General features: G+C 64.0%; 56 protein-coding genes and 2 tRNA genes (2 of these 58 only partly in view). 39 read left to right on the top strand and 19 right to left on the bottom strand.

Going from position 1 to position 56,699, the window contains the following annotated elements; translation table 11 throughout:
- Positions 1 to 91, bottom strand: the 5' portion of a protein-coding gene (locus FVP60_RS03585; protein ID WP_121060093.1) for a WhiB family transcriptional regulator. It extends 158 nt beyond the left edge of the window; only the first 91 of its 249 coding nucleotides appear in the window; its start codon is at positions 89 to 91; its stop codon lies beyond the left edge, outside the window.
- A 239-nt stretch (positions 92 to 330) separates the two neighbouring features.
- Between FVP60_RS03585 and FVP60_RS03580 the strand changes: the two genes are divergently transcribed.
- Positions 331 to 762, top strand: a complete 432-nt coding sequence (locus tag FVP60_RS03580) for a histidine kinase (RefSeq protein ID WP_187240546.1) — start codon at positions 331 to 333, stop codon at positions 760 to 762.
- 10 nt (positions 763 to 772) lie between these two features.
- Here FVP60_RS03580 and bcp read toward each other — a convergent pair whose 3' ends face one another.
- The 3 genes from bcp to aroA are packed head-to-tail and all read right to left on the bottom strand — an operon-like array spanning position 773 to position 3,692.
- Positions 773 to 1,246: a thioredoxin-dependent thiol peroxidase gene (gene bcp, locus FVP60_RS03575; RefSeq protein WP_147824870.1), complete on the bottom strand. Its 474-nt coding sequence runs from the start codon at positions 1,244 to 1,246 to the stop codon at positions 773 to 775.
- 44 nt (positions 1,247 to 1,290) lie between these two features.
- Entirely contained in the window at positions 1,291 to 2,352 is a 1,062-nt protein-coding gene (gene rsgA / locus FVP60_RS03570) for a ribosome small subunit-dependent GTPase A (protein WP_147824869.1), read from the bottom strand.
- Positions 2,349 to 3,692: a 3-phosphoshikimate 1-carboxyvinyltransferase gene (gene aroA / locus FVP60_RS03565; RefSeq protein WP_147824868.1), complete on the bottom strand. Its 1,344-nt coding sequence runs from the start codon at positions 3,690 to 3,692 to the stop codon at positions 2,349 to 2,351. Before aroA ends, rsgA begins: the two co-directional genes overlap by 4 nt.
- A gap of 216 nt (positions 3,693 to 3,908) precedes the next feature.
- On the opposite strand from aroA, the gene FVP60_RS03560 reads away from it, so the two are divergent.
- From FVP60_RS03560 to FVP60_RS03545, 4 genes are all read left to right on the top strand, one after another.
- Entirely contained in the window at positions 3,909 to 4,520 is a 612-nt protein-coding gene (locus FVP60_RS03560; protein WP_147824867.1) for a sigma-70 family RNA polymerase sigma factor, read from the top strand.
- Positions 4,513 to 4,758 carry a zf-HC2 domain-containing protein gene (locus FVP60_RS03555; protein ID WP_147824866.1) on the top strand — a complete coding sequence of 82 codons (246 nt, stop codon included), beginning with the start codon at positions 4,513 to 4,515 and terminating at the stop codon, positions 4,756 to 4,758. The genes FVP60_RS03560 and FVP60_RS03555 overlap by 8 nt, the downstream gene beginning before the upstream one ends.
- Positions 4,759 to 4,861: 103 nt before the next feature.
- Entirely contained in the window at positions 4,862 to 5,698 is an 837-nt protein-coding gene (locus FVP60_RS03550) for an aldo/keto reductase (protein WP_147824865.1), read from the top strand.
- A gap of 8 nt (positions 5,699 to 5,706) precedes the next feature.
- Positions 5,707 to 7,506: a thioredoxin domain-containing protein gene (locus FVP60_RS03545; RefSeq protein WP_147824864.1), complete on the top strand. Its 1,800-nt coding sequence runs from the start codon at positions 5,707 to 5,709 to the stop codon at positions 7,504 to 7,506.
- Here FVP60_RS03545 and FVP60_RS03540 read toward each other — a convergent pair.
- Positions 7,503 to 9,083: a dolichyl-phosphate-mannose--protein mannosyltransferase gene (locus FVP60_RS03540; protein WP_147824863.1), complete on the bottom strand. Its 1,581-nt coding sequence runs from the start codon at positions 9,081 to 9,083 to the stop codon at positions 7,503 to 7,505. The two genes, FVP60_RS03545 and FVP60_RS03540, sit on opposite strands and share 4 nt — an antisense overlap.
- Before the next feature lie 22 nt (positions 9,084 to 9,105).
- Between FVP60_RS03540 and rsmI the strand changes: the two genes are divergently transcribed.
- From rsmI to FVP60_RS03525, 3 genes are read left to right on the top strand one after another with little or no spacing between them, the layout of a single operon-like run.
- Entirely contained in the window at positions 9,106 to 9,933 is an 828-nt protein-coding gene (gene rsmI / locus FVP60_RS03535; protein ID WP_147824862.1) for a 16S rRNA (cytidine(1402)-2'-O)-methyltransferase, read from the top strand.
- A gap of 40 nt (positions 9,934 to 9,973) precedes the next feature.
- Positions 9,974 to 11,551, top strand: a complete 1,578-nt coding sequence (gene metG, locus FVP60_RS03530; protein WP_147824861.1) for a methionine--tRNA ligase — start codon at positions 9,974 to 9,976, stop codon at positions 11,549 to 11,551.
- Positions 11,548 to 12,468 (top strand): TatD family hydrolase, encoded by a 921-nt coding sequence (locus tag FVP60_RS03525; protein ID WP_425463440.1) that lies wholly within the window; start codon positions 11,548 to 11,550, stop codon positions 12,466 to 12,468. The genes metG and FVP60_RS03525 overlap by 4 nt, the downstream gene beginning before the upstream one ends.
- A 3-nt stretch (positions 12,469 to 12,471) precedes the next feature.
- Here FVP60_RS03525 and FVP60_RS03520 read toward each other — a convergent pair whose 3' ends face one another.
- The gene (locus tag FVP60_RS03520; RefSeq protein WP_147824860.1) at positions 12,472 to 13,758 is read right to left on the bottom strand and encodes an MFS transporter; all 1,287 of its coding nucleotides are present in this window, start codon (positions 13,756 to 13,758) and stop codon (positions 12,472 to 12,474) included.
- A gap of 75 nt (positions 13,759 to 13,833) precedes the next feature.
- Here FVP60_RS03520 and rsmA point away from each other — a divergent pair, with 75 nt between their 5' ends.
- The 3 genes from rsmA to FVP60_RS03505 all read left to right on the top strand — a co-directional run bounded on the left by rsmA (position 13,834) and on the right by FVP60_RS03505 (position 16,782).
- A complete protein-coding gene (gene rsmA, locus FVP60_RS03515) occupies positions 13,834 to 14,679 on the top strand; it encodes a 16S rRNA (adenine(1518)-N(6)/adenine(1519)-N(6))-dimethyltransferase RsmA (protein ID WP_147824859.1) in 846 nt (281 codons plus the stop codon).
- A gap of 106 nt (positions 14,680 to 14,785) precedes the next feature.
- Positions 14,786 to 15,847 carry an aldo/keto reductase gene (locus FVP60_RS03510; RefSeq protein WP_147824858.1) on the top strand — a complete coding sequence of 354 codons (1,062 nt, stop codon included), beginning with the start codon at positions 14,786 to 14,788 and terminating at the stop codon, positions 15,845 to 15,847.
- The gene (locus tag FVP60_RS03505) at positions 15,844 to 16,782 is read left to right on the top strand and encodes a 4-(cytidine 5'-diphospho)-2-C-methyl-D-erythritol kinase (RefSeq protein ID WP_147824857.1); all 939 of its coding nucleotides are present in this window, start codon (positions 15,844 to 15,846) and stop codon (positions 16,780 to 16,782) included. The genes FVP60_RS03510 and FVP60_RS03505 overlap by 4 nt, the downstream gene beginning before the upstream one ends.
- Here the strand turns inward: FVP60_RS03505 and FVP60_RS03500 are convergent.
- The 5 genes from FVP60_RS03500 to FVP60_RS03480 form a co-directional block, all read right to left on the bottom strand.
- A complete protein-coding gene (locus FVP60_RS03500) occupies positions 16,779 to 18,425 on the bottom strand; it encodes a PucR family transcriptional regulator (protein WP_187240544.1) in 1,647 nt (548 codons plus the stop codon). The genes FVP60_RS03505 and FVP60_RS03500 overlap by 4 nt on opposite strands.
- A 160-nt stretch (positions 18,426 to 18,585) precedes the next feature.
- Positions 18,586 to 19,692: an o-succinylbenzoate synthase gene (gene menC, locus FVP60_RS03495; RefSeq protein WP_147824856.1), complete on the bottom strand. Its 1,107-nt coding sequence runs from the start codon at positions 19,690 to 19,692 to the stop codon at positions 18,586 to 18,588.
- Positions 19,689 to 20,543: a GNAT family N-acetyltransferase gene (locus tag FVP60_RS03490; RefSeq protein WP_147824855.1), complete on the bottom strand. Its 855-nt coding sequence runs from the start codon at positions 20,541 to 20,543 to the stop codon at positions 19,689 to 19,691. Before FVP60_RS03490 ends, menC begins: the two co-directional genes overlap by 4 nt.
- Positions 20,536 to 21,642, bottom strand: coding sequence for a M20 family metallopeptidase (locus tag FVP60_RS03485; protein WP_147824854.1), 1,107 nt, complete (start codon positions 21,640 to 21,642; stop codon positions 20,536 to 20,538). The genes FVP60_RS03490 and FVP60_RS03485 overlap by 8 nt, the downstream gene beginning before the upstream one ends.
- Positions 21,639 to 21,941 carry a hypothetical protein gene (locus FVP60_RS03480; RefSeq protein ID WP_147824853.1) on the bottom strand — a complete coding sequence of 101 codons (303 nt, stop codon included), beginning with the start codon at positions 21,939 to 21,941 and terminating at the stop codon, positions 21,639 to 21,641. Before FVP60_RS03480 ends, FVP60_RS03485 begins: the two co-directional genes overlap by 4 nt.
- 111 nt (positions 21,942 to 22,052) lie before the next feature.
- Between FVP60_RS03480 and FVP60_RS03475 the strand changes: the two genes are divergently transcribed.
- The 4 genes from FVP60_RS03475 (at position 22,053) to FVP60_RS03460 (ending at position 26,703) form a co-directional block, all read left to right on the top strand.
- Entirely contained in the window at positions 22,053 to 23,852 is a 1,800-nt protein-coding gene (locus tag FVP60_RS03475) for an ABC-F family ATP-binding cassette domain-containing protein (RefSeq protein WP_147824852.1), read from the top strand.
- A 133-nt stretch (positions 23,853 to 23,985) separates the two neighbouring features.
- A complete protein-coding gene (locus FVP60_RS03470; protein WP_147824851.1) occupies positions 23,986 to 24,912 on the top strand; it encodes a MetQ/NlpA family ABC transporter substrate-binding protein in 927 nt (308 codons plus the stop codon).
- Positions 24,913 to 24,997: 85 nt separating this feature from the next.
- Positions 24,998 to 26,041: a methionine ABC transporter ATP-binding protein gene (locus FVP60_RS03465; RefSeq protein ID WP_147824850.1), complete on the top strand. Its 1,044-nt coding sequence runs from the start codon at positions 24,998 to 25,000 to the stop codon at positions 26,039 to 26,041.
- Positions 26,041 to 26,703, top strand: coding sequence for a methionine ABC transporter permease (locus tag FVP60_RS03460; protein ID WP_147824849.1), 663 nt, complete (start codon positions 26,041 to 26,043; stop codon positions 26,701 to 26,703). Before FVP60_RS03465 ends, FVP60_RS03460 begins: the two co-directional genes overlap by 1 nt.
- A 10-nt stretch (positions 26,704 to 26,713) precedes the next feature.
- Here the strand turns inward: FVP60_RS03460 and FVP60_RS03455 are convergent, their stop codons facing one another.
- Together FVP60_RS03455 and FVP60_RS03450 are read right to left on the bottom strand one after the other, a co-directional pair.
- Positions 26,714 to 27,694, bottom strand: coding sequence for a pseudouridine synthase (locus FVP60_RS03455; RefSeq protein WP_147824848.1), 981 nt, complete (start codon positions 27,692 to 27,694; stop codon positions 26,714 to 26,716).
- A gap of 46 nt (positions 27,695 to 27,740) precedes the next feature.
- A complete protein-coding gene (locus tag FVP60_RS03450; protein WP_147824847.1) occupies positions 27,741 to 28,244 on the bottom strand; it encodes a MarR family winged helix-turn-helix transcriptional regulator in 504 nt (167 codons plus the stop codon).
- 67 nt (positions 28,245 to 28,311) lie between these two features.
- On the opposite strand from FVP60_RS03450, the gene FVP60_RS03445 reads away from it, so the two are divergent.
- The 6 genes from FVP60_RS03445 (at position 28,312) to FVP60_RS03420 (ending at position 33,841) form a co-directional block, all read left to right on the top strand.
- Positions 28,312 to 28,383 (top strand) — tRNA-Gln (locus tag FVP60_RS03445).
- A gap of 1 nt (position 28,384) precedes the next feature.
- Complete coding sequence (gene glmU / locus FVP60_RS03440; RefSeq protein WP_147824846.1) at positions 28,385 to 29,848, top strand: bifunctional UDP-N-acetylglucosamine diphosphorylase/glucosamine-1-phosphate N-acetyltransferase GlmU; 1,464 nt, start codon at positions 28,385 to 28,387, stop codon at positions 29,846 to 29,848.
- Positions 29,823 to 30,857 carry a ribose-phosphate diphosphokinase gene (locus tag FVP60_RS03435; RefSeq protein WP_147824845.1) on the top strand — a complete coding sequence of 345 codons (1,035 nt, stop codon included), beginning with the start codon at positions 29,823 to 29,825 and terminating at the stop codon, positions 30,855 to 30,857. Before glmU ends, FVP60_RS03435 begins: the two co-directional genes overlap by 26 nt.
- Before the next feature lie 82 nt (positions 30,858 to 30,939).
- Positions 30,940 to 31,446, top strand: coding sequence for an FMN-binding protein (locus FVP60_RS03430; protein ID WP_147824844.1), 507 nt, complete (start codon positions 30,940 to 30,942; stop codon positions 31,444 to 31,446).
- Complete coding sequence (locus FVP60_RS03425) at positions 31,446 to 32,303, top strand: FAD:protein FMN transferase (protein ID WP_147824843.1); 858 nt, start codon at positions 31,446 to 31,448, stop codon at positions 32,301 to 32,303. Before FVP60_RS03430 ends, FVP60_RS03425 begins: the two co-directional genes overlap by 1 nt.
- Entirely contained in the window at positions 32,300 to 33,841 is a 1,542-nt protein-coding gene (locus FVP60_RS03420; protein ID WP_147824842.1) for an FAD-dependent oxidoreductase, read from the top strand. Before FVP60_RS03425 ends, FVP60_RS03420 begins: the two co-directional genes overlap by 4 nt.
- Here the strand turns inward: FVP60_RS03420 and FVP60_RS03415 are convergent.
- From FVP60_RS03415 to FVP60_RS13280, 4 genes are all read right to left on the bottom strand, one after another.
- On the bottom strand, positions 33,835 to 35,310 hold the full coding sequence (locus FVP60_RS03415) for a sensor histidine kinase (protein WP_246132442.1): 1,476 nt from the start codon (positions 35,308 to 35,310) through the stop codon (positions 33,835 to 33,837). The two genes, FVP60_RS03420 and FVP60_RS03415, sit on opposite strands and share 7 nt — an antisense overlap.
- Positions 35,307 to 36,032 carry a response regulator transcription factor gene (locus tag FVP60_RS03410; RefSeq protein WP_147824841.1) on the bottom strand — a complete coding sequence of 242 codons (726 nt, stop codon included), beginning with the start codon at positions 36,030 to 36,032 and terminating at the stop codon, positions 35,307 to 35,309. Before FVP60_RS03410 ends, FVP60_RS03415 begins: the two co-directional genes overlap by 4 nt.
- A 178-nt stretch (positions 36,033 to 36,210) precedes the next feature.
- Complete coding sequence (gene gndA / locus FVP60_RS03405) at positions 36,211 to 37,671, bottom strand: NADP-dependent phosphogluconate dehydrogenase (protein ID WP_147824840.1); 1,461 nt, start codon at positions 37,669 to 37,671, stop codon at positions 36,211 to 36,213.
- Positions 37,672 to 37,794: 123 nt separating this feature from the next.
- Positions 37,795 to 37,917 (bottom strand): hypothetical protein, encoded by a 123-nt coding sequence (locus FVP60_RS13280; protein WP_281289100.1) that lies wholly within the window; start codon positions 37,915 to 37,917, stop codon positions 37,795 to 37,797.
- Positions 37,918 to 38,118: 201 nt separating this feature from the next.
- Here FVP60_RS13280 and FVP60_RS03400 point away from each other — a divergent pair, with 201 nt between their 5' ends.
- Together FVP60_RS03400 and pth are read left to right on the top strand one after the other, a co-directional pair.
- Positions 38,119 to 38,730, top strand: coding sequence for a 50S ribosomal protein L25/general stress protein Ctc (locus FVP60_RS03400; RefSeq protein ID WP_147824839.1), 612 nt, complete (start codon positions 38,119 to 38,121; stop codon positions 38,728 to 38,730).
- A gap of 73 nt (positions 38,731 to 38,803) precedes the next feature.
- Positions 38,804 to 39,388 (top strand): aminoacyl-tRNA hydrolase, encoded by a 585-nt coding sequence (gene pth / locus FVP60_RS03395; RefSeq protein WP_147824838.1) that lies wholly within the window; start codon positions 38,804 to 38,806, stop codon positions 39,386 to 39,388.
- An 82-nt stretch (positions 39,389 to 39,470) separates the two neighbouring features.
- On the opposite strand, the gene FVP60_RS03390 is transcribed toward pth, so the two are convergent.
- Entirely contained in the window at positions 39,471 to 40,244 is a 774-nt protein-coding gene (locus FVP60_RS03390) for a hypothetical protein (RefSeq protein ID WP_147824837.1), read from the bottom strand.
- 79 nt (positions 40,245 to 40,323) lie between these two features.
- On the opposite strand from FVP60_RS03390, the gene mfd reads away from it, so the two are divergent.
- The 5 genes from mfd (at position 40,324) to hisS (ending at position 47,770) form a co-directional block, all read left to right on the top strand.
- Positions 40,324 to 43,881 (top strand): transcription-repair coupling factor, encoded by a 3,558-nt coding sequence (gene mfd, locus FVP60_RS03385; RefSeq protein ID WP_425463439.1) that lies wholly within the window; start codon positions 40,324 to 40,326, stop codon positions 43,879 to 43,881.
- Positions 43,882 to 43,932: 51 nt separating this feature from the next.
- Positions 43,933 to 44,538, top strand: a complete 606-nt coding sequence (locus FVP60_RS03380; RefSeq protein WP_147824836.1) for a gamma carbonic anhydrase family protein — start codon at positions 43,933 to 43,935, stop codon at positions 44,536 to 44,538.
- 81 nt (positions 44,539 to 44,619) lie between these two features.
- Positions 44,620 to 45,783 carry a Na+/H+ antiporter NhaA gene (gene nhaA / locus FVP60_RS03375; RefSeq protein WP_147824835.1) on the top strand — a complete coding sequence of 388 codons (1,164 nt, stop codon included), beginning with the start codon at positions 44,620 to 44,622 and terminating at the stop codon, positions 45,781 to 45,783.
- On the top strand, positions 45,773 to 46,423 hold the full coding sequence (locus FVP60_RS03370; protein WP_147824834.1) for a nucleoside triphosphate pyrophosphohydrolase: 651 nt from the start codon (positions 45,773 to 45,775) through the stop codon (positions 46,421 to 46,423). The genes nhaA and FVP60_RS03370 overlap by 11 nt, the downstream gene beginning before the upstream one ends.
- 96 nt (positions 46,424 to 46,519) lie before the next feature.
- Complete coding sequence (hisS, locus tag FVP60_RS03365; RefSeq protein ID WP_222705899.1) at positions 46,520 to 47,770, top strand: histidine--tRNA ligase; 1,251 nt, start codon at positions 46,520 to 46,522, stop codon at positions 47,768 to 47,770.
- On the opposite strand, the gene FVP60_RS03360 is transcribed toward hisS, so the two are convergent.
- Positions 47,767 to 48,240: a DUF4442 domain-containing protein gene (locus FVP60_RS03360; RefSeq protein WP_147824832.1), complete on the bottom strand. Its 474-nt coding sequence runs from the start codon at positions 48,238 to 48,240 to the stop codon at positions 47,767 to 47,769. The genes hisS and FVP60_RS03360 overlap by 4 nt on opposite strands.
- Positions 48,241 to 48,343: 103 nt before the next feature.
- Between FVP60_RS03360 and FVP60_RS03355 the strand changes: the two genes are divergently transcribed.
- The 11 genes from FVP60_RS03355 to FVP60_RS03305 all read left to right on the top strand — a co-directional run.
- Complete coding sequence (locus tag FVP60_RS03355; RefSeq protein ID WP_147824831.1) at positions 48,344 to 48,694, top strand: GntR family transcriptional regulator; 351 nt, start codon at positions 48,344 to 48,346, stop codon at positions 48,692 to 48,694.
- Positions 48,691 to 49,704: a DUF1648 domain-containing protein gene (locus FVP60_RS03350; protein ID WP_147824830.1), complete on the top strand. Its 1,014-nt coding sequence runs from the start codon at positions 48,691 to 48,693 to the stop codon at positions 49,702 to 49,704. The genes FVP60_RS03355 and FVP60_RS03350 overlap by 4 nt, the downstream gene beginning before the upstream one ends.
- Before the next feature lie 31 nt (positions 49,705 to 49,735).
- Positions 49,736 to 50,401: an O-methyltransferase gene (locus tag FVP60_RS03345; protein WP_246132441.1), complete on the top strand. Its 666-nt coding sequence runs from the start codon at positions 49,736 to 49,738 to the stop codon at positions 50,399 to 50,401.
- A gap of 99 nt (positions 50,402 to 50,500) precedes the next feature.
- Entirely contained in the window at positions 50,501 to 51,781 is a 1,281-nt protein-coding gene (gene eno, locus FVP60_RS03340; protein ID WP_147824828.1) for a phosphopyruvate hydratase, read from the top strand.
- A 48-nt stretch (positions 51,782 to 51,829) separates the two neighbouring features.
- Positions 51,830 to 52,402, top strand: coding sequence for an FtsB family cell division protein (locus FVP60_RS03335; protein WP_147824827.1), 573 nt, complete (start codon positions 51,830 to 51,832; stop codon positions 52,400 to 52,402).
- A 16-nt stretch (positions 52,403 to 52,418) separates the two neighbouring features.
- Positions 52,419 to 52,937, top strand: coding sequence for a DUF501 domain-containing protein (locus tag FVP60_RS03330; RefSeq protein WP_147824826.1), 519 nt, complete (start codon positions 52,419 to 52,421; stop codon positions 52,935 to 52,937).
- Positions 52,934 to 54,298: a S8 family serine peptidase gene (locus FVP60_RS03325; protein ID WP_246132440.1), complete on the top strand. Its 1,365-nt coding sequence runs from the start codon at positions 52,934 to 52,936 to the stop codon at positions 54,296 to 54,298. The genes FVP60_RS03330 and FVP60_RS03325 overlap by 4 nt, the downstream gene beginning before the upstream one ends.
- Positions 54,291 to 55,718, top strand: coding sequence for an NAD(P)/FAD-dependent oxidoreductase (locus FVP60_RS03320; protein WP_147824825.1), 1,428 nt, complete (start codon positions 54,291 to 54,293; stop codon positions 55,716 to 55,718). Before FVP60_RS03325 ends, FVP60_RS03320 begins: the two co-directional genes overlap by 8 nt.
- Positions 55,719 to 55,792: 74 nt before the next feature.
- Positions 55,793 to 55,865, top strand: a tRNA-Leu gene (locus tag FVP60_RS03315).
- A 65-nt stretch (positions 55,866 to 55,930) separates the two neighbouring features.
- The gene (locus FVP60_RS03310) at positions 55,931 to 56,545 is read left to right on the top strand and encodes a rhomboid family intramembrane serine protease (protein WP_147824824.1); all 615 of its coding nucleotides are present in this window, start codon (positions 55,931 to 55,933) and stop codon (positions 56,543 to 56,545) included.
- Positions 56,546 to 56,630: 85 nt separating this feature from the next.
- Positions 56,631 to 56,699, top strand: the start of a protein-coding gene (locus FVP60_RS03305; RefSeq protein ID WP_147824823.1) for a hypothetical protein. Its footprint extends 507 nt past the window's final position; only the first 69 of its 576 coding nucleotides appear in the window; its start codon is at positions 56,631 to 56,633; the stop codon falls past the right edge of the window.

Raw genomic sequence — 56,699 nt, 5'->3', positions numbered from 1 at the left:
CGATCTGGTCAACAGCGGGCCCTGTGTTACCGACCGGAAAGAAGAGTTCGGGGTCGACAGTGAGACACGCTGATTTGTCGCGCCAATCCATTTTGGTAGTGCTCCTTGCAAAGGGGGGAGTGTGAGCGAAGGCTCGGGATGTGCCGGGGTTATTCGGATACCCTGTGTGAAGAATGCGAGCTGAAATGCTCGCCCCACGCCGCTGTGGGAGCACACGGCTGAACTAGTTTCCCACGGGTCATCCGATGAATCAAGGGTTAATTCTTTCTCACACCTTGGATTCAGGCGGTGTCCAACTCGTGCCAGCGTGTGCCCCTCGACAGGAGAGACATGAAATCCCGCATCGCATCCCGCATCGCCGCTGCCGTTATGGCGCTGGAGGCACTGGTGGTGCTTGGTCTTGCCGGCTTGCAGATTGTTGAGCTGTTCAAGGGCAATACAATGTCGTTCACCAGCGCCGTGGCGCTGATCGTGCTGACCATAATCATTGGTGCGGCGATGGTGGCATTTGCGTGGGGGCTCCTCACCGAACAGACCTGGGCGCGTTCGGGCGGCATCGTGACGCAGTTGATGGCGCTCGCCATCGCGTTGGGCGCACTCACCGGGCAATTTGCTCACCCGGCCGTCGCGGCTGCGATCGCACTTCCCGCGATTATCGGGTTGATTGCGATCTTCCAGGCCGCAAAACAGACGGCGGCCGACGAGCGTCGGGCGCGCGCCGAGGCCGACACCGCGCCAGACGATCTCCCTGCCGCAGACTAGAGCTCCGAGATTAGGCCGAGAGCCCCAGCAACTTGATGACGCGCGCGACGTGTCCGGTCGCCTTCACGTTGTACAGCGCATGCGTGATGATGCCCCGCTCGTCGATGACAAACGTGGAGCGAATGACGCCCTGGTAGGGGCGACCATAGTTGATCTTCTCGCCCCAGGTTCCGTACGTCTCCATCACGGCGTGGTCGGGGTCGCTGAGCAGCGGAAAGGTGAGGGCGTCGCGGTCGCGAAAGCGCCCCAATCGCTCGGATTCGTCGGGGCTCACCCCGATGACTGCGTACCCGGCTTGAGCGAGAGCCGCGGAATTGTCGCGGAACTCGCACGCTTGCGTCGTGCACGCCGGCGTCATCGCCTGCGGGTAGAAGTACAGCACGACCTTCTTGCCTCGGTAGTCCGCGAGTGAGACTGGCTTGCCGTCCTCATCGGGAAGGGTGAAGGGTGGGGCGGGGGTTCCGGGTTCAAGTCGCAGAGTCACACTCTTCACCCTACGGTGCCGATGCGGCGCGACAGAATCGCGCGTTAGGGCTGCTGTTTTGCGCGCTCTTCGAACGAGGCGAGGAGCCGATGCAGTGAGTCGAGCCTGGCAAGGCCAGCATCGCTCAACTCTCCAGCCCTGGCGGCCTCGTTGAGGGCGCAGTCTTCGGCATCGGCGAGGTGCGTGCAACCGCGTGGGCATTCTTCTGCGAGGGTATCCAGGTCGCGGAACGCGCGGAGAATGTTCTCCGGGTTGACGTGGCCGAGGCCGAAGGACCGCACGCCGGGGGTGTCGATCGCCCACCCGCGGCCCTCGGGCGACTCATAGCGTAGCGACACGGTCGATGACGATGTGTGGCGGCCACGGCCGGTGACCTCATTGACGTGGCCGGTTGCGCGGCCAGCGCCCGGAACCAGCTCATTGACCAGCGTGGATTTACCAACGCCGGAATGGCCCACCAAGACGGTCGTCTTGCCGATGAGGGCGCGACCGATCTCTTCGATGGGAACGTCGCCGGTCGCCGAGCGGAACACCTGGAGGTTTTCGATGCCCGCGAAGTGCTGCAGAAACTCGGTGGGGTCGGCGAGATCGGTCTTGGTGATCACCAGCAGAGGCGTGATGCCGGCGTCCAATGCCGCAACCAGGTACCGATCGACCAGCCGCTCTCGTGGTTCCGGATCTGCGGCCGCAACGACCACCAACATTTGGTCAGCGTTGGCGACGATGACGCGTTCGACGTTGTCGGTGTCGTCGGCGCTGCGGCGCAGCAGCGTGGAGCGCTCTTCGATGCCGACAATGCGCGCAAGCGTACCGTCATCACCAGACGTGTCGCCAACGACGCGGGCACGGTCGCCGGTGACAATCGCCATGCCGCGCAGTTCGCGAGCGCGCGAAGCGATGACGGTGCGCTCCTGGTCGGTATCTTCACCGACCATGACGGTGTAACGACCGCGGTCAACGCCCAGCACTCGAGCGATTTGCGCGTCGGCGTGTGCAGGGCGTCGCTTGGTGCGGGGCCGGTTGGCCTTGGGGTTGGGCCTTACGCGAATCCGCGACTCGTCAAAGTCGTCGTCATCGTCGTCGTCGAAATCGCCCAGCCAACTCACGCTGCGTGGTCTCCGGTTGCGGCGAGCATGCCCTCCCACAGTTCGCGGAACTGCGGAAGAGTCTTCGCCGTTGTCGTGATGTCGTCGATGATCACGCCATCGACCGCCAGGCCGATGAGCGCACCCGTCGTTGCCATGCGGTGATCGTGGTGCGCGCGCCACGTGCCGCCATGCATTGGCTGCGGAATGACGCGGATGCCATCCTCGAGCTCTTCGGCCCTGCCGCCGATCGACTCGATTTCACTGATCAGCGCGGCGATGCGGTCGGTCTCGTGTTGGCGGATGTGGCCGATACCGCGGAAGGTCGACGGCGAATTGGCGAGCGTCGCGAGACCAACGAGGTTGGGAGCCAACTCGCCTGCGGCGGAAAGATCAAGGTCGACGCCGTTAATGGTTCCGGTGCCCGTGACCGTGAGAATGCCACTGCGACGGCTCACGCGCGCGCCGAACTGGGGGAGGATGTCCATCAGCATGGCGCCGGGCTGCGTCGAGTGCACTGGCCAACGGGGCACCGACACCGTGCCGCCGGTGACGACGGCCGCACACAAGAACGGTGCAGCGTTGGAGAGGTCGGGTTCGATCGTGATGTCTTTGCCGCGGATCGGGCCGGCCGGAACCACCCATTCGCCGACGCTCGGCGTCTCGACCCGCACGCCCCGGTGCGCGAGCGCCTCGATCGTCATATCAATATGCGGTATGGAGGGCAGACGCTCGCCGGTGTGCGTGAGATGCAATCCCACATCAAAGCGGGCGGCCACCAGCAGCAGGCCAGAAACAAACTGGCTGGAGCGGGAGGCATCGATGCGAACTTCGCCACCGCGCACGTGTCCGTGAGCCTTCACGGTGAAGGGCAATGACCAATTGCCGCCGTCGTCAATGTCAACGCCCAGGTCGCGAAGCGCACTGATCATCTCGCCCATCGGGCGGTGCAGCGCCGTTTCGTCGGCCGTCACAAAGACATCGCCGGTTGCCAGGCCCGCCAGCGGCGGGACAAAGCGCATCACGGTTCCGGCTTGCCCACAATCGACGGTGGTGCCGGCGGCGAATGGCTTCGCCGGAGTGATCACCAGGTCATCGCCAAACGTGCTGGTGCCTTCGACAAACTCAATCGTGGTTCCGAGCGCGCGCAGCGCTTCGATCATGCGCTCAGAGTCTTGCGAATGTAGCGGCGCAATAATGCGGCTGGGGCCGTCGGCGATGGCGGCCAGCACCAGCTCGCGGTTGGTCAACGACTTGGAACCAGGAACCTCGACGTGCGCGCGGAGGCGCTCATAAGACCGCGGCGCTGGGTAGGTGCGTCGCACTGGTGGGGCGGGGCTCACTGCCGTGTCGTGACTCATCGCCACTAGCCTAGTCGGCGCCTGCGACGCCGCCCGGCGAATGACGGCGAGAGTTTTCTCATCTAGCGCTCAGCAAGCCGGCGGGAATACTTCTGCCACCGCCGCGTTGTCTTCAATGACACGTTCCGGATTGAGACCGAGAGGAGGCTCGTGAACACGCTAACGCTGAGTAAACCTGGAGTTATCGATGACACGGGCGTTCTAGACTGGCTCGCGATGGATGAGTCAGCTAAGTCTCCGAATGCGACCACCGATCCTCGCGATGAGTTTGAGGATCAGGCGTTGCCGTTTATGGATCAGTTGTACGGTGCGGCCATGCGGATGACCCGCAATCCGCAAGATGCCGCTGACCTCGTGCAGGAGACGTTCGTCAAGGCCTTCGCCTCATGGTCATCGTTCACACAGGGAACGAACCTCAAGGCGTGGTTGTACCGCATTCTCACGAACACGTACATCAACACGTATCGCAAGAAGCAGCGCGAGCCCTATCAGGGCACGATTGACGATCTTGAAGATTGGCAACTTGGCGGCGCCGAGTCGACCACGGCGATGAGCTCTCGCTCTGCTGAGGCCGAAGCCATCGATCGTATGCCCGCATCGATCGTGAAAGACGCATTGCAATCTCTCCCAGAAGACTTCCGCCTGGCCGTATACCTGGCCGATGTTGAGGGCTTCGCCTATCAGGAGATTGCCGACATCATGAAGACACCGATCGGCACCGTTATGAGCCGCCTGCACCGCGGGCGCAAGCTGCTCAGAGACCAACTTGCCGACTACGCCGCGGAGCGTGGGATCCACGCGGCAAATCAAGGAGCACAGAATGACTGACTGCGGATGCGAACAAGCACGTCGCGACCTCGAAGAATATTTGCGCAACGAAGTGTGCAGCACCGAGGCGTCTGACATTCGTGATCACCTGGAGAACTGCGAAAGCTGCCGTGATGAGGCACTCGTCGCCCGCACACTGACCGACGTCGTGGCGCGCGCCTGCAAGGAAGCGGCGCCAGAAGAGCTCAAGGCCATGGTGCTGGCGCGGTTGCGCGAGCAGCAGCAGGCTCACGCCTAACCGCCAGCTCGGGCGCCGGTGGCAATGACGGGGCTTCTCGGGCGAATCGGTAGATTTCTCCGACATCCGGTCGCGGCGTCGCACCTCGTGCCACGATGGAGACATGACGAATGTTTCCACCCTCACCCTGAACTCTGGTTTCGAGATTCCGCAGCTCGGCTACGGCGTCTTTAAGGTTCCGGCCGAAGACGCCGAACGTGCCGTTAGCGATGCACTCGAAATTGGCTACCGTCACATTGACACTGCCGCCATCTACGGCAACGAGGAGGGCGTCGGCGCGGCGATCGCAAACAGCGGTATCGCTCGCAATGAACTGTTCGTCACCACGAAGCTGTGGAATGACCGTCACGACGGTGACGAGCCCGACAAGGCGATCGATGAGAGCCTGACCAAGCTCGGCCTCGACTACGTCGACCTGTATCTGGTGCACTGGCCCACCCCGGCGCACGATAACTACGTACACGCCTGGGAGAAGGTTGTCGCCATTCGCGACCGAGGCCTGACCAAGTCCGCCGGTGTCTCCAACCACCTCGTTGAGTACCTGGAGCGCCTCGAGAACGAGGTTGGCGTGCTCCCCGCCGTCAACCAGATCGAGCTGCACCCGTACCACCAGCGCCGCGACATCGCCGAGTGGTGCGCAGCGCGCGATATCAAGATTGAGGCCTGGGGCCCGCTCGGCCAGGGCAAGTACGACCTGACCGAGATTCCCGGCGTTGAAGCGGCTGCCCAGCGCACCGGAAAGTCGGCCGCACAGGTTGTGCTGCGCTGGCACCTGCAAAAGGGCAACATTGTGTTTCCGAAGTCGGTGCGCGTAGAGCGCCTGAAGGAGAACATCGACGTGTTCGACTTTGAGCTCACCGCCGCTGAAATGACCACGATCGACTCCGCAGACAAGGGTGAGGCTGGCCGCGTGTCTGCCGACCCGCGCGAAGTCAACTAGGCGCCGACATGTCCCGGTTGGCGGGCGCGGCAAGCCCCTACCTTCGTTCCCACGCAGACCAGCCTGTCAACTGGTATCCGTGGGGCGAGGATGCATTTGCCGCCGCTCGCGACCGGGACGTTCCGGTGCTGATATCTATCGGCTATTCGACGTGCCACTGGTGTCACGTCATGGCGCGCGAATCATTCGCCGATACCGCCACCGCCGAAATTCTCAACGCGAATTTTGTCGCGATCAAGGTCGATCGTGAAGAACACCCCGACGTTGATGCGGCGTTTATGGCTCAGGCCTCGGCCTTCACCAGCAACCTCGGCTGGCCGCTCAACGTCTTTACCCTGCCCAATGGTTCCGCTTTTTTCGCAGGAACCTACTGGCCGCCCCAGCCGCGCGCCGGAATGCCCGCCTTCGCTGACGTGCTGCTCGCCATCGCCAACGCGTGGCGCGACCGGCGCGAAAGTCTCGAAGAAACTGGCGATGCGGTGCGCGCCGCGCTCACCAGGCTGGCGCAGCCCACGGCGGGCGATGAGGTGACAGCGGCCGACGTTGCCGCCGCCGCCCGCGCCATCATCGCTCACGAAGACGCCGAGTATGGCGGCTTCGGAACCACCGGGCCGAAGTTTCCGATTGCCACCGTGCTGGGGTTTCTGCTCGCTCCCGGTGTCGATGATCTCGCCCCGGGCTCGCGAGATGTCGGCACCTTCACCCTGCGCTCGATGCGCGCATCCGAGCTGTTTGACGCGGTCGACGGTGGCTTCTTCCGCTACGCCACGGAGCGCGACTGGAGCGTGCCGCACTATGAGCGCATGCTGGTCGATAACGCGCAACTCATGGATGTGGCGCTTGCAGCCGATGATGTGGCGACCGCCGAGCACATTGCCGCGTTTCTTCGTGACGTGTTGCTGCAGCCCTCCGGCGGCTTCGGTGCGGCCCAAGACGCCGAGTCGATAATCGACGGCGTGGCCAGCGAGGGCGGCTACTACCGGCTCCCCATCGATGGCCGCGCTGAGCAGTCTGCGCCCCGCGTTGATGAAAAGGTCATCACCGGGTGGAACGGACTCGCCATGGCGGCGCTGGCGCGTCTCGCGCAACGCACTGGCAATACCGAATGGCTCGATCTGGCTCAAGACGCTGCCGTCGCCGTGATGCAGCAGAACCGCACCGAACGCGGCTGGGTGCGAGCCTCCCTCGACGACATCACCTCACGCGCGGGGGCAACCACCGCGGACCTTGCGCAATTGGCCGGCGGGCTGCTTGCCCTCGCGCTCGCCACCGGATCGGTTGCCTACGCGACGGCCGCGCGCGATCTTGTTGATGAGCTGAGGGATGGAACCGCGCCGCGTGACGTTCCGGGCGACCCCGTGTTGCGCGAGCTGGGGGTGCCGCCGACACCCGACAGCGGCGACGGCGATGAGCCCTCCGCACATGCGGCGCTGGCTCACGCCGCATTGACGCTTGCAAACCTGGGCGCGGGCAGCGAGTATCGCGAGCTTGCCGAAACCGTCGTGCGCCAGCGGTGGGCTCGCGCCGCTGCCTCGCCCCTTGCCTCCGGATCAACGCTCAGCGTCGCGGCAGCGCTGGTGCGCCCCGCGGCGCAACTCCTCGTCGTTGCCCCCAACCCCGAGGTTCCGCTCGCCCAAGCGGCACGCGCCCTGCCCGCCGATGCCACAGCGATCGTCACACCCCAGCAGGCGCAGGCGTTCACCGATGCCGGTTTCGCCCTCTTTGCGGGCAAGACGGCGCCGGCGCTTTACCGATGCGAGAACTTCACGTGCGCGCTGCCTATCACCGACGTGTCACAGCTGGGCTAAACCCACGTCGGCAGCCACATGTGCATCTTCCAGAACCAGTACGGAATCTCCATGCCGGTCCACAGCGGAAGGAAGAAGATCGACAGCGCCGTCGCGGCCGCAATAAACACCACGATCGCGATGCGCCAGCGCCGCGTTGGCGGGGAGGGATCTCGCGTCGTTCCTGCCAAGTGCCGCATCGCGAGCACCAGGGCGATCGCCAAAAACGGAACCATGACGACGGTGTAGAACTGGAAAATGGTGCGGTTGGGCAGGGCAAGCCACGGCAAGTAGGTGACGGCAATCGCGGTCAAGATGATGGGGACTGTCCACGTCGGCTTGTAGGCATAGCGGTACAGCAGGTAGAAAACTGCGATGATGCCCGCCCACCACAGCAGGGGATTGGGGATGGGGGTGATGGCGTGCACCGTGCCCTCTGGCACATTGTTCCAATACATCGCCGTCGGGCGGATCAACAGTGGCCACTGCCACGCCGGACTCATATAGACGTGGTCTGAGCTCAGCCCGCCGTGAAACTCCAACACCTGTCGGTGGTAGTCCAACAGCGCGGCAAAGAACCCGCCTTCGCGGTCGCGGTTAAACCCGCCTGACGTGACAATCCGGCCGGTCCACGACGCCAAGTACGTCACAATCGCGACCGGAACCAGGTAGAGGAACGAGATGGCGCCCTGGTAGAGCGAGCCCAACCACCAGCGCCTGGCACCGGTCTGGTATCGCACCAGGACGTCGGTGACCACGAGATAAATGCCAAAGCCGGCGAGGGCATACGCACCCGACCACTTCACCGCGCTCGCCGCGCCAAACGCGACACCGGCGGCGATGATCCACGGGCGGTTCCAGAGGATGCTGCCGATCGCCGTTCGCGCCGGATGCTCCAGATGTCTCAAATACGGGCGATCAAGGGCGATGAAATACACGCCAAGCACCAGGAACATCGCCAAGATGCCGTCGAGGAGGGCGACGCGGCTCATCACAATGGCAACGCCATCGATCGCCACGAAGAATCCGGCAAGGCCCGCCCACAGCACCGAGCGGGTGAGCCGCTTTGCCAGAAAATACGTGAGCAGCACCGTGATGACTCCGGCGAGGGCGACGGCGCTGCGCCAGCCCCACCCGTTGTCGGCCCCGAATACCGCCATGCCGCTGGCGATGATCCACTTTCCCAGCGGCGGGTGCACGACGTATGCGGGGTCTGCCGTGTAGTCGGGGTCGCCTGCCACAAAGCCGGGGTTGGGGTCATCGCCCCACTTGCCCTCGTATCCCAGTTGCGACAACGTGAACGCGTCTTTCACGTAGTAGGTCTCGTCAAATACCAACTCGTGCGGCTGATCAAGGCCAATGAAGCGCGTCGCGGCGGCCACAGCGACGAGGCCGAGCGGAACCAGATAGTTGCGCAGCGTGCGGGGGAGGCGGTTGTCGGAGAATTGAGAAGCATCGCGCTGCGTTTCATGGGGCGCGGTCGATGGCAGCTCGATTTCCGGCAGCGCTGCAGATACCTCAGCGGCCGTCGGCACGACGTCGCCTTCGGTGCGCGGCGCCGTCGACGCGGCCTCGATATCAGAATCCGGGGTCGTCACCGCACCAGCCTATGCTGAGAGCGTGATTATCCTCGCGGCGACCCCCATCGGAAACCTTGCTGACGCCTCGCGTCGCCTGGTCGAAGCGCTGGAAAACGCCGAGGTGATTGCGGCAGAAGACACCCGCACCGCGCAAAAGCTCATGGCGGCTCTCGGTATTACCAACCGCCCCCAGCTGATCGCGCTTCACGATCACAACGAAAAGCACAAGGCGGCCGAGGTGGTCGAGCGAGCGCGCGAGAGCGACGTGCTCGTCATCTCCGAAGCGGGCATGCCGACGGTGTCAGATCCGGGCTACGCGCTCGTCGTTGCCGCCGCTGCCGCCGATGTCACGGTCACGGCGATCCCGGGCCCCAGCGCCGTGATCACCGCACTCGCCGTCTCGGGCCTGCCCACCGACAGGTTTAGCTTTGAAGGATTCTTGCCGCGCAAGTCTTCCGAGCGGTTGGCGACATTTGCCGCCGTCGCACGTGAGCAGCGCACCATGGTGTACTTCGACTCACCCAATCGCCTCGCCGACAGTCTGGTCGATGCCGCAAAGGCGCTGGGCGAAACCCGGCGGGCCGTGGTAGCGCGAGAGCTCACCAAGCTGCACGAAGAGGTGCGCCGCGGAACCCTGGCCGAGTTGGCGCAGTGGGCAGCCGACGGCGTGCGCGGCGAAATCTGCCTCGTGATCGCCGGCGCCGACACTGTGGTGGTTCCGTTCGCCGACGCGCTCGCGGCGGTGCAGCAACTCGTTGCCGCGGGCGAACGCCTCAAGCAGGCCTGTGCTCAGGTCGCCGAGCAAACCGGTGCGTCCTCCCGCGAGCTTTACCAGGCTGTGCTGGCCGCTCGGTCTGAAATTTCGTAACCGGCCAAACCGAGGCCCCGTCGTTGCCTAGAATCAAGGGGTGAGCGATTCCTCGTCTTTTTACATCACCACGCCGATCTACTACCCCTCCGATGTTCCGCACATCGGTCACGGATACACCACGGTCGCCGTCGACACTCTCGCGCGCTGGCACCGTCAGTCGGGTGATGACACCTGGATGCTCACCGGCACCGACGAGCACGGCCAGAAGATGTTGCGTGCGGCGGCGGCCAACAACGTCACCCCGCAGGAGTGGGTTGACCGTCTCGTTGCCGAGGCGTGGTTTCCCCAGCTGACGACGCTCGACGTTGCCAACGACGACTTCATTCGCACCACGCAGCAGCGTCACGAAGATCGTGTGCAGAAGTTTGTGCAGGCGATCTACGACCGCGGCTACATTTACGCGGGCGAGTACGAAGCGTTGTACTGCGTTGGTTGTGAGGAGTTCAAGCCGGAGAGTGAGATCGTCGACGGCACCGGGCCGTTCGAGGGGCTCAAGGTGTGTGCGATTCACTCCAAGCCGCTGGAGCTGCTGCAGGAGAAGAACTACTTCTTCAAGCTGAGCGAGTTTCAAGACAGGCTGCTTGAGCTTTACAAGACCGAGCCCGATTTCATTCGACCGGAGTCAGCCCGCAACGAGGTTATTTCGTTTGTGCGGTCGGGGCTGAAAGACCTGTCCATTTCACGCTCGGCGTTTGACTGGGGCATCAAGGTGCCGTGGGATGAGCAGCACGTGATCTACGTGTGGGTCGACGCCCTGCTCAACTACGCGACGGCCGTCGGATACGGCGAAGATGACGAGCAGTTCGCGCGCCGCTGGCCCGCGTACCACGTCGTCGGCAAAGACATTCTGCGTTTTCACGCGGTTATTTGGCCGGCCATGCTGATGGCTGCCGGTCTCGAGGTTCCGCGTGGCGTTTTCGCTCACGGTTGGCTGCTTGTCGGCGGCGAGAAGATGTCGAAGTCGAAGCTCACCGGCATCGCGCCCACCGAGATCACCGACGTCTTTGGTTCCGACGCCTACCGTTTCTACTTTCTCTCGGCCATCGCGTTCGGCCACGACGGTTCGTTCTCGTGGGAAGACCTGGCGGCGCGCTATCAGGCAGAGCTGGCCAATGGCTTCGGCAACCTGGCATCGCGCACCATCGCCATGATTCAGAAGTACTTTGACGGCGTGATTCCGGCGGCGTCGGATTACACCGAAGGCGACCTCGCGATTCAGACGATTGTTGCCGATGCTGCAGCCAACGCGGATGCCGCGATCGAGCGCTTCCGTATTGACGAGGCGATTGCCTCGATCTGGACCATCGTCGAAGCCCTCAACGGCTACATCACCGAGAACGAGCCGTGGGCGCTCGCCAAAGATGAGGCCAACCGGGCGCGCCTGGGAACGGTGCTCTACACGGCGGCCGAAGGGCTTCGTGCCCTCGCAGTGTTGCTTTCGCCGGTGATGCCGCAGTCGACCGCAAAGCTGTGGAACGCGCTCGGCGCGGCAGATTCGCTTGGTGCGCTGCCGGAGCAGCCGCTGCGTGAGGCAGGCGCGTGGGGTGTGCTGGTACCCGGAACCACGGTGCAGCCGCTCGAGCCGCTGTTTCCGCGGGTGGAGGCCACTGCGTGAGTTCAGCCGAGGCTGCCGGCGGCGGTAACGGTGGTGCCGGCGACGGCATCTCCGCGTACGTCACCCAGCGTCGCGGCGACGGTCGTGATCTGCGCTACCCGGAGGTTCCGCAGCCCCTCGAGGTTGCGCTGTACGACAACCACGCGCACCTGGAGATTCTCGACGGCGACGAGCCGCTCTCGCTCGATGAGCATTTGGAGCGGGCCGCAGCGGCTGGCGTCATCGGGGTCGTCAACGCCGGTGGCGACATTGAATCGTCGCGCTGGTGTGCCGAGGCTGCCGAGCGACACCCGCGGGTGTTGGCCGCCGTTGCCATTCATCCCAACGATGCGCCGCTGTACGAGCAGGCTGGCAAGCTGGACGAAGCGCTGTCGGTGATTGACGAGCTCGCCGCACGGCCGCGGGTGCGCGCGATCGGTGAGACGGGGCTTGATTTCTTTCGCACCGATGAGGCGGGTCAGCCCGCGCAGTTCCGCTCTTTCGAGGCACACATCGCGATGGCAAAAAAGCATGGGATCGCGATGCAGATCCACGACCGTGATGCGCACCGCGCGGTGCTTGACACGCTGAGCCGTGTTGGTGCGCCTGAGCGCACTGTCTTTCACTGCTATTCGGGAGATGAGGCCATGGCGCGCGAGTGCGCCGACGCCGGCTACTACCTCTCGTTCGCAGGCAACATCACGTTCAAGAACGCACAGAACCTCCGTGACTCGCTGAAGGTGACGCCTCTGGAGCGCATTCTGGTTGAAACCGACGCGCCGTTTCTTACCCCCGTTCCCTACCGGGGCCGCCCTAACGCCTCGTACCTGGTTCCGATCACGGTGCGTTTCATGGCGACGGAGCTCGACATGGACGAGAACGAGTTGGCTGCACAGATCGCCGAGAACACGCTACGGGTGTACGGGGACTTCGAGTAGCCGCTACACCGAGATGGGGGAGCCCGGAGCGATATCGGGGTCTTCATCGGTGGGGCCCTCGCTTACCGGGCGGGCGGCGATGATCGAGGAGATCGGCCGCCACACCAGCACGAGCGTGATGGCGGCGCCGGCGAAGGCGAACCACCACGGCGCGGTCGGCCCCCACACCTGAGCAATAACGCCGCCGAGCGCCTGCCCGACAACGAGCCCGCCGAAGACGCCGACCATGTTGACGGAGGCGATGCGGCCCTGCAATTCACGCGGAACCAGGCGCTGGCGCACGGTGGTGGAGATGGTTCCCCAGATGAAGGCGTAGCCGCCGAAGAAGAACATGATGATCAGGGCGACGACGCCGTTGGTGGTCAACGCAAACGCAAGATGCATCACCACCTCACACGTGAGACACACGCGCATCAGGAAGGCGAACGAGAAACGCTTCTCCAACCATCCGAAGCTCATGGTCGCGAGAAGGCCACCGATGGCCGACGCCGTGGTGAGTAGGCCATAGCCAACGGCGCCCATCTTGAGGTGGTCGGTGGCGTACAGCACCAGCACGCCCCAGGGCGCCGCCCACGTGACGTTGAACACCAAAATGATGATGACGAGCGTGCGCACCGGCGGGTTTTTCGCCAGCCAGCGCAACCCCTCGGCGATATCGGTGTGCACGGGCTGGTGAGCGGCGGGATCGCGAGTCGGCTTTGTAGCCGAGATTCGAGAGATCAGGCTGAGCGCGAGCAGCACACAGAGCACCTGAAGCAAGAACGGCCAGAACGAGCCGAGCGCAAACAGGAAGGCGCCCAGCGGTGGGCCGGCAAACTGATTGGCAACCAGGTAGCCGGCCTGAAGGCGGGCGTTACCAACGCCGAGGTCTTCGCCCTTAACCATCATCGGCAACAGCGTTTGTGCCGCGGTGTCGACAAACACCTCTGCAGTTCCGTAGATGAACGCCGCAGCCAGCACGATCGCGATATTCGCCGTTCCGGTGATGAGAAATACCACCAACCCCAGGATCACGAGGCCGCGAAGCGCGTTGCCGACCATAACCAGCAGGCGTCGGTTGAGGCGGTCAGCGATCGCGCCGGCATGCAGGCCAAACAACAGCCAGGGCAGGAACTGCAGGATGGCACCGGAGGCGACGAGGATCGGTGAGGAGGTCATCGAGGCGATGAGCAGCGGTGCCGCGGCCAGCGCAATACCATCGCCGATGTTGCTGGTCCACGACGAGGCCAGCAGCCAGCGAAAGTCCCGGCCGAGGCGGGCGGGCGCGATCAGTTCACCGAGAGATACCACCGCTCGATCTTATGAGAGTGGGCCCACACTCGCGGCACGAAATCGGTGGGGCCGTTCATGCGCGAGAATGGGAGCATGACCGTCACTCTTCTCGGTGCCTCCGAAATCCGCCGCCTCGCCGCTGAGCTTGATGTGACGCCGACGAAAAAGTGGGGGCAGAACTTCGTCGTCGACGCCAACACGGTGCGCCGCATTGTGCAGGTTGCCCGCGTCAGCGCTGACGAAAGCGTCGTGGAGGTTGGCCCGGGTCTCGGCTCGCTAACCCTGGCGATCTTGGAGACCGGCGCCACGGTGACGGCGGTGGAGATCGACCCTCGCCTCGCCGCGCGGCTTGCCCAGACCGCAGCCGAGCACCACGTGCCCGACGGCGCGTTGCGGGTCATTCAGAACGATGCGCTCAAGGTCACCGAGCTTCCTGGCGACCCCACGGTGCTCGTGGCAAACCTGCCATACAACGTGTCGGTTCCCGTGCTGTTGCACTTTATGGAGACATTTCCGACTCTGAACCGTGGCGTGGTGATGGTGCAGGCCGAGGTCGGGGAGCGCCTGGCCGCCCCTCCCGGGTCAAAGACCTACGGTTCCCCCAGCGTCAAGGCCGCCTGGTACGGCGACTGGAAGCTCGCAGGCAACGTGTCACGGCAGGTGTTCTGGCCGGTTCCGAATGTTGACTCGGTTCTCGTTTCCTTCCAGCGGTCCGGTGACACGCCGGGCACCGAGGCGGAACGAAAAGCAACGTTCGCGATTGTCGACGCGGCATTCCAACAGCGCCGCAAGATGCTCCGCCAGGCGCTCTCGTCACTGCTGGGTGGTTCCGCCGCCGCATCGAGCGCCGTGCTGGAGCGGGCCGGCGTCGATCCGACGCTGCGCGGCGAACAGCTCACCGTGCACGACTACCTGCGCATCGCCCGCACCATCGCGTAGCCAGCAGTATCGCGGCGCCTGCTCCCGCGCGCGGCGCGAAGAAAACCTCGCGCGTTCTCGCGCGGGGACGTTCACTTTGGCGGCGCCTGCGCGCTACGGTGGGAGCATGACGCATCCTCGCCTCAACCTGTCAACGCCTGACACGCACCGCCCGTACGTCGCCGCCGAGGGGCGTTTCAATAACACCGACTATCGACGTGTCGGCGACAGCGGCCTCTACCTGCCGCCCATCTCGCTCGGCCTGTGGTGGAACTTTGGCGACAATGTGCCGTTTGATAACCAGCGGGCGCTGCTGCGCCACGCGTTTGACAACGGAATTTTGCACTTTGACCTCGCCAACAACTACGGCCCGCCGTACGGTTCTGCCGAGACGAACTTTGGGCGCATGATGCGCGAAGACTTTGCGCCATACCGCGACGAACTGATCATCTCGTCGAAGGCGGGATGGGACATGTGGCAGGGCCCGTACGGCGACTTCGGCTCGCGCAAGTACATTCTCTCCAGCGCTGAGGCATCCCTGAAGCGCATGGGACTGGACTACGTCGACATCTTCTACTCGCACCGCGTCGACCCCGACACGCCGATCGAAGAGACCATTGGCGCGCTCGACACCCTGGTGCGCCAGGGCAAGGCGCTGTACGTCGGAATCTCGTCCTACTCGGCCGAGCGCACCATTGAGGCGAAGGCCGTCGCGCGGTCGCTGGGAACGCCGCTGGTGATTCACCAGCCGTCGTACTCGATTCTGAACCGTTGGGTAGAAGACGGCCTCACCGACGTTCTCGAAGCCGAGCGCATGGGCGCGATCGCCTTCACCCCGCTCGCGCAGGGCTACCTCACCGACAAGTACCTCGGCGACGGACCAGCCGACCGCAACGTCAAGCGTGGTTCCCTGCCTGATGACATTTCGCAGGAGGGGCGCAACGCCCTGCGTGCGCTCAACGTCATCGCGCAACAGCGTGGCCAGACGCTCGCGCAGATGGCGTTGCAGTGGGTTCTGCGCAAGCCCGTGGTGGCATCCGCGCTGATTGGCGCATCGCGCCCCTCCCAGCTGGATGAAAACATCGCGGCGCTGCAGGGGCCGGCCTTTGACATTGAAGAGATTGAAGAGATCGACACGCTCAGCGACTCGATCGACGTCAACAAGTGGGCGGTGTCGTCAGACCTGTGACCGATGAGGCGAATCCCGTAGCCGTTCGCGTTCGCGCCCCCGGCAAGGTCAATCTGCAACTCGCCGTCGGCGAGCTGCAGGAAGACGGCTACCACGAACTCGCTACCGCCTTCCAAGCGCTATCGCTGATCGAAGAAATCACCGCGACGAGCGCCGAGGGCATCTCGCTGTCGGTGAGCGGAACCGTTGATGTCGCGGGGGTGCCGCTGGACGAATCCAACCTCGCCTACCGGGCAGCACTCCTGCTACGCGAGCGAACCGGAGTCACCGACGGCGTTCACCTCAACATTCACAAGGGCGTTCCGGTCGCGGGCGGGATGGGCGGCGGATCGGCAGACGCCGCGGCAACCCTGGTTGCGTGTGACGCGCTGTGGGCAACCAATCTGTCCTCGGCCGAGTTGCATACGCTCGCGGCGGAGCTCGGCGCCGATGTGCCGTTCAGCCTGCACGGCGGTACCGCAATGGGAACCGGGCGCGGCGATGAGCTCAGTCCGATGCTCTCGCAGGGCCGATTCGATTGGGTACTCGTGACCAACGATGAGGGGCTCTCAACGCCACGCGTCTACGGGGAGCTCGACGCGATTCGTCAGCGCCTCCGCGCGGACCTGCCCGTGGTTCCGGCGCAGCCACACCTCGGTGCCGATCTGTTTCATGCGCTGCGAGCCGGAGACCCGGTACGGTTGGCCGACGCGCTCCACAATGACTTGCAGGCGGCGGCCCTGTCGTTGCGCCCTGAGCTTGCCGTCGTCATCGACCTCGGAGTACGTGAGGGGGCGCTGGCCGGCATCGTCTCGGGCTCGGGGCCAACGGTGGCGTTGCTGTGCGCCGATGCCGAATCGGCACTCGAAGTGCACGTGTCAATGACGGCCGCGGGATACAACAGTTTTCGTGCGCACGGCCCAGTTGCCGGCGCGCGTATCGTATCGGCCGTTTAGGCTCGCTCGCCGCGCAATAGCCGCAGCTGCACCATCGCCCTGAAGCGCGCATCAGGATCGGTCAGATCGAGGCCGCTGATTTCGGAGAGTCGGCGCAGGCGGTAGCGAAACGTGTTGGGGTGGGTGTAGACCTGCGCGGCAGCCGTTGTCACATCGCCGAAGGCATCCAGCCACGCAGACAGCGTCTCAACCAGCTGCGTGCCCTTCTCCCGGTCGTGCTCGAGCAGCGCCGCAACGGGGCCGGTCGCGCGATCGCCGTGCGCACGGGCAACATCGCCCAGCTCCACCAGGAGTGCATCCATTTGCACGGCGTCGAAGCGTGCCACGGCGCCGTCGGGCCGCTGCTGAGCGAGCACCCGCAGGGCCCGATCGGCGTCGCGACGTGAGCGGGGAATGACCGTGAGGTCGGTGGCAACGGTGCCGATGCCGACCAGCATGGGCCCGGTTAGCCCCAGCCGATCGACGAAGTCGTTGATCACCCGTTCGGCAGATACATCGGCGTTTTCGGCGCCCGTCTTGACCCCGACGATGGCGTAAACCAGGTTGCCGATCGGTGCCACTGCCGAGCGTTGGTACACCGCACCAAGGTGCATACCCAAAGCGTCGGCGAGACGCTGCCGCTCGGCGACATCGCGGGCGTCTGGTGTGTCGGCTCCGTCTGTGGTGTGCTCAGATGGCGCAATCGCGATCACCACACACGTGTGATCCTGCAACCGCAGGCGGGCGGCGGCATCGGCGGCCCCAGCGCCGCCCTCCAAGACGGTTGCCAGCAGGTCGGCGCGAAGGCGGCGTTCAACGTCGGCACCAGCGCGGATCTGCAGCATGTGAAGCGCCACGAGCTTTGCGGCGTCTTTGAACGCTCGCAATCGGTCGGTCGACAGTGGTTGTTGAACGGCGGCCCAAATCGAGCCGAGAATTTCATCTCCGGCACGCACGGCATGCGCGACGCGTGGGAATGAGGGGCTGTCTCCGGCACCCACCGGTTCAACCAGGATGGGGTCTTCGCTGCGATACAGGCTCTGAAAAACGCCTCGGTCCTCGAGCTGTCGCATATAGCGTTCCGGCACTTGGCGGCCGAGAATCGTCTCAATTCGCGGCCCGTCGGCCTCATCCTGACGGCCAGAGAACGCCAGTACTCGAGAATTGCGGTCTTCAATCGTGACGGGGGCGTCCACCAGTGTGGAGATAGCGTTTGCCAGGGCGAACAGATCGCCTGCCGGCAGGCCGCCAAGGGTGGGGGTGTCGCGATCGCTCAGGTCGCCCTCGGCAATCATGGAACGCACCATCGCGGCCAGTTGCGCCCACGAAGCACCGCGGGTGAGAGCGAGCACCGGAATCTCTGCCGCGGAAAGCGCCGTCATCGCGGCCGCGCCGAGATGCACGGGTGCTCGAAGCACCAGGGCGATCGCGTTCTGCTCCCGCATGCTGTGAATCAGATCGAGCGCGTCGTCGTCTCCGGTGATGCCGACGCCGAGCACCAGAGCACCCCGCATCGGCATGGTGTCATCGAGGGCGTCGTGGATAACGACGGTGTCGACAACCGCCTCATGATCAGCCGTGCCGAACACGACATCGAGCAGCGTGGTTCCGAGGTCTTCCAGAATTCGCCCGAGACTTGCTCGCGGCCGCATCGTCACTGACATGAGCACACTTGAGGGTATGCCGGCCGATGATGCTGGCGATGGTTGATCATGACGAAACGCTATCGAGTTTCTGTCGGAACCAACAAGAGGGGTGCCGGGTGACCGTCGAACGCGCGGGGTACTGCCTCAGCGACAGCCACCCCGCGCGTTGCGATACTCGCTAGAGCGTGATCCACTCTGAGCGGGTGGTGACCTCAGCCAGCATGTCGGCGTGAGGGGTGACCCCGATTCCCGGACCCGTCGGCACAGGCAGGGTTCCGTTCTCGAGGACGAAGGGGTCGGTGATGTCTTGGCGGTAGTAGCGGTTCGAGCCGGACGTGTCGCCCGGCAACGTGAATCCGGGGAGGGCGGCGAGGGCCACGTTGGCGGCTCGGCCGATTCCGGTTTCGAGCATGCCGCCGCACCACACCGGAATATCGTTTGCCGCGCACACATCGTGAATCTTGCGCGCCTCCAGGTAGCCGCCGACGCGCCCCGGCTTGATGTTCACGATGGAACAGGCGCCCAGGCGAATGGCATCGGCGGCCGAGCGTGCCGAGACAATGGATTCGTCCAGGCAGATCGGCGTCTTTACGACCTTCGCGAGCTCGACGTTGCCGATGATGTCTTCTTCGTCGAGCGGTTGCTCAATGAGGAGCAGGTTGAACGGATCAAGACCCGCGAGGTGTTGCGCGTCGCCGCGGTGGTAGGCCGTGTTGGCGTCGACCTGCAACAGCACGTCATCGCCAAAGCGCTCGCGCACCGCGCGCACCGGAGCAATATCCCAACCGGGTTCGATCTTCAGTTTGATGCGCACATACCCCTCATCGAGGTAGCCGCCGACGGCATCCAGCAGTTCGGGGATGCTGTTCATGATGCCGACCGAGACACCGCAGTCCACCCGGTCAACGACCGCCCCCAGTTCGCGGGCCAGGGGAGTGCCGCTGGCTCGCAGCTCGGCATCCAGCACGGCAAGTTCAAGTGCCGCCTTGGCCATGCGGTGTCCCTTGAATTTATGCAAGGCCGGTGCAATCTTCTTCGCATCCAGCTGAGGGATCGCATCGATCGCCGGAATCAAGAAGCGCTTCGTGACATCGGTTGCCGCCTCGACGTACTCAGACGAATACAGCGGGTCGCTCATGGCGACGCACTCACCCCAACCTTCGCCGTCCTCCGTCACCGCACGCACCAGCACGGCTTCACGCACCGTCTGCGTGCCAAAGGACGTGCGAAACGGCGAAACCAGCGGCAGGGCGATGGTTCGCAGTTCGAATCCGGTGAGCTTCATTGCGTCTTTCCTCTGTTCACGATGTAGTTGCCGTCACGGTCAAATCCGATGACGGTGCCGCCGCCGGCAAGCGCCGCACCCAGCGTTTCGCGCAGCGCCAGCCGCCACGCGGTTGCCACGGTCGGGTTCTCGCGGCGGATGGTTTCGATGTCTCGCGGCAGGCCGATGGCCACCAGCTGCGCGTCACTGTGTTCGCGCTGCGGGGCGAACGAGTCGTCTGGGCGAAGGAGCGCCGGAATCCCGGCCGCGGTGCCACTGACGTAGTCGCCGCGGCTGGCCGCCGCGACCTGCGGATCCCACAGCTTCCACGTCACGAGCAGTCGGTCGGTGTCATCGGAACCATTGAGGTCGTCGCTCATCTGCCCGTAGAAGTTCTCGAGATACTCGCTGGCCGTCGCGCCCAGCTTGACGAGGTTGAAGTATGCGTTGCGGCTGATCAGGGGGTCAAAAGTCCACGAGATTTCGTCGATGTGGTGCTCAAGGGCCCACGCGCGCTGGTGAGTCTTGATGGCGAATCCCACATTGCGACCGCGAGACCCGGCACGAACGCCCGCGATGTGGCTGTGCAGCGAGCGGCGCTCGGGAGGTCCGAAGAACCCGAAGCACGCTCCCACCATTTCGTCGCCGCGGAACGCGCCGCCGACATAGCTGCCGGCCTTGGATACCGCGCGGAGGGTCTCGACGTTGACGGGTGGGCGAGAAACATCGCCCTTCCAGATGTGCTGCAACAGCTCAACGACCTGAGAGAAGTCTTGTACGCGGTCAAGGATGCGCATGGTGACGTCAGCATCCCGCGCCGCGGTGTCTGCGGCCAGGTAGGCGTCGGCGATGACCGATGTGGTCTCAGCCATGGTGACCGTCCGGTGTGCCCGAGGCCAAGACGTCGACGATGAGCGCTCGCAGCAGCGTGGTCCGCTCGGCGAGCATGGCGACGATGACATGCTCGTGGTCGGCATGAGCGCCGCCGCCCACGGCGCCGAGGCCATCAAGGGTCGGCACGCCGATGCCTGCCGTGAAGTTGCCGTCTGAGGCGCCGCCAACGCTGACCCCATCAAACGGCGTCAGGTCGAGCTCGCGCGCCAGGCGTTCGGCGCGCGAGAAGAGCGCGGCGGCCGCCGATGGTTCCATGGGTGGCCGATTCGCGCCACCCTCAATCACGATGCTCGCACCCGGCAGCGTCGGCGCGATGGCGCGAATCTGCTCGTCGACTCGCGCCTGCTCAGCCAGCGTCTTCACGCGAACATCGACGGCAAATTCCGCCCGCGCCGGCACGGTGTTGGTCGTGGTGCCGCCGGAGATGACGGTCGGAACCACGGTGGTGCCCGCGACCTCGTCGCCCAGCGCCGCGACCTGCAACAGCACGTGTGCTGCTTCGATACTGGCGTTCACGCCGTTGTGGGGTTCGAGCCCGGCGTGTGCGGCCTTGCCGGTCACGATCACGCGATACAGCGAGACACCCTTGCGGCCAATCTTGAGCGCGCCGCCGTCGGCCGAGGCTTCGAGCACGAACACCGCATCGCAGCCGCGCGCGGTGTCTTCAATGAGCTGACGCGAACTGGGCGAACCCAGCTCTTCGTCGCCGGTGACGAGCAGACAGACGCCGTCGCGGTCGGCAAGGTCGGCGATGGCATGAAACGCCATCGCGAGGCCCGCCTTCATGTCGAACGCCCCGGGGCCGCGCAACGTGGATCCGTCATTCGAAAACGGCAGCCGATCGATGGTTCCGATCGGCCACACCGTGTCGTGGTGCGCCAGCACGAGCACGCGGGGCGCCCCAAACTGCCACCGCACGTGGGAGCGCCCATCGATCTCGATGCGCTCGGGCGCTACGCTAAACAACCGCTCGCCCATGGCGGCGACGAGGTCGGCGCTGCGGCGCACGGCAGCCAGGTCATCCGAGGGAGACTCGCACTCGATGAGCGCCTGAAGATCGCCGACGAGCGCCGTCATGATGCCACCTTTGGTGCGGCGCGAACACCGAAATGCATATACGGCTCACCGGTGGGGAGGGTGTAAAACACGAGGGAGTTCCAGTTCTGCTGCCCCTCCTGGCGTAGCGCAAACTCGCCCTCCTTGACGGGCGTGAGCACATGTTCTTGCACCGGGTCAGGCAGCATTTCGGCCAGCGGGCCGGTCATCGTCGATCGCATCACGAGGGTGCCGTCGCGTTCGAGAATGCGAACGTCTGCCACCGCGTCGTGGCCTGTGGCGGGGTCAATAACCCGGCCACCAGAAAGGATGAGGTGCACCCGCCAACTATCGCACCGCCGCTGCGGCGGGGGCTTGGCTGATCGGCCAAACTCCGTCGGCTGTTTTGGTGCAGACGACAATCAGCCGCAGCCCGATAGCCTGGATAAACCATGGCGCATTTGCTTGGGGCTGAGGCCCTCCACCTAGAATTCCCTACCAAAGTCGTTTTCGACTCGGTTACCCTCGGCATCAACGAGGGCGACCGCATCGGCATCGTCGGTCGCAACGGCGACGGCAAGTCGAGTCTGCTTGCCATGCTCGCCGGCGTCTTGGAGCCCGATGGTGGTCGCGTCACCGTGCGCGGCGGGGTGCGCATCGGCGTGCTGACACAGCAAGACATGCTTGACGATGATGACACCGTCAGCAATGCGGTGGTCGGTGACCGGGTGGAGTACGAGTGGGCGGGAGATGCCCGCATTCGCGACGTGATTTCGGGTCTGTTGCGCGATATCCCGTGGGACGCTCGCATCGGCGACCTCTCCGGTGGTCAGCGGCGCCGCGTAGCGCTTGCTCACCTGCTCAGCGGCGATCACGATGTGATGTTCTTGGACGAACCCACAAACCACCTCGACGTTGAGGCCATCGCGTGGCTTGCCGAGCACCTGAAGCGCCGCTGGCCGGCGAACCAGGGTGGGCTGCTGATTGTGACTCACGACCGCTGGTTTCTTGACGAGGTTGCCAACTACACGTGGGAGGTCCACGACCGCATTGTGGAGCCCTTCGAGGGCGGCTACGCGGCCTACATTCTGCAGCGCGTCGAACGCGACCGGCAGGCGGCGACCGTTGAAGCGAAGCGCCAGAACCTCGCCCGCAAAGAGCTCGCGTGGCTGCGTCGCGGCGCGCCCGCCCGCACCTCAAAGCCGAAGTTTCGCATTGACGCGGCAAACGAACTGATCGCCGATGTTCCCGAGATTCGTAACAAGACCGAGCTGGCATCGCTCGCCGTTTCTCGCCTCGGCAAAGACGTGGTCGATCTCATCGACGCGGGCGTGAGCTTTGGCGACAAGACGGTACTGCGCGATATCGAGTGGCGATTGGCGCCGGGGGAGCGCACCGGCATTCTGGGTGTTAACGGTGCGGGAAAATCAACCCTGCTGGGTCTGATTTCCGGAACCACGAAGCCGACGGCTGGTTCCGTCAAGCGCGGTAAAACGGTGCAGGTTCGCACCCTTACGCAGCGCATGGACGAGTTGGATGAACATCTGAACTCACCGGTTCGTGTCGTCATCAGCGGTCTGCGTACTTCCTACACCTTCGGCAATGGCTCGAAGGCGACCGAGCTCTCACCCGGCCAGCTTCTGGAGCGCATGGGCTTTTCCAGCGCGCAGCTTTCCACGCCGGTGAAAGACCTCTCCGGCGGGCAAAAGCGTCGCCTGCAACTCCTGCTCATCTTGCTGGACCAGCCCAACGTGCTGATTCTCGACGAGCCGACCAACGACCTTGACACCGACATGCTCGCCGCATTGGAGGACCTACTGGACTCGTGGCCCGGCACCCTCATCGTTGTCTCGCACGACCGCTACTTCTTGGAGCGTGTCACCGACCAGCAGTACGCGATTCTCGGCCAGCGCCTGCGCCACCTGCCGAACGGTGTTGACGAGTACCTCGCGTTGCGCGCCGCGGAAGATCGGGCTCCTGCCGCGAAGTCGGCGCCCGCCGCTTCCCCGGTATCAGCCGTTCCAGCGCTGTCCGGGAAGGAAGCCCGCGAGGCCGAAAAAGAGATGACGTCGCTGGAGCGCCGTTTTCAGAAGCTCCGGGCGCAGGCGCAAAAGGCCCGTGCGTCGCTGGCCGAGATGGATCAGGGTGACTATGTCGCGCTGGGCGTCAAGATGACCGAAATTTCTGGGATTGAAGCCGAGGCAGACGACCTGGAGATGGCCTGGCTGGAGCTGGCAGAAAAGCTCGGATAGCGGGGCCACGGCGCCCGGGACGGCGCCGTCATGACGCCGTGTGACGTGGGCGTGACGCTGTGTGACGACTGATTGGAACGAGGCGAAAAACCGTCGTACCTTGGCGGAGTCCCCCCAAGAGAGGTTCTGCTTCATGTCTCGCTTTTTCGGCCACCGCCGTCTCGCTTCCGCCCTCGCAGCCATTGCCGCGGTTCCGCTCGTCATCGGCCTCGCCGGCTGCGCTAGCACCGCCGGCGATGCCAACTCAAGTTCCGACTCCGACTCTGCCTCCGACGTCGTCAAGATCGGCGTCGTCAACGATGGTGATGCCCAGTGGGCGCCGTTCGTTGAGGCCGCGGCGGCTGAAGGCATCGAGGTCGAGCTGGTGAACTTCGGCTCCTACGAGCAGCCGAACCCGGCTCTCACCGAGGGTGAACTCGACCTCAACCAGTTCCAGCACATCGTGTACCTCGGGACGTACAACGTCAACGCCGATCAGGACCTCACGCCCATCGGTGCCACCGCGATCTACCCACTGGGCCTGTACTCCAAGAAGTACGACGACGTCGCCGACATTCCCAAGGGCGAGACCGTTGCGGTGCCCGACGACGCCTCCAACCAGGCTCGCGCACTCCTCGTGCTGCAGTCGGCCGGACTGATCGAGCTGAAGAGCGGCGGAACCATTTTCTCCGACCTCGCAGACGTCGACACCGACAAATCCAAGGTCAAGGTCACGGCGCTGGAGGCGGCTCTGATCCCAACCTCGCTGCCCGACGTCGCCGCCGCGATCATCAACAACGACTTCGTCACCGACGCCGGTCTCACGTACGATGACGCCCTCGCCCAGGACGACCCCACCGACCCGAACGCGCTCCCGTACGTCAACATCTTCGCCGCACGCGCCGATGACGCCGAGAACAAGACCTACCTCAAGCTGGTCGAAATCTTCCAGACCAACGCCGACGTACAGGCAGGTCTGCAGGAGTCCTCCGGCAACGTCGCGGTGCCGCTGAGCACCCCGGCAGAAGACCTGGTGGCTTCGCTGCACAAGGTTGAAGAAGATACAATTGCGCAGAAGTAGTCAGGGCTAAAACCCTGATCACAGAGGATCGGGCGGCCACACGCCTCCCGATCCTTTGCGCTGTTTGCGACACCCGGAGAACGTCATGGCTATCGTCACCCTCACGAATGTTTCGCGACACTATCCCGCCCCCACCCCGGGTGGAGACAGTGTTGTGGCCGTCGACAACGTCACTCTCGATATCGAGAAGGGCGACGTTTTCGGCATCATCGGCTATTCCGGCGCCGGAAAATCCACCCTGGTGCGGCTGATCAACGCTTTGGAGCCCGCATCGAGCGGAACCATCACCGTCGATGGCGTGGATATCACTGCCCTGAAAGAGCGCGAGTTGCGCGGCGTGCGCCGCGGCATCGGCATGATTTTTCAGCAGTTCAACCTGTTTGCAGGCAAGAGCGTTCACGCCAACATTGCCTATCCGCTCAAGCTGGCAGGGTGGAGCAAGGCCGATATCGCGCAGCGCGTCACCGAGCTGTTGGCCTTTGTTGGCCTCTCTGACAAGGCGAAGGCATACCCGGAGCAACTTTCCGGCGGCCAAAAGCAACGCGTCGGCATCGCCAGGGCGTTGGCGACCCGCCCCGCGATTCTGTTGGCCGATGAGGCCACCAGCGCTCTTGACCCGCAGACCACCCACGAGGTGCTGGAACTGCTCAAGCGCGTGAATGAGGAGCAGGGCGTGACGATCGTGGTGATTACGCACGAAATGGACGTGATCCAGACGCTCGCCACGAAGGTCGCGGTGATGGAACATGGCCGCGTCATCGAGCAGGGCCCGGTGTTTGAGGTGTTCTCCGCGCCGAAGCATCCGGCCTCACAGCGATTCGTCGGAACCGTCATCAAGGGTGTTCCGTCTCCCGCCGAGACCGCCGCTCTCGCGGCGCGGCATACCGGCAGGCTCGTCACGTTCTCGTTCCGCGACGGAGACGCGGCCCAAGCACGGGTGTTTCTCGACCTCGCCGCGGCCGGGCTCGACTTTGAACTCGTCTACGGCGGCATCAACGATATTCGCGGGCGGGCTTTCGGTAACCTCACCCTCGCTATTCGCGGCGATGACGCCACCATCGACCGCACGCTGGCCGTCATTGGTGAGCGCACATCCGTGACCGATCTTGATGAGCAGGGAGCACGCTGATGGATCGTCTGATTGAACTGCAACCCGAGTTCTGGCAGGCCGCGCTCGAAACCCTCTACATGACGAGCGTTGCGCTCGTCATGGGCGGAATTCTTGGCATGGCGTGGGGTGTGATGCTGTATGTCTCTCGCCCGGGCGGAATCATGCCCAACCGTGCGGTGAGCGGCATCGTCAACACGATTATTAACTTCTTCCGCCCCATTCCGTTTGTGATCTTCATCGCCGCGATTTCGCAGCCCCTGGCACGCCTCATCATCGGCACCGGTATCGGGACCAACGCAGGCGCCTTTGCGATTGGGCTTGCCGCATCATTCGCGATTGGTCGCATCGTTGAGCAGCACCTGGTGTCGGTGCCGAAGGGCGTCATTGAGGCCGCGCGCTCCATGGGCGCCGGCCCCTGGCGCATTCTGTTCACCGTCGCGATTCCCGAGGCTCTGGGGCCGCTGATTCTCGGCTACACGTTCGTCGTGGTGGCACTGATCGACATGACGGCGATGGCCGGCTTGATTGGTGGCGGTGGGCTCGGCGCGTTCGCGCAGATCTACGGCTTCCGCCAGTTTGAACCCGTCGTGATGTGGGCAGCCATCTTCCTGATCGTGGCCTTCGTACACCTCGTGCAGCTGCTGGGCAACCGGTTGGCGCGGCGGGTCATGCGCCGCTAGCGCTCGCTCGCTACCGAGCCACCGGTTCCGGAACCAGGGGCGCCTCCTGCAGCGTGCGTCGCGATTGAAAGTGGCGTGCCTCGCCCGTCAGCGGGTCGACAAACTCCAACTCGCGAGCGAGCAGCTGCAGCGGGCGAGTGAAATCGTCTGGAACCTCGGGGTGCAGCACCGGGTAGAAGCCGTCATTGAGAATGCCGGCGCCGAGCCCGGCAAGGTGTACCCGCAATTGGTGCATGCGGCCGGTGTGTGGCTTGAGCAGGGTATGAATGACCTGCCGGCCACGATCGGTACCGCGACTCTCACCCACGCCCAACAGCTCAATGAGCGTCTCGGAGTTGGCATCGGGTTTGGAGTCGACCAGCACCGTTACCGACGCGCGCACCTTCTCGATGTGATTGCGGTAGGTGATCGGAAATTCGCGGCCAGCCAGGTGCGTGCCATCAAAAGCCGCGGGTGCGAGCGAGACCGCCTCATACGTTTTCTGCACGATGCGGTTTTCGAACAGCAATTGGTAGGCGCCGCGCGTCTGCGGGCGGGCGGAGAACATCAGCAGTCCTGCCGTCGCGCGATCGAGGCGGTGAATGGGGGAGAGGTCGGGGTTGCCGAGCTGGTTGCGCATGCGCACCAGCGCCGAATTTTGCAAAAATTTGCCGCCGGGCGTTGTGGGCAAGAAGTGTGGCTTGTCGATGACGACGAGATCGTCGTCGACGTGCACAATCTCCACGTCAAACGGAATCTCCCGCTCCACCGGCGGCTCGCGGTAGTACCAAATCCACTCGTGCGAGCCAATCTTGGCATCGCGCGATACGGCGGAACCATCGCTGGTCACCATCTCACCGCGATCGAAGCGCTGGCGCAGGGCTTCGGGATCCATATGACCGAAGCGATCGACCACATACTCCGCAATCGAGTCCCATTCGCCCGTCAGCGGCAGATGCAAGCGGGTAGCGCCGACCCCATCGCGAACCGGGAGGGGAGAGGGCATGGCCATATGGCTATTCTCTCAGGCACACGCCTGGGAGTCTCTCGTGGGAGGCTCACGCGAGGTGGTCAAACTCCAGCACCAGCTTGCGAAGCAATCCAGCAAGTCGGTCGCGCTCGCCGGTTGACAGCGATGCCAGCAGAATCGCCTCGGCATCGACCAGCCGAGTGATGGCGGCATCAACGCGCACGCGACCGTCTTCGGTGAGCACCACAATCACTCCGCGGCCATCGCCGGGGTCAGCCTCGCGGCGCACCAGGCGGCGCCCCACCAACCTGTCAATGCGATTCGTCATGGTTCCAGACGACACCAGCGTTTGCTGCAGCAACTGCTTCGGGCTCAGGTGAAAAGGCTCCCCGGCGCGCCGCAGTGCCGAAAGCACATCCCATTCCCAGCTCTCCAGATCGCTTCGCCGAAACGCTTCGCGGCGGGCGCGGTCGAGGTGGCGGGAGAGCCGATCTACGCGGGAGAGAACTTCGAGCGGAGAGAAATCGAGGTCGGGTCGCTGAGCGCTCCACGCACCCACAATTCGATCAACCTCATCGGTTTCTTCCGTCACCACCCCATTATGCGACAAGGGCACCGCTCAGAACGTGGCAGACTGGTACCTGCGGCGTTTGCCGCGGTCCGCGATGGTGTAATGGCAGCACGACAGCCTTTGGAGCTGTTAGGTCTAGGTTCGAGTCCTGGTCGCGGAGCATGACCGAGAACAACCTCGCCATCGTTGTGCTTGCTGCGGGCCAGGGAACGCGGATGAAGTCGCGCACTCCCAAGGTGCTTCACCGAATCGGCGGGCGCACGCTAGTCGGTCACGTGATCACCACCGCGCAGCATCTGAACGCGGCGCACATCGAGGTTGTGGTTCGACACGATCGCGACCGGGTGGCCGCCGATATCTCGCAAACCTACCCCGATGTCACGATCGTTGACCAAGACGATATTCCGGGCACCGGCCGTGCCGTGCAGGTGGCCGTTGACGCGCTCCCTGCCGACTACGACGGCGACGTTCTGGTGCTCTCTGGCGATGTTCCACTGCTGGATGACGCGACGCTGACGACGCTGCTTGATGCGCACCGCACAACCGGCGCGGCAGCGACTCTGCTGAGTGCGATTCTCGCCGACCCGACCGGATACGGCCGCATTATTCGCGACGCCGATGGCAACGTCGCGCGCATTGTCGAGCAGAAAGACGCCACGCCCGCCGAGGCCGCTGTCGATGAGATCAACGCCGGCGTTTACGTGTTTCAGGCGACGCTGCTGCGCGAATATCTGCCGCAGGTTGGCATGGCGAACGCGCAGGGCGAGATGTACCTCACCGACGTGATTGGCCTGCTGCGCGGCGCGGATCAGCGCATTTCGGCGGCGATCACCGACGACCTGCAGGTCGCGCTCGGCGTGAACGATCGCGCACAGCTCGCCGAGGCCGGAGACCTGCTGCGTCGCCGCATCATTCGGCACTGGCAGCGCGAGGGCGTCACCGTCGTTGACCCGGGCTCGACGTGGATCGACGATGACGTCACGCTCGCCGCCGATGTCACCGTGCTTCCCAACACTCAACTGCTCGGCGCCACCACGATCGCGGCGGGCGCCACCATCGGCCCCGACACCACTCTGGTGGACTGCGAAGTCGGCGAAGATGCCACGGTTCGCCGTACCGACGCCACCCTGGCCGTCATCGGCGCGCGGGCGACCGTTGGCCCGTGGTCCTATCTTCGCGCTGGCACCGTCCTGGGCGACGACGGCAAAATCGGAACCTTCGTCGAGACCAAGAATTCCACCATTGGCGAGGGCAGCAAGGTTCCGCACCTGTCCTACGTTGGCGACACCACGATCGGTCGAGGCGTCAACCTTGGCGCGGGCGCGATCACGGCGAACTACGATGACATCGCCAAGCACCGCACCGAAATTGGCGACGAGGTACACACCGGTTCGCACAACGTGTTTGTGGCGCCCGTTACCATTGGAGCAGGAGCGAAAACCGGCGCTGGTGCCGTGATTCGCAAGGATGTCCCACCCGGTGCCCTGGCACTCAGCGTGGCGCCCCAGCGCAACGTTGAAGGATGGGTCGAGAACAACCGACAGGGCACGAAAGCGGCAGACGCCGCGCTCGCGGCTCGCACAGCACAGAAGGCTGCAGATGGCTGGCAAGAAGAAGACCGTTGATCTTGACCGCGACAACGACATCGCTCCCGGCGTCGAAGTAAAAAACAAGAAACGACTCGTCGTCGTTTCGGGCACCGCGCACCCTGCCCTTGCCGCCGAGGTTGCTCAGCACCTCGGCACGGAGCTGGCGCCCACCGAGCACCGCACCTTCGCGTCTGGTGAGCTGTACGCCCGCTTCGAGGTTTCAGTTCGCGGTTGCGACGTCTTCGTCATTCAGTCTTTCGAGGGCGCCGTCAACAAGCAGATCATGGAGCTGCTCATCATGATCGACGCGCTCAAGCGGGCATCCGCCAAGCGCATCACGGTCGTGCTTCCGTACTTCCCCTACTCGCGCCAAGACAAGAAGGGTCGCGGTCGTGAGCCGATCTCGGCTCGTCTCATCTCCGACCTCATGGACACCGCCGGCGCCGACCGCGTCATGAGCGTTGACCTGCACGCCGCACAGATTCAGGGCTTCTTCGACGGCCCCGTTGACCACCTGTTCGCCAAGCCCGTGCTGCTGGACTACTTCGAGCGCACGCTGTCGGCAGACGACCGCGAAAAGCTCACCATCGTCTCCCCAGACATGGGCCGCGTTCGCGTCGCCGACACGTGGTCAGACAGCCTGGGCGCCCCGCTGGCGATCATTCACAAGCGCCGCGACCCGAAGGTCGCAAACCAGGTGTCGGTTCACGAAATCGTCGGATCGGTCGCGGGGCGCGTCTGCCTGCTCGTTGACGACATGATCGACACCGGCGGAACCATCGTGAAGGCTGCTGAGGCGCTGAAGGCCAACGGCGCGGAGCGAGTTATCGTCGCCGCAACCCACGCGATCTTCTCGGAGCCCGCGTCAACCCGCCTGCAGAGCGAGGCCATCGACGAGGTCGTCGTTACCGACACCGTGCCGCTGCCCGAAGACAAGCGCTTGGACGGTTTGACGATCCTTCCCATCGCTCCGCTGCTGGCTCGCGCCATCGGCGAAGTCTTTGAAGATGGTTCCGTCACCAGCATGTTCGACGGCGCGGCCTAATCCACAGCCGACGCATAGGATCTGCGTGAGGTTTGCATGAACCGAATCCCTATCGTGAGATGACGATCTAAGGAGAGACCTCATGTCACGTTCAATTCCACGCCCCACCGCTGTTGTGTCGTCTCTTGCAGGCGTAACGGGAATCTTCCTGCTGGCTGGTTGCAGCGCGCAGGCAACGGTTGCCGATCAAGCAACCACTGAGCCCACCAGCTCCGCCGTTGCCCAGCCCAGCAGCTCACCCACCGCATCGGAGTCCACCTCGACCACCGGCGAGGCAACCGCCACCAGCACGTATGCGGATGGCACCTACACCGCCGAGGGAAGCTACTCGCCGCAGGCTGGCCTCATCGAAGCAATTTCGGTGACGATCACGCTGCAAGACGATGTGATCACGGCCGTTGAGGTCAGCGGTGACCCGCAAGAGCGGGAAAGCGTGGAATATCAGAGCAAGTTCATCGGCGGCATCGCCGATGAGGTTGTCGCTAAGTCCATCGATAAGATCAACGTGTCCCGCGTCGCAGGATCCTCGTTGACCAGCGGTGGCTTTAACCAGGCCATCGAAACCATCAAGGCAGAAGCGGCCGCCTGATGTCTGCCCACTGGCGATTCGATGCGATCGGAACCGCGTGGGACATTGAGACGGAGGCGGAGCTGTCCGGTGAGGCAAAAGAAGCAACCCGCCGCCTGGTCGACGAGTTCGATCGTGAGTGGTCGCGCTTTCGTCCCGATTCGCTCGTCAGCCAGTTGGCGCGCGGCGCCGGTGTTGTCGATGCGCCTGCCGATACCGCGCAACTCATGTCGATGTACCAGCAGCTCTCGGACGCAACCGGTGGTTCCGTCAACCCGCTCGTTGGTGACTCGCTGGCAGCGCTCGGGTACGACGGTCAAGTTTCTCTCACCGTTGGCGTGCCGCACGCGGCACCCGCCGACTGGAAGACGCTGGTGGCCTGGACGGGCGATTCTCTTGCCCTGTCGCGCCCCGCGACGCTGGACGTGGGCGCCATGGGTAAGGGTAAGCTCGTCGACCTCACGATCGCGACACTCGCCGCCTGGACGGAGGGGGATGTGACGGTCGACGCTTCGGGCGACATTGCCACCAGGGGTAAGCCGATTCGCGTTGGGCTTGAGCACCCATACGACACCACAAAAGCCATCGGCCTGATCACGGTGCAAGACCAAGCGCTCTGCGCCTCGGCCACCAACCGTCGCGCGTGGGGCAACGGATTGCACCATGTGATCGATGCTCGCACGGGGGAGCCGGTGCGCACGGTCGCCGCTACGTGGGCGGTGGCCCCCGACGCGGTCACCGCCGATGCGGTCACTACCGCGCTGTTTTTCGAGGGTGGCCCGGAACTCGCGCACGCCTGGGGCGTGCAGTGGGTGCGAATGTTAACGAACGGACAGGTAGAGTACTCGCCGCAGAGTACGGCAGAGTTATTCACATGAACGCCGCGTTGCGCGCGATGCGCACCAGAGTCTTGCGACTGCTTGCTGTTACCTCGATGTATATGCAGGTTGTGCTCGCGCTCAGCCTGCTGTTTGTCATCGCCGTGGTGCTCAGCCTCACCGGATCGCTCGCGTTCTCGGCGGCGGAACTTTTTGCCTCATTGGCGGCGATCGCCGTCGGCGCGCTTGCCGTCGACCTCATTACACACCGGCTGACGCGCACGGCGGTGCGTTGGGAGTCGACCCTGATCACGGCGTTGATTCTAGTGTTCGTGATGCGTCCGACTCTGGAGCCTGCAGGCCTCGCGTGGCTCGCCGTGACTGGCGCGGTCGCCGCCGCAAGCAAGGTGGTTTTGGCGTGGCGCGGGCGCCACATCTTCAACCCGGCTGCCGTCGCCGCCGCCATCATGACCATCATCGGCGTGAGCCCCGCGGCCTGGTGGGTCGGCACCCCGGGGCTTGCCGCGGTCGTGGTCGTGCTGGGCATCGCCGTCGCCTGGCGCACCGAAAAGATTCGCGTCGTGTTGACCTTCATCGTGTTGGCGACGGCCGTATCGATCGGCACCAGCCTCATCGCCTACGCTCAGGCGGGGCTCACCGTCGCGTGGACTGATGTGGCAGTCCAGGTGTTGCTGTCTTCGCCGATCCTCTTTCTCGGGTTCTTCATGCTGACGGAACCACTGACGCTGCCGTCACGGCTGTGGCAGCAGCTGCTGGTGGCGGCCGTTGTTGCGGTATTTGTGGGCTATCCCGCACTCTCCATCGGCGGCATCTCCCTGGGCGCTGACCGTGCGCTCCTGATCGGCAACATCGTGGCCTTTGCGCTTGCGGTTCGTTCTCGAAACCTCTGCCGACTCACCCTGACGGATGCGCGTGACCTCACCCCGCGCGTGCGTGAGGTCACCTTCACGACTGATGCTTCGGCGTCGTTCGTTCCCGGGCAATACCTTGAGCTCACCGTCGCGCACCCGCACACCGATGTGCGTGGCAACCGGCGTGAATTCTCGATCGTTTCGGCGCCATCAGAGTTGCCGCGCCTGCGCATCGCCTACCGTGTCTCGCCCGCCGAGCGTGGTTCCAGCTTCAAACGCGCCCTGGGCGCGGCTCCGGTGGGCACCAAACTGCGTTCTACCGGCGTGTGGGGTGACTTCACCTTGCCGGCGCGCGGGCCGCTCCTGCTGGTCGCCGCGGGCATCGGCATCACGCCGTTTGTATCGCAAGTGCGCGAGCTTTCTGCGCGCGGCATGAACCGTGACATCGTGCTGGTTTATGTTGCCTCTGCCGCGGCCGAATTGGCCTATCACGCTGACTTTGCCGACCATCGGGTCATTATTGTCACCCCCGATGACCCGTCACCGTTGGCCAACGAAACGTGGGCCGGGGGCGAGCGTCTTACCGCGGCATCGCTGGCGAGGCTGGTTCCGGATCTATCCTCACGCCACGCGCTGGTTTCTGGGCCGCCGGCCCTCATCGCCGATCTGCAGCCGGCGCTCGCTCAGGCGGCAAGCGTGAAGACCGACGCGTTCGCCGGTTACTGACCCTGCGCACCGGCGGTTAGTGCGGGCAGGCGCAGGGTGAAGGTGGTGGAACCAGGAACGCTTTCGACCGAAAGGGTACCCTGGTGGGCGATCGCAATGGCTTGCGCAATCGCCAGGCCGAGACCCGTGCCGCCGGTATTGCGTGCCCGCGAGCGGTCGGCCCGCGCGAAGCGCTCAAACAGCGTTTGCTGAATATCGGGCGCGATGCCGGGGCCGTTGTCGTGAACGCGCACGAGGGCATCATTGCCGTCGCGTTCGACAGACAGCACAATGTGGGTGCCTGCCGGCGTGTGGGTTCGCGCGTTGGCCAGCAGATTGGTCACAACCTGGTGCAATCGCCCGGCGTCACCGAGCACCACAAGCTCGTCGAGTTCGCTTGACCACTCGCCGGTGTGCTCGGAGCCAGCGGCCTGCGCGTCGGCCAATGACTCGATGGTCAACGGAATGAGATCGACGGGGCTCAGCACCAACTCTTGACCCTCATCGAGGCGCGCCAGCAGAAGCAGATCTTCGACCAAACGCGTCATGCGCAGGGATTGCGCCTGAATGCGCTCGAGCGCCGCGGTGGTGTTCTCACTGTTCGAAGGATCGCGCAGCGAAAGCTCCGAGTACCCGCGGATCGAGGCGAGCGGCGTGCGCAGTTCGTGACTCGCGTCGGCAACGAATTGGCGCATCTTCTCTTCGTTGGCGGCGCGCGCCCGAAGCGAGGCATCGACGTGATCGAGCATGCTGTTGAGCGCCTTGCCCACCTGTCCGATTTCGGAATGATTATCGACGTGTTCGGGCGCGACGCGATCGGTGATGGCGACCTCTCCCTGATCGAGCTGCTGCTTGGCAACACGACCGGCCGTCGCGGCAACGGCTCGCAACGGGCGAAGCGACGTGCGAATGGTGACGCCAATGGCGAGCGCGAGCAGAATTAAGCCGCCCAGCGTCAGCACGCTGATCGTGATCAGCATGAGGCCGATTGTGCGATCCACATCGGCGCGGGGGAGTCCGATCAACGCAACCGCATCGCCGACCGGAAAGGCAACGATGCGGTAGGTGCCGACGTCGGCGACGGTGACGTCGGTGGGCTTTCCGACCGGAAACTCGGTGCCAGCCAGCGGTGCGATCTGGTCTGCGCTGAGGGCTTGGACGTCGTTGTCCGCGTCGAGGTAGGCGCCGGTGAGTTCGGAGTCCAGGTAAAGGATGAGGAGCGTTCCCGGCTGCAAGAACTTGCCGGGCCCGGAGGATTTTCCATCAAATGTGAGCACCGCGGAGGCATCGTTCGCCTCGTTTTGGATGGCGGCGTCGATCCATGGCTGCGCGCGTCGTGACGACTCGGAGACGCGCGTGGTGAGTTGGTCTTCCAAGACCGAGTTGAGCATTGCCCCGGTCAACACGGCGACGACGATCAGCAACGCCGAAACGATGCTGATGACAACCGTCGTCAGCCGTGTCTGTAACGACCACGGGCGTGAGGTCACTGCGGTGCCTTGATCATGTAGCCGACGCCGCGAACGGTGTTGATGAGCGGATCGCCGAGTGAATCAATCTTCTTTCGCAGGTAAGAAATGTAGAGCTCAACCACGCTGGATCGCCCACCGAAGTCGTAGTTCCACACGCGATCAAGAATCTGCGCCTTGGAGACCACGCGACGCTGATTTCGCATCAAGAATCGAAGCAGCTCGAACTCAGTGGCGGTGAGTTCGATCGAGGTGCCAGCGCGCTCGACCTCATGGCTGTCTTCGTTGAGCGACAGATCGGCGACGCGCAGCACTGGGTCTGCCTCCGCCGACATTGCCGTTCCGCTGCGCCGCATCAGGGCACGCAGTCGCGCGACCACCTCTTCGAGGCTGAAGGGCTTCGTGACGTAGTCGTCGCCGCCCGCGGTGAGCCCGGCGACGCGGTCGCCGACGGCATCCTTGGCGGTGAGAAACAGCACCGGAACCAGGTTGCCGGCGTCGCGAAGGCGGCGAAGCACACCCATGCCGTCGAGATCCGGCATCATCACGTCCAACACAATGGCATCAGGCGTGAATTCGCGGGCAACGGTGAGAGCCTCAAGGCCGGAGCCGGCGGCACGCACCTCCCAACCCTCCATGCGCAGCGCCATGGACAGCAGATCGGTCAGCATCTGTTCGTCATCGACGACGAGAACGCGAACGGCGGAACCATCGGGGCGGGTGAGGGCGGTAGCGGTGCTCATGTAGCTATTGTTCCGCTATTCCTATGAGCTTTCTATGGTGTGAGTTATGCGTCCGCTGTGAAATCGTGCTGCCGTGCCCCGCCGCGCAGGCACCGACCCATCGCGCCAAACACATTCTGGTCGGCGAGACACACGCGCGGAGCACGTGTTTCGCCGACCAGAATGTGTTTCGCAGGGATTAGTGCGTGTCTTCGGCCTCGACCTCGGTGCGGTCGCCTGACCACAGCGTGTGGAAGGTGCCCGGGCGGTCGATGCGCTTGTACGTGTGCGCACCGAAGAAGTCGCGCTGTCCCTGGATCAGCGAGGCGGGCAGGCGATCGGCGCGAATGCCGTCGTAGTACGCGAGCGAGGAGGAGAAGGCCGGAGCCGGAATGCCGGCGGCGGCTGCCGTCGCCACCACGCGGCGCCACGCCGACTGGCCGCGGGTAAGCGCGTCGACGAAGTACGGCGCCGTCATCAAGACGGGCAGCTCAGCGTTCTCAACGTAGGCGTCGGCGATGCGGTTGAGGAACTGTGCGCGAATAATGCAGCCAGCGCGCCAGATCTTGGCGATTGCGGCGAGATCGATGTTCCAGTTGTACTCCGCAGCTCCCGCACGAATCTCATCAAAGCCCTGCGAGTACGCCACAATCTTGGAGGCGTAGAGTGCGCGGCGCACGTCTTCGATAAAACCGTCACCGTCGGTGACGGTGAATTCTTCGTCGGGGCCGGGCAACGTCTGGGCGACGTCGCGCTGCTCAGGGTGTGACGACAGCGACCGAGCGAACGTCGCCTCCGCGATGCCAGAAACCGGAACGCCCAGCGACAGTGCCGTCTGCACGGTCCAGGCTCCCGTGCCCTTGGCTCCGGCCTGATCGAGGATGACGTCGACCAACGGCTTGCCGGTTGACGCGTCGATCTGACGCAGAACCTCTGCGGTGATCTCAATCAGGTACGACTCCAGTTCGCCGGTGTTCCACTCGGCGAAGATGTCGGCGATTTCGGCCGGGGACTTGCCCGTACCGCGGCGAATCAGATCGTAAGCCTCGGCAATGAGCTGCATATCGGCGTACTCGATGCCGTTGTGCACCATCTTGACGAAGTGACCGGCGCCGTCGTGCCCAACGTGGGTGACGCACGGCTCACCGTCTTCCGGCGCGATTGCCGCGATGGAACGCAGGATAGGGCCGAGCGTGATCCACGATTCATCTGAGCCGCCCGGCATGATCGAGGGGCCGTGCAGGGCGCCCTCTTCGCCGCCGGAGATACCGGCGCCGACAAAGTTGATGCCGGTCTCGCGAACGGCCTTTTCGCGGCGAATGGTGTCAGGGAAGTACGCGTTGCCGCCGTCAACGATGATGTCACCAGGCTCGAATACCTCGACGAGTGCATTGATCACGGCGTCGGTTGCCGCTCCGGCTTTAACCATGATGATCGCGGTACGCGGCTTCTGCAGCGAGGCTGCGAACTCTTCGTAGGTCTGCGCGGGAACAAACCCGGCCTCCGGGTGCTCGGCGATCAGATCTGCCGTCTTCTCGTAGCTGCGGTTAAAAACCGCCACCGTATTTCCCTCGCGGCTTGCGAGGTTCCGCGCAAGATTTGACCCCATTACGGCAAGACCGACAACGCCAATATTTGCGTGGGCGAGGGATTCAGTCACGAGTGTGCTCCTAAACGTCGTGGGTGATGATGCCAGCGTATCGCGGTGGGTGTGATGCTGAGCGAAAATGACGCCGTGCAAACGACAAAGCGCCCGGCCGGAGCCGAGCGCATCGTCTGAAAGTTACTGCTTCTTGTAGCCGCCACGGCCAAGCATGAACAAGGCTCCGAAGCACGTGACAGCGCCCAGGCCGGCCAGGGCGAGGATGCCCCAGAAGATGATGTGAGTGACTTCAGCGCCCGTCATGGCACCCTCCTTCAACGTATGTGTCTAACGCTACCGCGAGATCGGGTAACATAGGGAATCGACCTCGGCGAGGGATGCGCTTGCATCCGTGATCGACGCGGTGATGTGGCTCCTTGACGGAATCCTCACGCGTCTGCGTTTGAGTCGATACCCACAGACCACCGCACACCACTTGAGTGTGCGCGCCCCAAGGAGATTCACATGACTGAAGACAACAAGGTCGTCGCAGAGGTTCGCGAGAACTTTGGCAAGGGCTTCGCACGCCGCCTGCGCGCTGCTGGCAAGATCCCCGCCGTGATCTACGGCCACGGTACGGAGCCGCAGCACGTCGCACTGCCCGGCCACCAGGTGAGCCTGCTCATCCGTAAGGCCAACGCGCTGCTTGACCTCGACATTGCAGGCAGGGCAGAACTGGCCCTGGTTAAGGACGTGCAGAAGGACCCGGTTCACCAGGTCATCGAGCACATCGACCTCCTCGTCGTGAAGAAGGGCGAGAAGATCCAGGTTGACGTTCCCGTCGTTGTCGTCGGCGAGTCGGCTCCCGGCACCATCGCAAACCTTGACGCGGTTTCGATCGCCCTTGAGGTTGAGGCAACGCACATCCCCGAGCACATCGAGGTTGACATCGAGGGTCTCGAAGACGGCCAGCACGTTTACGCTGCCGACCTCAAGCTCCCCAAGGGTGCAACCCTTGCCGCTGAGGGCGACGTTCTCATCGTCGGCGTTTCGGTTCCGGCCGCCGCTGACCTGGGCGAAGAGTCCGAAGCAGAAGAGGCTGCCGAAGCCGCAGCTGAAGAGGCTGCCGCCGAGTAATTCACTCGCGAGGCGAGGGGGCGCGATTTTCGTGCCCCCTCGTTTGCGTTAGGGAGTTTGCGTAGGAGAGAACATGGCTGAGACCTGGTTGGTCGTGGGGCTCGGAAACCCCGGGGCGCAGTACGAGCACACCCGTCACAACATCGGACAGATGGTGGTGGATGAGTTGGCGCGGCGTCGAGGCGAGAGCTTCAAGGCACACAAGGCGAACGCGCGAGTGGCTGAGGCCTGGGTTCGCCCGGGCGGAGCCAAACTCATTTTGGCCAAGCCCAATTCATACATGAATGTGTCGGGCGGCCCGGTTGCCGGTCTGGCAAAGTTCTACGGGGTCGACGCAGACCATATCGTCGTGTTGCACGATGAGCTGGATATTCCGTTTGACACCATCAAGATGAAAATCGGCGGCGGTCACGGCGGCCATAACGGTGTTCGTGACATCGCCAAGGCGCTCGGAACCCCGGAGTTCTTGCGCGTGCGCGTAGGGATCGGTCGCCCGCCCGGCAGGCAAGACCCGGCCGATTGGGTACTTTCACCGTTTTCGGGGGAGCAGCGCACGCAACTTCCGTTGCTGGTTGGCGACGCGGCGGATGCCGTCGAGCTGGTCGGCGATGAGGGCCTGCTGAGCGCACAACAGAAGTTTCACGCGCCCCGCGCGTAGCCCCGGCCTCACGTGCCGAGACGCCCGGTGACAACACTGAGGGCCCGCCGTCGTCCAGACGGCGGGCCCTCAGTTGTTCCACTTAGAAGTGGTAGTGCGCGCCCGCTGCGGCGCCGCCGAGCAGCAGACCGACAGCCCAAATGAACGGCCCAAGAATGCCCAGAATGAGGGCAAAAACACCGAGCGCGCGCCCCTTACGCTGAGCGATCGCGATGATGCCGATCACGATGGCCGTGATTCCGGCGATCGAGCCGATCCACATCGACACCTCGGCCCACAGGATGCTGTCACGTACCGGCGCGAAGAACGAGAGGTCGATGTCTTCGAGGTCTGGATCCTCGATGGGGCCGTACTGAGTCACGTACTCGCCGAAACGCTTCACCGCAGGGCCACCCGTGAGAAAAGCCATCAGGGCGCTACCGAACGATGCGATGAGACCAAAGATCAGGGCGACAACGCCGAGCGTTTTCTTGCCAGCGCCAAGCGGCGCGCCCAGCTGCTGACCGTACTGCGGGTACTGCGGCGGCGAATACGGCGTCGCGTACGTGCCGTATGGGCTGGTCTGGCCTGGCTGCTGTTCCCATGCCGCCGCATTGCCACCGGCGCCGCCCCAGGTGGGCGAGGTTTGCTGATAGCTCGGGGCATTCTGCTGCGGGGGAGTCGCCGGCTGCGAGTAGTCCGGGCCGCTGGGCCAGGGATTTTGCTGCTCGGCGCGGTACTGCCCCGCGCCTGCGGAGGGCGCCGCCGTAGGCATCGGGGGGATCGGCGGAACCTCGGGTGACGTCGGGCGGGACCCGGCGGCGGCACCGGTGGCCGGGAATTGGTCGTCCGGCGAAGAGAAAGGCGGCTGGCTCACGCCCCCATACTATGGACTTTTCGTCGCTAGATACTAGGGATCTCTGCGCGGTGTCTGATGCTCGCCGTAGACTCTTGGGGTGAGTTTGACGGGGATCGTACGTGCCATTGAAGCTGCCGAGGCGTTCGCCGACCTCAAGATCGTGGCGCTGGCCGACGCCAATATGTCGCTTGCCGATGGGCTTGACGCGCCCGTGTTGGCCGCAGCGCTCAGCAATCGTGTGCTCTCCGGCAAACCGAATGTGCTGTTGGTGGTCACCCCAACGGGTCGGCGTGCCGATGCCCTCGCCGATGCATTGGGAGACCTGATTCCCGATGCCGATGTGCGATCGTTTCCGGCGTGGGAGACCCTGCCACATGAGCGTCTCAGCCCCAGTGCCGAGACCGTCGGGCGGCGCATTGAGACTCTCCGTGCGCTGCGGGCGTTCGATGGTTCCCGGCCGCTCGTGGTCACCGCCTCCGTTCGCGCCGCTCTGCAGCCCATCGCGCCGCGTCTCGGCGAGGTGCATCCGATCGAGTTGATCGTCGGCACCCGCGGTAACGACCTCGACGCAACCGTTGGTGGTCTCGTTGAGCTGGCCTATTCGCGCGTTGACATGGTGTCGCGGCGTGGCGAATTCGCCGTACGCGGCGGCATTCTTGATGTTTTCCCCGCGGTTGCCGAGCACCCCTATCGCGTTGAGTTCTTTGGCGATGAGGTCGACCAGATTCGTGCCTTCTCGGTCGCCGATCAGCGTTCGTTGCCGGGCGAGGTGGCAGCCGTCGTGCTGCCGGCGAGCCGCGAACTCTTGCTCACCGACGCGGTGCGCTCGCGGGCGGCCGCACTGGTTCCGGCTTTTCCTGGCGTCGCCGCGATGCTGGAAAAAATGTCGGCAGGCATTCCCGTCGAGGGAATGGAGTCGTTGACCCCGGCGCTGATCGACAATCTGGTCTCGATCGTTGACTATTTGCCGCGCGGCGCCGCCGTTGCGCTGATCGACCCGGAGCGATCGCGCGGGCGCGCGGCGACGCTCGGGGATACCAACCGCGAATTCTTGGAGGCGGCGTGGAGCGCGGCGACGGGTGGCGCCGCAGCGCCGGTTGACCTGGGCGCCGGCGACTTCCTCTCGCTCGGTGACCTGCGCGGTGCGGTTGCTGACAACGCGAACGTGTGGTGGACGCTGAGCCCCTTTGACCCGGGCGATGCCGCGGGTGCTGATGAAACGCGCTTTCCCGGCACCGGGGTTCCGTCGTTCCAGGGCAATGTCGAAGGCGCCACCGGCTTTGTCGCCGACCTCGTGTCGCAGGGGTGGAGCGTCGTTGTGGTTGCCGCCGGCGCCGGACTGGTGGAGCGCGGGCGAGACGTGCTGGCTGAGCGCGGTATCGCGGCGCGGATTGCGCAGGACCTCACCGAGGCGCCGGCGGGTGGTATCGTCACGCTCGTGCGCGGGCGCGCCGAGGCGGGCTTTGTCAGCGAAGAGGCACGCCTGGCCGTGCTCACCGAGAACGAGTTCTATGGGCGCACCATCGGCGGTTCCGCCGGGCCGAAAAAGCTCGCCTCGCGCCGCAAGAACGTCGTCGATCCGCTGCAGCTGAAAAACGGCGACTTCGTCGTGCATGCCACCCACGGCATCGGCAAATTCGTGGAGATGACGCAGCGCGAGATCTCGACCGGCGGGCGCAACGCACAAAAGAGCATTCGCGACTACCTCGTCATCGAGTACGCCCCCTCAAAGCGCGGCTACCCGGGCGACAAACTTTTTGTGCCGACCGACCAGCTTGACCTGCTGTCGCGCTACGTGGGCGGCGAGGCGCCCGTGCTTAGCAAAATGGGCGGCAGCGATTGGGCTCAGGCCAAGACCAAGGCGCGCCGCGCGGTGCGCGATATCGCCGTGGAACTCGTGAAGCTCTATTCGGCGCGCATGGCCGCCAAGGGGCACGCGTTTGGGCCCGATACGCCGTGGCAACGCGAGCTGGAAGAGGCGTTCCCGTTTGCCGAAACTCCCGACCAGCTGCAAACGATCGACGAGATCAAGGCCGATATGGAAAAGCCAATCCCGATGGATCGTCTGCTCTCCGGCGACGTCGGCTTCGGTAAGACCGAGGTGGCCGTTCGCGCCGCCTTCAAGGCGATTCAAGATGGCAAGCAGGTCGCCATGTTGGTTCCGACGACCCTGCTCGTGAAGCAACACCTAGAGACCTTCACCGAGCGGTTCGCCGGTTTTCCGGTCAAGGTCAAGCCGCTGTCGCGCTTCCAAACCGATAAGCAGGCGCGCGACACGGTCACGGGACTGCTCGATGGAACCGTTGACATGGTGATCGGAACGCACCGCATCTTGACAGAGCAGGTGAAGTTCAAAGACCTCGGTCTGCTAATCATCGATGAAGAGCAGCGATTCGGCGTCGAGCACAAAGACGCGCTGAAGAAGATGAAGACCAACGTCGACATCCTCGCGATGAGTGCGACCCCCATTCCGCGCACGCTGGAGATGGCGGTCACCGGCATTCGCGAAATGTCGACGCTGCAGACGCCGCCAGAAGACCGCCACCCGATTCTCTCTTTCGTCGGCCCCAACAACGACAAACAGGTCGCGGCTGCGATTCGCCGCGAACTGTTGCGCGAGGGGCAGGTGTTCTTCGTGCACAACCGCGTGCAGTCGATCCAGCGCGTCGCCGCGCACTTGGCAGAGCTGGTTCCGGAGGCGCGCATTGCCGTGGCGCACGGCCAAATGGGTGAGCATGCCCTGGAGCAGGTCGTCGATGCGTTCTGGGAGCGCGAGTTTGACGTGCTGGTGTCCACCACCATCATCGAGACGGGCCTTGACATCTCCAACGCCAACACGATCATCATCGACAAGGCCGACAAATACGGCCTCAGCCAGCTTCACCAGCTGCGCGGTCGCGTTGGTCGTGGGCGAGAACGCGCCTACGCGTACTTCCTGTACGACGATGCGAAGCCGCTCACCGAGACGGCGGCCGACCGCCTGCAGACGATCGCCGTCAACAACGATTTGGGCTCTGGCATGCAGGTCGCCCTCAAAGACCTCGAACTGCGCGGCGCAGGCAACATGCTGGGCGGCGAACAGGCCGGGCACATTGCCGGCGTCGGCTTCGACCTCTACCTGCGCATGATCGGTGAGGCTGTGGCGACGTTCCGCGGCGAAGAGACCGAGGGGCCGACCGAGCTTCGCCTCGAACTGCCCATTAACGCGCGCATTCCCGAGACCTATATCGACAGCGAGCGGTTGCGGTTGGAGGCCTACCAAAAGCTCTCTGCGGCGGCCACGGTCACGGCAAAAGACGAGGCCATCGAGCTGGTCATCGACGAGCTACAAGACCGCTACGGAACCATGCCGCCGGAGGTCGCGGGGCTGGTGGCCGCGGCCCGGTTGCGCCGTCGCGCCGCGCAATCCGGGCTCGAAGATGTCGTTGCCATGGGCAAGAACCTGCGCGTGGCGCCCGCGCGCTTCGAAGACTCGATTCGAGTGCGGATGCAGCGTCTGTATCCGCAGGCCAAGCTCATCGCCAGCGGCGACGCTCTGGTGGTTCCGATGCCAACATCCGGCGGCGAACCGTACGAATCTGACGATCTGTTGGCGTGGGTTAACCAGCTGCTAAACGCGCTGTATCCGCTGCCAGAAAAGCCCGTTAACGCCTAGCCCGGCACGCTATCGCTTTCTATCTCACACGGAAAGCGGTAGCGTCTGGCCATGCTGTACGAACACCTTGGCGCCACGCCCCGCGTTCACCCCGACGCCGTCGTCGCACCCACCGCGGTCATCTCCGGAGACGTCGAAATCGGTGCTGACTGCCAAATTCTGCACGGCGCCGTGATCACGAGCGAGGGCGGGCCCATCGTGCTGGGCGAGAACGTCATCGTGATGGAAAACGCCATCATTCGCGCGGCGGCGACCGCTCCCGTCCACATCGGCGATCACACGCTCATCGGCCCCGGTGCCTCCATCAGCGGCGCCACCGTCGGTGCCGAAGTTTTTCTCGCCACCGGAACGCGCGTCTTCAACGGCGCGCGCATTGGGGACCGTGCCGAAGTGCGCATCAACGCGGTGGTGCATTTGCGCACCGTGCTGCCCGACGACGCGGTGGTTCCGATCGGATGGGTGGCCGTCGGCGAGCCGGTAGAAATCCTGCCACCGCACGAGCACGACAAGATTTGGGCCGCGCAACGGGAGCTCGATTTTCCCGGATACGTTTTCGGCGTTGACCGGGAAACTCCTGATGTCATGGTGCAGCTGACCGAGCGCTACGGGCGCGCGCTCTCGCGTCATCGCGACGACAAGCCGGTCCCTGGCACGTAGACTGGTCACGGCTCTGCGGGAGCCATGGTGTGTCGGGAAGCCTGGTCGACGATTCCGAACCGAACCATGTTGGAGTGAATCGTGAGCCTTTTGCGTTCTGCCCGCTTTCCCGCCGTCATGCTGCTCATCGCGGCAGCTGTAGGCCTGATTTTGGCGAACTCGCCCCTCGGTCCTGGCCTTGCCGAACTGAAGAGCACCCACCTCGCCATCGAGGGCACCCCGTTTGACCTTTCGATCGCGCACTGGATCTCCGACGGACTGCTCGCGATCTTCTTCTTCGTTGCCGCCATTGAGTTGCGTTACGAACTCACCAAGGGTGCGCTGCGCGAACCACGCAAGGCCATGGTTCCGGCGATTGCCGCCGCCGGCGGCGTGATCGTGCCGATCTTGGTGTACCTGGCCTTCACAAACGGCACCCCGTCGGCGACCGGATGGCCCATTCCCACCGCGACCGACATTGCGTTCGCGCTGGGTGTGCTTGCGGTGTTTGGCCGCGGACTGCCGGGCAATGTGCGCGCCTTCTTGCTCGCGCTTGCCATCTTGGATGACATCGTCGGCATCATTTTCATCGCCGTGCTGTTTACCACGGGGCTAAACCCGGTGTGGCTTGCCGTTGCCGCGGGCCTCGTGCTGGTGTTCTTCGTGCTGAGCCGCGTGCAGCCTCGCACCACTACCGACGCCGCACTGCGTCAGGCGGCGCTGCTCATCATCGGTATTGCGACGTGGGCGGCGGTCTACCAGAGCGGCGTTCACGCCACGATCGCGGGCGTCGCGCTCGGATTCGCCATGGCGCCCCGCAAAGCCGATCGACTGCGTCACCGCCTCGAGCCTTGGGTCAATGCGCTCGTGCTGCCGATCTTCGCGTTCTCCTCCGCCGCGGTGATGGTTCCGTCCGTCAGCATGAGCGAGCTCAGCCCGGCATTCTGGGGCATTTTGGTTGCGCTGCCCGTTGGCAAGATCATCGGTATCGCCCTGGCCGGTTACATTGCGCAAAAGGCGCTCGGGACCCAGTCAGATAGCCATCTGCCCATTGGCGACCTCATTGCCGCCGGTGCGCTGGGCGGAATCGGCTTCACCGTGTCGCTGTTGCTGGGGGAGCTCGCCTTCAAGGGCAATGCAGAAGTCGGCGCCGAAGTCACCCTCGCGGTACTCGCCGGATCGATCATCTCTATGATCCTCTCCGCAATCTTGGTAACGTTGCGCGCCCGCTCCTACCGAAAGGCTGCTGCCGTCGATGCCACATGACCCGCTGCGTCTGCCCGCCGACACGATGCGTGCCGTGGGGGAGAGGTGTGTGTGGAGTCAGCAAATGACGCATCAGGCCCTGTTGCCCTATCTCATCGAAGAGGCCCACGAACTCGTCGACGCGGTCGAGCGGGGCGATGACGATGATCTACGCGAAGAGCTTGGTGATGTGCTGTGGCAAGTGCTGTTTCACAGCGATATTGCGGCGCGATCGGGTCGCTTCAGCATCGACGATGTGGCGCGTGATCTGACCGACAAGATGACGCGCAGGCACCCGCACGTGTTTGCGGGTGAGGTGGCGCAGACTCCGGAACAGGTGCTGGTGCTGTGGAACGCCGCCAAGGCTGCCGAAAAGCGAGAGCGACAAAGCGTGCTCGACGGCGTTGCCCGTTCCATGCCTGCCCTCGCCTATGCCCAAAAAGTGCTGGGGAAGGCCGCTGACGTTGGGGTGCAGGCGCCGATGCTGCCGCTGGCGCTGGAAAGCGAACACGATATCGGGGCGGCCCTGCTCGCCCTCGCGGCGCTCGCTCGAGCACACGGCTGGGACGCCGAGGCGCTGCTGCGCGCCGAGGTGCATCGCGTGGAACGCGAAGTGCGCGCGGTGGAGAACCCAATCGGCAACGACGCTGACGAAGCCTGAATCTCGCCGCGCTCCCGGGTGACCGCCACGGGTTTCGGCCAACCCCGCCAATGATGGAAAGATAGTGGGGTGGCAAATGTGAACCCTCCCCGTGGCATGCGTGACTTCCTTCCGGCTGAGAAGGCGCGTCGCGAGCGCGTGCTCGCCGTGATCCGTGACCGGTACCGTGCGCACGGGTTCGACGAGATCGAGACCCCCGTTGTCGAGGATTACGCGCGTCTGCACTCCGGCATGGGAGGAGACAACGAGAAGCTATCGTTCTCGATCCTCAAGCGTGGGCTCGATGCCAACGACTTTGTCGCCGCTGCCGGCGATGTGTCTGCGCTGGCAGACCTCGGGCTGCGGTTCGATCTGACGGTTCCGCTCGCCCGCTTTTACGCCACCAACCGTGGTGACCTGCCCACGGTTTTTCGCTCCATCCAGATGGCGCCGGTGTGGCGCGCTGAGCGCCCGCAGAAGGGTCGCTACCGCCAGTTTGTGCAGTGCGACATCGACATTATTGGCGATGCGTCGGCGCGGGCTGAGGCGGAGCTGATCGTTGCAACGCTCGACACCGTTGATGCCTTCGGGCTCGACGGTGCGAGCGTGCGCATCAACGACCGTCGCGCGCTCGACGCGATGCTTGACGTCTTCGGCTTCACCCCGGAGGAGCGCCCCGGCGTGTTGATCACGATCGACAAGCTCGACAAGGTGGGTGCCGATGGCGTGGTCGCCGAACTTCGTGAGCGCGGTGTGACGGCCAGCGCCGTTGATGCCTTCGAGACCTTTATGCAGCGCCCGCAGACCCTCGAGTTCCGACCCTTTGGTGAAGACCAGATCCGCAAGGCGCTGCCGGCTGGCATGCCCGATGACGTGATCGCGCACCTCGCGGGCATCGGCGAGGTGGTGACGGCGGCGCGGGGCGAGGCCCCCCTCGTGTTTGATCCCTTCCTGGTGCGCGGCATGGGGTACTACACCGGAACCATCTTTGAGCTCGCTCACCCGAGCGTGAACTATTCGCTGGGCGGCGGTGGCCGCTACGACGGCATGATCGGTCGCTTCCTCGGTCAGGACGTGCCAGCCGTCGGCTTCTCCATCGGTTTCGAACGCATCGTTGACCTGCTCGAAAACAACGAGGCAGATTCGGCGCCAGCCGTCGTTTTGGTACACGACAAGAACGTTGACGTGGCACGCCTCATCGCGTTGAAGGCTGAACTGGTGCGCGAGGGCATGCGCGTGCGCATCGAACAGCGCACCAAGAACCTCAACGGCCTACTCAATCGTGCTCAGGCTGATGGGTACGGCGCCTTCGCAACGGTCGCCGCCGACACGACTCGCGAGACGTTAGAGCTCAAGCAGCTGGGCTAGTTGCCCTGCGCCGCGGTGACGCGCTTCTTTTCACGCACGTACACCTCGCGGCGCACCTTGGCGACCACATCGCCGTCTTCATCGGTGATGACCGTCTCAAACCACTCCAGCATCTTCTTGCCGCCGCGGGCGTGTTCACGCACCTGCTCCGCGCGTTCGCGACTCACCTCAAAAACTGCGGTCAAGGTTCCGCGCCCCGGCTTGATGAACTCAATCTCACCACGGGTGTCCCACACCACGTAGTCCGATCCGAGCTGGTGCATCAGCAGCATGAAGAAGTACGGGTCGGTCATCGCCGACATGGAACCACCGAAAGCGGTTTTCACGTAGTTGCGAGTGATGAGGTTGACGCGAAGCGTGACGACCGCACGCGTCCAGTCGTCGGAGAACTCACGCACCCGAATGCCGGAGAAGAAGTTGGGAGCCCACAGGCTCATGCCAATGGCGAGGCGGCGGGGAGTGATTCGCATGCGGACAGTGTGGAACGGGTGTGAGGATTGCGCAAATCGAGTTGTAGAACAATCACAACGAGCGCAGGCTTGCCAGTTGTTCTAGTTGATATAGAATTATTTCATGTTCATCACCGTCAACCCGCTGAGCGACGAACCCCTGTTCGCGCAGGTCGCTAGCGCGGTGCGGGCCGAAGCTGCGTCGGGGGCTCTGCTTCCCGGCGACAAGTTGCCGCCCGCGCGTGAGGTCGCGGCGGCGCTGGGAATGAACCTGCACACGGTTCTTCACGCGTATCAAGATCTGCGCGATGAGGGCCTGATTGAAATGCGCCGCGGACGAGGCGCGATCCTCACTCCCGCGGCCGAGCCGCTCGGCGAACTGGCGGGCGATATCGCCGCCCTGGTCGCCAGATCGAAGGCCCTCGGCCTGTCAGCAGAAACTCTTACTTCACTCGTAAAAGAGGCAGCGAAATGACAACCACAAACACCAGCTCGGCGGCGCTCATCGCCCGTGCTCGCCGTCGCTTTCTGATCGTCGGGCTATGGGTTCCCGGCCTGATTACCCTCGTGGCCGTCGCCCTGCAGCTGCTGTGGTTGCGCGATCTTCCCAACCCCGCAGCCATTCATTTCGGAACCAACGGACCGGATGGCTTCGGCCCGCGGTGGACGTATCCGCTGCTGACCGGTCTGCTGGGCATCGGAATGCTCCTGCTCACGGCTCTTCCCGTGCTCGCCATGGCACATCGCGGCCGCTGGAGCGTGGCTCCGCGGCTGCTGGCCCCCTTCGTTTCGGGCACCGTGTTGATGCTCGCGATTGGTCTGACGCTCTCGGTCCAATCGCAGCGCGGTCTCACCGATGCCACCCAGGCGCCCGACGTTGGCGTCTTCTTGCTCATCGGCGTGGGCATTGGCATCGGCTACGCGATTGTCGCGTGGTTTGCACAACCTGCGCTGGTTGTGAGTGCCGAAGACGCCATTGCGGTTACAGCGCGCACGATTCCGGCAGGAACCCGCGCGGCGTGGATGCAGACCATAAGTGTTCGCGGCGCCGGACTCGCGCTGATGATTTTCGGCGTCGGTCTGGTGCTGGTCATGGCGATCATCATGACGACCGTCGGACAAAGCACCGCATGGGTGATGTGGCTGCTGGTGGCCTTCATGCTGGTACTCGTGGCGACCATGTTTGTGTTCCGCGTGCGCATTGATGCCACCGGATTCACCGCACGGAGCATCGTTGGCTTTCCGCGATTTCATATCGCATTGGATGAGGTGGCAGATGCAAAAGCGCTCACCGTGAGCGCGATGGCTGACTTCGGCGGCTGGGGTCTGCGCGTCATGCCAGGAAACGGTGTGGGCATCATCATGCGCAGTGGTGAGGCGCTTCAGATCGTTCGCACCAATGGCAAGAAACTGACCGTCACCGTGAACGATGCGGTGCGTGCGGCAGAGTTGCTCCTCGGGTTGCGTGACCGCGCCGCCTCTTGACGCTTGCGAGCCGCGGCGGTTATCTGGGGGAGTGAACCTCACTCCCCACGCCTTCGAAGCCGCCGATGCCTACCTTGCCGAAACGCTCGTCGGCCATGACGACGGCCTGGAGCACGCGCTTGCTCGACAGCGCGACGCCGCACTGCCCGACATCGAAGTATCGCCGCTCAGTGGCAAGCTTTTGCACCTGCTGGTTCGCATCAGCGGCGCCCGACGCGTGCTTGAAATTGGGACCCTGGGTGCGTACTCGACGATCTGGATGGCCCGCGCGGTGGGGCCCGATGGCCACATCACCACGATTGAGGCAGAGCCACACATCGCCGCCATCGCGCAAGAAAACCTCGATCGTGCCGACGTCGCAGAGCGGGTAGAGATCAAGATTGGCCGCGGCGCAGACGTACTGCCGACCCTCGTTGACGCCGAGCCGTACGATTTCGTCTTCATCGACGCCGACAAAGAATCCAACACCCTCTATCTGGACTATGCGGCGCGGCTGGGTAGAAGCGGAACCGTGGTGATCGTTGACAATATTGGGCGCGAGGGCGAGATCGTCAACGCCGACAGCACCGACTCGATGGTCATCGGAACCCGCGCCGCGCTCGACATGCTGGGAAGCGACGCCCGCTTTGACGCCACCGCGTTTCAGACCGTCGGGCTTAAGGGATGGGACGGCACCGCAATCGCCGTCATCGTGTGACGCCCCGCAATATTGCATCACCCGGCACGGCGTCGCTGGTTAGACTGGCCACGGACCATCGTCGCTCCACTATCCCTTTTCCACGAACAAGGAGTTCTTGTGGCATTGATTGAGGCTGTAGGCGCTCGCGAGATTCTTGACTCGCGCGGCAACCCGACCGTTGAGGTGGAGGTTCTGCTCGATGACGGCATCGTGCAGCGCGCCGCTGTTCCGTCTGGCGCATCGACCGGCGCTTTCGAAGCGTACGAGCTGCGCGATGGCGACAAGGCTCGCTACGGCGGCAAGGGCGTGCTCAAGGCCGTTGACGCCGTCATCGACGAGCTCGGCCCGGCCATCGAGGGGTTCGAGGCCAGCGAACAGCGCGTCATCGACGAGGTGCTGAAGGAGACCGACGGAACCAGCAACAAGGGTCGCGTCGGAGCCAACGCCATTCTCGGTGTTAGCCTCGCGGTCGCGAAGGCAGCAGCAGATGCAGCTGACCTGCCGCTGTTCCGCTACATCGGTGGCCCCAACGCTCACGTTCTGCCGGTTCCGCTGCTCAACGTCATCAACGGTGGCGCACACGCAGACACCGGTGTTGACATGCAGGAGTTCTTCTTGGTTCCGCTCGGCGCCGAGACGTACTCGGACGCCCTGCGATGGGGCACCGAGACCTACCACGTGCTCAAGAACGAGCTGAAGGCTGGCGGCTACGCAACCGGTCTCGGCGACGAGGGTGGCTTTGCCCCCGACCTGCCCAGCAACCGTGGCGCACTGGACTTCCTGATGGCGGCAATCGAGAAGGCTGGCTTCAAGCCGGGCGTCGACATTGCCGTTGGTTTGGATGTCGCCTCGACGGAGTTCTACGCCGATGGCGCGTACTCGTTCGAAGGCAAGAAGCTCTCCGCTGATGAACTCATCGAGTACTACGCGCAGCTGGTCAACGACTACCCGCTGGTCTCGATTGAAGATGGCCTGGCCGAGGATGACTGGGAGGGCTGGAAGGCTCTTACCGACACGCTCGGCGCAAAGGTACAGCTCGTGGGCGATGACCTGTTCGTCACCAACCCGCAGCGCCTTGCCGACGGCATCAAGAAGGGTGTCGGCAACTCGCTGCTGGTAAAGGTCAACCAGATCGGTACCCTCACCGAGACGCTGGATGCCGTCAGCCTGGCGCAGCGCTCGGGATACACCGCGATGCTCTCGCACCGCTCGGGTGAGACCGAAGACACCACGATCGCTGACCTCGCCGTTGCGACCAACGCAGGTCAGATCAAGTCCGGTGCGCCTGCCCGCAGCGACCGCGTCGCAAAATACAATCAGCTTCTGCGTATTGAAGAAGAGCTGGGCGAGGGCGCTGTATTCGCCGGGCGTTCGGCCTTCCCGCGCTTCTCGGCATAAGCCGAGCGCAACGCGCAAAAAACGCTGAAACATCGAGAGGGGAAATCCATGCCACGTCGCCCGGATTTCCCCTCTCGCGTATCCACGCCAGCGCGCGCTGATACCTCCAGCGGCTACCGAGGCACGACCGGAACCAAGCGCGTCGACGTTCGCGACTGGCTCGGCGGCATCCGGTTCTCCGGCTTCATGGCAATCATGCTGGGCCTCGTCGTTCTCGCGGTCTTCGTGCTGGTTCCGAGCATCAGCACCTACCTTGAGCAGCGCCAGCGCATCGCCTCCCTGCAGGAGGCAGTTGCGGTTTCGCAGATCGAGGTGGATCGCCTAGAGGCAGAACGCGACCGCTGGACAGACGCAAACTACATCGCCTCCCAGGCTCGTGAACGCCTGTACTACGTCAAGCCCGGCGAGGTCGTCTACCTGGTCGACAACGATCTCGACGAGGCGCTGTTGCCCATCGGTCGCGGCCCGGTCAGCGACCAGGTGCAAAAGACCAACGTTGACTGGATGACGAAGGCGCTGCGTTCAGTGACCGAATCGGGTCTTGCCCAGTCAGTCGTGCCCACAGAAGACGCGGCAATTACACCCGAACCCGGCGAACCAACAGATTCACCGACGCCCTGACGGGTAGCCTGGAGGGGTGACTGTGCCCCCCTTTGAACCTGTTCGCCAGGTCGATCTTGACGTCTTGAGCTCGCAGCTCGGCCGCCCCGTGCGCGGCGTTGTCGGCATTTCTGCTCGCTGCATTTGTGGCAACCCAACCGTGGTTTCAACCCAACCGCGCCTCGACGACGGCACACCGTTTCCCACGTTCTACTACATGAGCCACCCGGGCGCGACGGCCTCGATGAGCCGCCTGGAAGCCTCTGGTCTGATGGCCGAATACACCGCTCTGCTCGAAACGGACGACGAGGTGCGCGCCGCCTACCAGCGCGCACACGAGGCGTATCTCGCCGACCGTGCGCAGTTCGGTGACGTCGAGGAGATTGACGGCATTTCTGCCGGTGGCATGCCCACCCGAGTGAAGTGCCTGCACGCACTCGCCGGTCACGCGCTAGCCGCCGGCCCCGGCGTCAACCCCATCGGCGATTTTGCGTTGGCCGCCGCAGACTGGTCGCCCGAGGTCTGCATCTGCGACGAACCGGGGCGAGCGGCATGAGGCGTGCGCTCACGATTGCCATCGCGGGATTCTTCGCCGTGATGCTGTCGCTGAGCGCTCCGGCCACCGCCGTCGAACTCGCCGAAGACCCCACCCCAACCCCAACCGACTCCTCAACCGTCGCGCCATCACCGACGCCAACCGATCCGGTGCGGGCAGGCCAATACTGGCTTGATGCCTATGGCATCACCGAAGCGTGGAAGACCACGAAGGGCAAAGGCGTCACCGTTGCCGTCATTGACACCGGCGTTGCCCACACCTCAGCGCTTGATCCCGCCGTCATCGGCGGAACCGATTTTTCCGGCGCCGGCAGTGAAGACGGTCGATCCCCGGTGGGCGTGAAAGACGCCAATCATGGCTCGTACGTGGCCTCGCTGCTCGCGGCGCGCGAGACCTCACCCGGAACGGGAATGGTCGGCGTCGCGCCCGAAGCCGACATTCTCGCCATCTCCGTCGGTTTTGGTTCCAGCGCCACGGTTCCGTTTGTCGAACAGTTGGCCGACGCGATCGTGTGGGCGGTCGATGAGGGCGCCGACATCATCAATCTCTCCCTCACGACCAACCAACTGTCGTGGGATGAAAGCTGGGACGAGGCGTTTCAGTACGCCTTCGACAACGACGTTGTCGTGATCGTTGCCGCCGGAAACCGCGGTAGTGGCACCGCGGTCGTGGGGGCGCCGGCAACCATTCCCGGCGTGCTGACCGTGGCGGGAGTTGACCCCACGGGCAAGGCAAGCCTGGGAGCGTCAACCCAGGGCATCACGATCGGCGTCGCGGCGCCCAGCGAGAAGCTACTGGGTATCGCACCTGATGGCAGCGTCGTGACGTGGGACGGAACCAGCGGTGCGGCACCGATTGTGGCCGGCGTTGCCGCGTTGGTGCGCTCCGCTCACCCGGATCTGGACGCCGCTAACGTCATCCAGCGACTTATTGAAACGGCGACGCCGGTGGCGGGAGCACCAACGCCGTCGCCGCTGTACGGCTACGGCCTGATTGATGCGAATGCCGCTGTGACGGCGACCGATGTCAGCCATGTTGACGCAAACCCGATGGGCTCATTGGCCGAGTGGGTGCGGATTTATCGGCGTGCCGATGCGCCACCGCCCCCACAACAGCAGGGTGAGGTATCACCCGTGCAAATTCCAGAATTGCCGCCGGTCGAAGCGCAGGCGCCGAAGACCAACCCGTTGATGCCTTCCTTAGAATCCATCCGCAACGGGTCAATTCCGCTCATTGCTGTGACATTGCCTGGTATTCTATTAGTGCTCGGCGTCACTGCTGCTGCCCGAAGCATCCGTTCGGCGCGCGAGTCGCGCACGTCGAGTAATGATCACTCAAAGGAAGTATCTTTCCGTGCCTAAGATTCTTATCGTCGGTGGTGGCTACGCCGGTTTCTACACCGCGTGGAAGCTGGAAAAGCACCTTCGCAAGGGTGAGGCCGAGGTCATCATGGTTGACCCGCTGCCCTACATGACCTACCTGCCCTTCCTGCCCGAGGTTGCCGCTGGTTCCATCGAAGCCCGTCACGCTGTTGTCTCGCACCGTCGTCACCTGAAGAAGACGACGGTCATCAACGCCAAGGTGACGAACGTCGATCACGCCAACAAGACGGCAACCATCACCCCGCCCGTTGGCGAGCCGCACGAGCTGGCGTATGACCAGATCGTCGTGACCGCAGGTTCGGTTTCTCGCACCTTCCCGATTCCGGGTATTGCGGAGAACGCGATCGGCATGAAGGCCATCGAAGAGGCTGTTGCCGTTCGCGACCGCCTGATGAACAACTTCGACAAGGCTGCGACGCTCCCCGCAGGGCCCGAGCGTGACCGTCTGCTCACGGTTGTTGTGGTCGGCGGTGGCTTCGCCGGTATCGAGACGTTCGCTGAGCTTCGCTCGCTGGCCTCGGCCCTGCTGAAGAACTACCCGCAGCTGAAGTTTGAAGACACGCACTTCCACCTCATCGAGGCGATGGGTCGCATCATGCCCGAGGTGTCGCTTCCCACCAGCGAATGGGTGCTCAAGGACCTCGCAAAGCGTGGCGCCAATGTGCACCTCGACACGCAGGTTGTCGATGCGACCGACGGCAACGTTGGCCTCTCCACGGGTGAGGTCATTCCGTCTGACCTCATCATCTGGACCGCAGGCGTGATGGCAAACCCGAAGGTCGTCAAGAGCTCGGGGCTGCCCGCTGATCCGCGCGGCCGCATCACCGCTGACGCAACGCTGCGCGTTGTCGATGGTGAACAGATTGTTGAGGGCGCATGGACCGCCGGTGACATCTCGGCTGTTCCCGACCTTTCTGGCGGTGGCGTCGGCGGCTTCTGCGTGCCCAACGCTCAGCACGCCGTGCGTCAGGCCAAGCGCCTCGCCAAGAACCTGGTTGCCGTGCTCCGCGGCGAAGAGCCGGTCAATTACTTCCACAAGAACCTCGGCGCTGTTGCGGGCCTTGGTCTGTACAACGGCGTGTTCCAGTCCGGAAAGCTCGCACTCAAGGGCTTCCTGGCGTGGATCGCGCACCGCGGCTACCACGGCCTGGCAATGCCGTCGTGGGAGCGCAAGTTCCGCGTGCTGTGGGGCTGGTGGAACAACCTGTGGCTTGGCCGCGACATCGTGTCGCTCGAGGCCGTGCAGACCCCGCGCGCATTCTTCGAAGAGTTTGCGTCAAAGCCGCGCCCGGCTGCCGCCGAGGCTCCGGCGCCGAAGGCCGCTGAGAAGGCTGCCGAACCGGTCGCCGAGAAGGCTGCGGACGAGGTTGCCGAAAAGGCACCCGTAGCCGCAAAGTAAAGCCGTTCACGAAGGCGGGTGCTTGTGCACCCGCCTTCGTCGCGTCTTCGCCGTTTTGGCTAGTCTAGAAACACGCCCTCATAGCCCAATGGCAGAGGCAGACGACTTAAAATCGTTCAAGTGTGGGTTCGAGTCCCACTGGGGGCACCCAACCGCTGCGGCGTTCCTGACCCGCACATCTGTTCTTCGAACTCTTCGCGTACGATTTCGCCATGACCCTTGAGCCTCGCCCGGTCGATAAGCCACGCTCACGTTTTGTGACGGCAGCCCTGTGGGGCGCAGGATTCGTCGCGCTCCTCTGGGCGATCGAAATCCTCGATTCGATCATGAACCAGCGCCTCGACGACAACGGCGTTCGTCCCTGGACATTCGATGGGCTGTGGGGAATCGTTTTTGCCCCCGTGCTGCACGATGACTGGGCACACCTCATCTCCAACACGGTTCCTGCTTTTGTGCTGACCTGTGTGATCGTGGCAAGCTCCGGAACCAAGAGGTGGCTGGAAGCGACGGCGATTATCTGGGTGGCGGCTGGCATCGGTACCTGGCTTATCGGCGGCCTGAACACCAACCACGTGGGCGCATCGTCCCTCATTTTCGGGTGGGTTGCCTTTCTCGTGCTGCGCGGCATCTTCGCCAGAAAGCTCAGTGAGATCGCGATTGGAATCGTGATTGCGGCGGTGTATGGCTACCTGATTTGGGGAGTCTTGCCGACCGGTTCCGGCGTCTCATGGCAAGGACACCTGTGCGGTGCCATCGGCGGTGTCATTGCCGCCGTGATTCTTGGGCGTCGCTCGGCCGCAGAGCGCGCAGCGGCAACGCCCGCATAGTGCGCCGCGCCCCATTTTCGATGCCTCATCATCGACGTAAACTCAATCAATGGCGAGTATCGCCGTGAGCAGAGGGAGACATCGCATGCGCTTGCAAACGAAATCGGGCCTATTGGCCAGCGCCGCGCTCGCACTTGCGCTGATGCTGGCCGGA

This window comes from Microbacterium mitrae (assembly GCF_008017445.1).
In the GTDB taxonomy this organism is placed as follows: Bacteria; Actinomycetota; Actinomycetes; order Actinomycetales; family Microbacteriaceae; genus Microbacterium; species Microbacterium mitrae.
This window is presented reverse-complemented; position numbering and strand designations above follow the sequence as displayed.

Bases quoted from the DNA above. Each gene is read 5' to 3' on its own strand.
- FVP60_RS03465 (WP_147824850.1), top strand. From the start codon at position 24,998: ATGGCTATCGTCACCCTCACGAATGTTTCGCGACACTATCCCGCCCCC.
- FVP60_RS03550 (WP_147824865.1), top strand. From the start codon at position 4,862: ATGACGAATGTTTCCACCCTCACCCTGAACTCTGGTTTCGAGATTCCG.
- aroA (WP_147824868.1), bottom strand. From the start codon at position 3,692: ATGAGTCACGACACGGCAGTGAGCCCCGCCCCACCAGTGCGACGCACC.
- FVP60_RS03325 (WP_246132440.1), top strand. From the start codon at position 52,934: ATGAGGCGTGCGCTCACGATTGCCATCGCGGGATTCTTCGCCGTGATG.
- FVP60_RS03350 (WP_147824830.1), top strand. From the start codon at position 48,691: ATGACAACCACAAACACCAGCTCGGCGGCGCTCATCGCCCGTGCTCGC.
- FVP60_RS03510 (WP_147824858.1), top strand. From the start codon at position 14,786: ATGACGCATCCTCGCCTCAACCTGTCAACGCCTGACACGCACCGCCCG.
- FVP60_RS03560 (WP_147824867.1), top strand. From the start codon at position 3,909: ATGGATGAGTCAGCTAAGTCTCCGAATGCGACCACCGATCCTCGCGAT.
- FVP60_RS13280 (WP_281289100.1), bottom strand. From the start codon at position 37,917: ATGACGGGCGCTGAAGTCACTCACATCATCTTCTGGGGCATCCTCGCC.
- pth (WP_147824838.1), top strand. From the start codon at position 38,804: ATGGCTGAGACCTGGTTGGTCGTGGGGCTCGGAAACCCCGGGGCGCAG.
- FVP60_RS03335 (WP_147824827.1), top strand. From the start codon at position 51,830: ATGCCACGTCGCCCGGATTTCCCCTCTCGCGTATCCACGCCAGCGCGC.
- FVP60_RS03370 (WP_147824834.1), top strand. From the start codon at position 45,773: ATGCCACATGACCCGCTGCGTCTGCCCGCCGACACGATGCGTGCCGTG.
- FVP60_RS03485 (WP_147824854.1), bottom strand. From the start codon at position 21,642: ATGACGGCGCTCGTCGGCGATCTTCAGGCGCTCATCGAGTGCGAGTCT.
- FVP60_RS03460 (WP_147824849.1), top strand. From the start codon at position 26,041: ATGGATCGTCTGATTGAACTGCAACCCGAGTTCTGGCAGGCCGCGCTC.
- FVP60_RS03425 (WP_147824843.1), top strand. From the start codon at position 31,446: ATGTCTGCCCACTGGCGATTCGATGCGATCGGAACCGCGTGGGACATT.
- FVP60_RS03400 (WP_147824839.1), top strand. From the start codon at position 38,119: ATGACTGAAGACAACAAGGTCGTCGCAGAGGTTCGCGAGAACTTTGGC.
- FVP60_RS03555 (WP_147824866.1), top strand. From the start codon at position 4,513: ATGACTGACTGCGGATGCGAACAAGCACGTCGCGACCTCGAAGAATAT.
- FVP60_RS03410 (WP_147824841.1), bottom strand. From the start codon at position 36,032: ATGAGCACCGCTACCGCCCTCACCCGCCCCGATGGTTCCGCCGTTCGC.
- rsmA (WP_147824859.1), top strand. From the start codon at position 13,834: ATGACCGTCACTCTTCTCGGTGCCTCCGAAATCCGCCGCCTCGCCGCT.
- menC (WP_147824856.1), bottom strand. From the start codon at position 19,692: ATGAAGCTCACCGGATTCGAACTGCGAACCATCGCCCTGCCGCTGGTT.
- FVP60_RS03435 (WP_147824845.1), top strand. From the start codon at position 29,823: ATGGCTGGCAAGAAGAAGACCGTTGATCTTGACCGCGACAACGACATC.
- FVP60_RS03475 (WP_147824852.1), top strand. From the start codon at position 22,053: ATGGCGCATTTGCTTGGGGCTGAGGCCCTCCACCTAGAATTCCCTACC.
- FVP60_RS03380 (WP_147824836.1), top strand. From the start codon at position 43,933: ATGCTGTACGAACACCTTGGCGCCACGCCCCGCGTTCACCCCGACGCC.
- hisS (WP_222705899.1), top strand. From the start codon at position 46,520: ATGCGTGACTTCCTTCCGGCTGAGAAGGCGCGTCGCGAGCGCGTGCTC.
- glmU (WP_147824846.1), top strand. From the start codon at position 28,385: ATGACCGAGAACAACCTCGCCATCGTTGTGCTTGCTGCGGGCCAGGGA.
- FVP60_RS03430 (WP_147824844.1), top strand. From the start codon at position 30,940: ATGTCACGTTCAATTCCACGCCCCACCGCTGTTGTGTCGTCTCTTGCA.
- FVP60_RS03545 (WP_147824864.1), top strand. From the start codon at position 5,707: ATGTCCCGGTTGGCGGGCGCGGCAAGCCCCTACCTTCGTTCCCACGCA.
- FVP60_RS03500 (WP_187240544.1), bottom strand. From the start codon at position 18,425: ATGTCAGTGACGATGCGGCCGCGAGCAAGTCTCGGGCGAATTCTGGAA.
- FVP60_RS03580 (WP_187240546.1), top strand. From the start codon at position 331: ATGAAATCCCGCATCGCATCCCGCATCGCCGCTGCCGTTATGGCGCTG.
- FVP60_RS03420 (WP_147824842.1), top strand. From the start codon at position 32,300: ATGAACGCCGCGTTGCGCGCGATGCGCACCAGAGTCTTGCGACTGCTT.
- FVP60_RS03470 (WP_147824851.1), top strand. From the start codon at position 23,986: ATGTCTCGCTTTTTCGGCCACCGCCGTCTCGCTTCCGCCCTCGCAGCC.
- FVP60_RS03490 (WP_147824855.1), bottom strand. From the start codon at position 20,543: ATGGCTGAGACCACATCGGTCATCGCCGACGCCTACCTGGCCGCAGAC.
- FVP60_RS03355 (WP_147824831.1), top strand. From the start codon at position 48,344: ATGTTCATCACCGTCAACCCGCTGAGCGACGAACCCCTGTTCGCGCAG.
- FVP60_RS03360 (WP_147824832.1), bottom strand. From the start codon at position 48,240: ATGCGAATCACTCCCCGCCGCCTCGCCATTGGCATGAGCCTGTGGGCT.
- FVP60_RS03455 (WP_147824848.1), bottom strand. From the start codon at position 27,694: ATGGCCATGCCCTCTCCCCTCCCGGTTCGCGATGGGGTCGGCGCTACC.
- FVP60_RS03310 (WP_147824824.1), top strand. From the start codon at position 55,931: ATGACCCTTGAGCCTCGCCCGGTCGATAAGCCACGCTCACGTTTTGTG.